The organism is Butyrivibrio hungatei DSM 14810 (assembly GCF_900143205.1).
GTDB lineage: Bacteria > Bacillota > Clostridia > Lachnospirales > Lachnospiraceae > Butyrivibrio > Butyrivibrio hungatei.
Window position 1 is genome coordinate 230,018 of record NZ_FRDH01000006.1, and the last position, 56,694, is coordinate 286,711.

The window sequence follows — 56,694 nt, forward strand, 5'->3', positions numbered from 1 at the left end:
TTGGCTTCTTGCCTTTTGATCTTGGCATCCCGCTAGAATTGTTAAGGCCGTTAATATGCTGAGTACTGCAATTGCTGGTTTTTTCTTGTTTTTGTACATATCGCTAACCCCACCTTGTTAATTCCATGTACAAGACTATACGGTATCGGAGCCTGGGGATTCCACTAAATAATTGCTAATTTCACGTCAATAATTGCAAGTGGGGGGACGTGCGCAGGGCGTCCCGTTCAGCCTGGCATGCGTGCGGTTGTCTCGCGCGGCGCTTTGTGGCGTCCCGGCATGTCTTTTTAGCTATTATCTTGTTTTGGCATGCCAATTTTCTTCAATTTCAAGATTTCCAGCATGCCTTTTTCAAGTTTTCAAATTTTCAGCATGCTTCCTTTTCTTTTTTCGAGAGTTTTTAGCATGCCTTTTCCCTCTTTTTTCTTGTTTATGCATGCTTCAGATTTCTTTTCCTACAACTTAGCAACCTTTAGAATAGATGTAGCAATAATTGAATAGACCATTTTCCTCAAAAATTTTACTCTACGATAAGAGACTGTATTTTTTAACACAATGGGGTGAAAGATTATGTTAAGAACAACGAAAGTAGAAAATGGTTTAGTTAAAGGCCTTGCTGGTGAAGATCCTCGAATTACCGTGTACAGAGGAATTCCTTTTGCAAAGCCACCAGTTGGTGAAAACAGATTCAGGGCTCCACAGCCATGCGACAACTGGGAAGGAACATTAGAAGCATACGATTTTGGACCGATCTCATATCAGGACACACCTGGAATCGGTGGCGGACTCTACGACAGAGAATGGCACGTTGATCCTGAGATTCCTATGAGTGAGGACTGCCTCTATCTCAACATTTGGACTCCTGCTAAAAGAGCTGACGAAAAACTTCCAGTACTTGTATGGTACTTTGGCGGCGGCTTCCAGTGGGGCTACACAGCAGAGATGGAATTTAACGGAGAAGCCCTTGCCAAAAGAGGCATCGTAGTAGTAAGTGTTGCCTACAGACTTGGCTGCTTTGGTTTCCTTGCACACAAGGATATAACAGCAGAAAACCCAGAAGCTCCAGGTAATTTCGGCCTTCTGGACCAGAGATTTGGACTTCACTGGGTTCATAGAAACATCGCCGCATTTGGCGGAGATCCAGACAGGATCACAATTTCAGGCCAGTCAGCAGGTGGCTCCAGCACAATGCACCAGCTCACCAATCCTGAGAACTACGATATCGTAAAGGGCGCTGCGATCCTTAGCGGAATCATCAGAATGCCTAAGATGGATGACGATATCTTTAGACCACTTAGCCTCTCCCAGGCAGAGGATCTTGGAGCTCAGTTTTTTGAAAGTCTCGGGGTAAAAGACCTTTCAGAAGCCAGAAAGCTCACTTCAAAAGAGCTTCTAGAAGGCTACGATAAATTTGTTCAGGATCATCCTAGAATGTTCCCAATAATTGATGGAAAGTTCTGCGACAGCGACCCTGTAGAGCGTTTTGTAAATAGAAAATGTGCTGATGTTCCTGTAATGTCAGGAAATACATCAGATGAATTTAAGATAGACGGAATCAGCATGGTAGAGTCCTCTGTAAAGAGTGCTTTTGGCGATGCTCATAAAAATGCACCTGACCAGAAATTCTACTATTACAGATTTGATCCAGATATTCCTGGAGATGGACATCCTGGAGACAGCTATCCTGGAACCTTCCATTCATGCGATCTTTGGTTCTTCTTTGGAAACCTTGCAAAGTGCCACAGACCATATGCAGGTCATCACTATGACCTGCAAAGGCAGATGTGCGACTACTACGCAAACTTCATAAAAACTGGAAATCCTAATGGCGAAGGTTATGACAAGCTTCCACTTCCAGAGTGGACACCTTATACACCAGAAAATCCAGCAGAGATGGAGTTCCTTGGAAGAGGCGCTGTACCAAGGTTTGAAGGCGGTATCAGACAAAACAGCCAGAAGCAGGCTGTTAACCCATATCTTCCTTCATGGGAGTACATCCCAGATGGTGAGCCTTATGTATTTGGCGACAGAGTTTATGTCTATGGTTCCCATGATCTCTATCAGGGTGAGACCTTCTGCCTTGGGGATTATGTTTGCTGGTCAGCTCCGGTTAATGACCTTGGTGAGTGGAAGTATGAGGGTGTAAGCTATCCAAAGGTATCTGATCCTCTTAATCCAGATGGACACATGTGCCTCTATGCACCTGACGTTACAGTTGGTCCAGATGGTAAATATTATCTTTACTATGTTCTTGATAAGGTATGTATTGTATCAGTTGCAGTTTCAGATACACCGGCAGGCCCATTCAAGTTCTATGGCTATGTTCACTATGAAGATGGAACCAAGCTTGGAGAAAAAGAAGGCGATGAGCCACAATTTGATCCTGGTGTGATTACAGAAAACGGAGTCACATATCTTTTCACAGGATTCTGCGGACAGGGCGACAAATCAAGACATGGCGCAATGCTCACAGTTCTTGGGGAAGACATGCTCACAGTTAAAAAAGCTCCAAAGTTTATCGCGCCTGGCAATCAGTACAGCCAGGGAACACCATACGAGGGACATGCATTCTTTGAGGCTCCATCAATCAGAAAGCACGGCGATACATATTACTTTGTATATTCATCAGAAGTTATGCATGAGCTCTGCTACGCAACATCAAAAGATCCTGAGGGACCTTATGAGTACGGCGGAGTTATTGTAAGCAACTGTGACCTTCATATCGACAGCTACAAAAAGGCAGAAGAAGCTACAGCTTACGGAGCCAACAATCACGGCAGTATCGTGGAGATTGCAGGCCAGTGGTACATCTTTTACCATAGACATACAAATGGAACATGGTTTAGCAGACAGGGCTGCGCAGAGAAGATAAACTTCGAGGCAGACGGTTCTATCAAGCAGGTTGAGATCACATCTTGCGGACTTAACAACGGACCACTTTCTGACAAGGGCGAGTACCCAGCTTATATCGCTTGTAACATCTTCACAAAAGAGCATAAGATATATGTTGAAGCAGGTGCTCCAAGAGTTGTGCAGGAAGGCGGAGATGGTGACCAGAACCCTGGCTACATCAAGGATATCGTCGATGGAACAACCATCGGATTCAAGTACTTTGATCTCAAGAAGGTTACTGGGCTTAGAATTAAGACAAGAGCTTACTACAACGGAACCTTCGAGATCAGAACTGCTCTTGATGGCGAAGTCCTTGGCGAGATCAAGGGCATCGGCTCAAACATTTGGACTTCATTTGAAGGAAAGCTCCCAGAGCTTAGCGGCACACATGCACTGTACCTGACCTACAAGGGAACAGGAAATGCCAGCCTGGCTTCAATTGAGTTCCTACATTAATTTGAGGGGAATAGAAATTTATGTCAAAAAAGAAACTTGTTATTTTTTCACTTGTCTTCGCACTCCTTACGGGGTGCGGAGCCAATGCACCAGTAGATGATGGAAACACTGATTCCAGCGCAGAAACGGTTCAGGACGTAAGTAATGATGAAGCTTCTGAAAATGCAGAAGTATCTGATTCCACTGAGGAAAAATCATCAGATGATACTTCCGCGACTGGTAGTGTCACTCCATCAGAAGGGAAATATGATATGCGAGATATCACTCCTAAGGATCTTGTGGCTGAAATGACCACTGGTTGGAACCTCGGAAACACCTTTGATTCCTGGGGCGGTTCAGGTCTTTCAGATGAAACCTATTGGGGTAACCCCAAGACTACCAAGGAAATGATCGATGCTGTTCACGACAAAGGCTTTAATTCCATAAGGATTCCTGTAACATGGTATGATCACATGGGCGCAGCTCCTGAATATACCGTTGACGAAGCTTGGATGGACCGCGTAGAAGAAGTCGTAAACTATGCCCTTGATGATGGGATGTACGTTATCATCAATTCTCACCATGAAGAGGAATGGCGCATTCCAGACAATGCTCACATCGATGCAGTTGATGAGCAGGTAAAGGTTCTCTGGGTTCAGATTGCTGAGAGATTTGAGAAATACGGCGATCACCTTATCTTTGAAGGCCTCAATGAACCAAGAGTAAAAGGCGGTCAGGACGAATGGAACGGCGGAACACAGGAAGTCAGAGAATGTGTAAACAGACTGAACCAGACATTTATAGATGCAGTCCGTTCAACTGGTGGCAACAATGAAAAGAGACTTGTTCTCATTACAACTGTTGCAGATTCGCCTGTTAAGCCAGCAATAAATGGCCTTACCATTCCTGATGATGAGCATATGGCTGTGACTATCCACGCTTATACTCCATATGATTTCACCTTCAAGTCAGACAACTCCTATGATACATGGGATGGTTCCCATAAGACTGATATTGACTACATGTTTGCTTATCTTAGAAACAAGTTCATTAGCAAAGGTATACCTGTCCTCATGACAGAGTACGGCGCTGTGAACAAGGACGGCAATGAAGATGAAGTTTGCAAATGGGTTACCTACTATCTTGGTAAAGCTAAAGAGCTTGGTATCCCATGCTTTTGGTGGGACAATGGCCAGTTCAACGCCGGAAATGAATTCTTCGGAATCTTCAACAGAAACACCCTCAGCTGGGAAAGAGAAAAAGTTGCTGATGCCATAGTTGAGGTATATAAGTAAATATGAGCATTATAAAACGGTCGCAAGTCTTATATTTGCGACCGTTTTCAATCGCATTTTCAATCGTAAAAATTTGCGACCGTTTTTATGAGCAATTATTTAGTTTTCATAAACCCAATCAAGCTGAATTTCTACACCAAGTGTATTTTTTACTGCATCAATGAGATCTTTCGTTCCCAGTGTAGTGCTTTTGTTATCGTAAAACAATTGTTTGTTTTGCGACAAAAGCGCACTTAACTTGCGGGATGCTACCCATTGGCGAGACTTTATGGCTATTAAGAAAATGATTAAGGTTGTTCCCAGCGGTATGCAATAACAAATCTGATACATGCAAAAAGTGAAGAAGGTAGAGAAAAGGCATGCCAAAATCTCCCGATATAAAGAAATAAAGCATGCCAAAGACTTAAAGAACTAAAAAACGGCATGCCGGGAATCATGAAATTGACGAAAATTGACATGCCAAAATAAGAAAATAGCTAAAAAGACATGCCGGGGCGTCGTTTTTAGAGCAATCAAAAACCCGCCTGGGACTCTAAATCCTAGGCGGGTCATTTTTAATTATCAAATAAATTGCTTTTATCCTTACCGGAGGAACCGATTCGTACGAGAGCTCTGTAGAGCTTGGCCTCGGCACGAATTCTTGCTTCCTTGTCGATTGCCTTGTCATTCAAAGTTTGTTCAGCTTTGAGCTTAGCAGCAATGGCACGATCAAGATCGATATCTTCGCTCCATTCCCAAGTAGTAGGAAGGACTCTGACCTCTCCGTTCATTACAGAAAGCATTCCACCGATACAGGCTGCTTTTCTCTCCTGGCCGTCGTCCATGGTCACTTTGGCGGTGCCCATACCTATAGCTGTACAGTAGTTGGTGTGACGAGCCAAAATCTCAACATCACCATCTATTGTACGAAGCATGATCTTTTGAACATCACCCTCGAATTCGAGACCATCCAAGGACACAACCTGTAAATGATAACTGGACATAATAGTTATCCTTTCTTTGCTTTCTCGAAGACTTCGTCAATAGTTCCTACAAGAAGGAATGCACTCTCTGGAAGATCATCGCACTCACCATTAAGGATCATCTTGAAGCCACGGATTGTCTCTTTGAGAGGAACGTACTTTCCAGGAAGACCTGTGAACTGCTCAGCAACTGAGAAGCTCTGTGACAGGAAGTTCTGTACTTTACGTGCTCTGTAAACTGTAAGCTTATCCTCTTCTGAAAGCTCATCCATACCCATGATAGCGATGATATCCTGAAGTTCACGATATCTCTGAAGAACCTGCTGTACACCCTTAGCAACTTCGTAATGCTCTTTTCCTACGATATCTGGAGAAAGGATACGGCTTGTTGAATCCAAAGGATCAACAGCTGGATAAATACCCTTTGATGCGATATCTCTGGAAAGAACTGTTGTAGCATCAAGGTGTGTGAATGTTGTAGCAGGAGCAGGGTCTGTAAGGTCATCAGCAGGTACGTATACAGCCTGAACTGATGTGATAGATCCCTTCTTGGTGGATGTGATACGCTCCTGAAGAGCACCCATTTCAGTAGCCAGTGTAGGCTGATAACCTACGGCTGAAGGCATACGTCCAAGGAGGGCTGAAACCTCTGAACCAGCCTGTGTGAAACGGAAGATATTATCGATGAAAAGAAGCACATCCTGATTCTTTACATCACGGAAATATTCAGCCATTGTAAGTCCAGAAAGACCAACTCTCATTCTGGCTCCTGGTGGCTCGTTCATCTGTCCATAAACTAGTGCAGTTTTATCAATAACTCCACTTTCTTTCATTTCTCCGTAAAGGTCATTACCTTCACGAGTACGCTCACCTACACCGGTGAATACGGAAATACCACCGTGAGCTTTAGCAACGTTGTTGATAAGCTCCATGATAAGAACTGTCTTACCTACGCCGGCACCACCGAAAAGACCAATCTTACCACCCTTAGCGTAAGGGCAGATAAGGTCAACGACTTTGATTCCTGTCTCAAAGATCTCTGTAGCAGGAACCTGATCCTCATAAGCAGGAGCTGGACGATGGATTGCCCATCTCTCTACTCCTTCTGGTGCAGGTCCGTTATCAACAGGCTCTCCAAGAAGGTTGAAGATCCTTCCTAAGCACTTGTCACCAACTGGTACAGTGATAGGACTTCCTGTATCTTTGGCATCAACGCCACGTACAAGACCATCAGTGGAGCTCATAGCTACGCAACGAACTACGTCATCTCCGACCTGCTGAGCAACCTCTGCAATAAGCTTGCGGTCCTCGATCATGATCTCTATAGCATTGTGAAGATCTGGAAGTTCACCCTCTTTGAAGCGGATGTCAAGTACAGGACCTGTAACCTGTATTACCTTTCCAACATGATTTTCACTCATTGTTAAACTCCTTAAATGTTTTATTTTCCTTTGTATTTAGATGAAGTTCTGCTTTCATATGGAAGTTCTATCTCATATGGAAGTTCTATCTCATATGGAAGTTCTATCTCATATGGAAGTTCTGCTCTCGTATGGAAGTTCTATCTCACTTCGTTCGATAGAACAAGCTTCGAACTAGCCTCGAAAAAACCTCGGCAAGTTCTCAGCTTTCAGCACCAGCAACAATCTCAGTGATTTCCTGAGTGATGCTTGCCTGACGAGCTCTATTGTAGTACAAGCTTAAGTTCTCGATCATTTCTTCTGCGTTATCTGTCGCAGCCTCCATGGCTGTTCTACGAGCAGCGAGCTCAGAAGCATATGAGATATTGATACTTGTGTACAAGATTCCAGCTAAATATTCAGGAACAATTGTATCGAACACTGTTTCACTGTTTGGCTCATACAGAATCAGGTCTTTTGCCTTGCCATCGCTCTCATTATTATCTGTCTTGAGATCAGATAATGGGAGAAGTGATGTGGCTGTAGGTACCTGCGACAGCATGGACACGAAATTTGTGTAGCACAGGAATACATGTCCAAAACCGTCTCCGCCATATGATCCACAGAGCAGCTTTGCTATCTGGAAGCAATCCGAGATGTTGATCTTGGCAACTTCAGCATACTCTTCTGTGAGGATAGGCACATTTCTGTGCTTAAAGAACTCAACAGATTTTTTACCGATAGGAAGAACTGTAACATTGCTCTTATCCTTGATCTCTTTCTCAACAAACTTGAACAGATTTGAGTTGTATCCGCCTGCAAGACCTCTGTCTCCGGCGATTACAACGTATAGCCATTTGTCATTATCGTTACTCTTGGTAAAGATAGAACGGAAATCGTTATTTCCATTAGCTATATCTGTAAGTGTTGCAAGCACTGTCTCAAGGTAAGGCTTTGAATTATCAGCCTTTTCCTTTGCCTTACGAAGCTTTGAAGCTGCAACCAGCTGCATCGCCTTCGTGATCTGCATCGTGCTCTGAACGCTCTTTATTCGGAGTTTAACAGCTTTCATTGATCCAGCCATTTAAGTTTTCCTCCTGATTATTTTTTCTTGATAAAGTTTTCAGTATAAGCGTTCAGTACTTCTTTTAACTTATTCTCAGTGTCGCTCTCAAGCTTACCAGTCTCACGGATTTCCTTCATAACTGCGATACCAGTTGGATCGCTGTCAAGGAAGTCGTAAAGGCCTGCTTCGTATTCAGCAACATCTTCGGTATTGACCTTGATAAGGATGTTGTTAACAACCGCATAAAGAATCGCAACCTGCTTCTCAACAGGTACTGGCTGGTTCTTGTCCTGCTTTAAGACTTCTACAATACGCTCACCTTGTGCAAGACGAGCCTTTGTATCTTCATCAAGATCTGAACCGAACTGAGCGAAACTCTGCAGTTCACGATACTGTGAATAAACAAGCTTAAGTGTTCCGGCAACCTTCTTCATAGCCTTGATTTGAGCATTACCACCTACTCGAGATACTGAGATACCAGGGTTAACCGCTGGCATGATACCTGAGTGGAAGAGCTCTGTCTCAAGGAATATCTGACCATCAGTAATGGAGATAACGTTTGTAGGAATATACGCTGAAACGTCTCCGGCCTGAGTCTCGATAATAGGAAGGGCTGTAAGTGATCCGCCACCGTTTTCATCAGAAAGCTTAGCAGCTCTCTCAAGAAGTCTTGAGTGAAGATAGAAAACGTCTCCAGGATAAGCTTCACGTCCTGGTGGTCTTCTGATCAAAAGTGAGAGTGCACGATAAGCTACAGCATGCTTAGAAAGGTCATCATAGATGCAAAGCACGTGTTTTCCCTTATTCATGAAGTACTCACCCATAGTACAACCTGTATATGGTGAAATATACTGAAGTGGGCTAGGCTCAGAAGCTGTAGCAGCAACTACGATAGTGTAGTCCATTGCTCCACCCTTCTTCAGATCTTCTACAAGTGCAGTTACTGTTGAACGCTTCTGTCCAATAGCAACGTAGATACAGATAACATCCTTACCCTTCTGGTTAAGGATAGTATCAATTGCAATTGTAGTCTTACCAGTCTGTCTATCACCGATAATAAGTTCACGCTGACCTCTACCGATAGGGATCATAGAATCGATAGCCTTAATACCTGTCTGGAGAGGCTCCTTAACAGGCTGTCTGTCAATGATACCAGGAGCTGGTGACTCAACTGGTCTATATTCTGTGGTTTCGATTGGACCTGCTCCATCGATAGGCTGACCGATAGCGTTTACAACACGTCCGATCATCTTCTCGCCTACAGGAACAGAAACAACTCGACCTGTACGTTTAACGGTCTGTCCTTCGCTGATACCAACATCCTCGCCGAACAAAACCGCGGATACTACTGTTTCCTCGAGGTTCTGAGCCATTCCGAATGTACCATTCTCGAACTCCAGAAGCTCACCTGCCATACAGTTCAAAAGTCCGCTTACTCTGGCGATACCATCACCAACGGTAAGAACTGTACCGGTTTCATTCTGGATAATTGCGTTCTGATAATTCTTTATCTGGCTTCGAATGACCTCGGATATTTTTTCTGGTTTTAGTTCCATATCATCCTCCGATGTATATTATTTAGATGACTGTCTCATCAACTTTTTTGCGAAGCTCGGATAACCTGCCTTTGACTGTTCCGTCAAAGAGCTGTCCCTCAAGATCTACTCTTACGCCACCAAGGACGCCACTATCTACCTTCTGCTTCAGCAGCACTTTTTTGCCGCTTATCTTTTCAAGTTTATCAGTTAACTGTTTGAGTTGAGCCTCATCCAGCGCCACAGCCGTGGTAACAAGGGCATCTGCGATACCGTGTTCCTCGTTGTAGCATTTCCTGAATCTCTTTTGACAAGCAGAGAATTCTCTAAGTAATCCCTTCTCGATCAAGATCTTGATGAAGTTCAAAAGGTACTGCTGACAACCATCTCCGAATGCCTCGTCGACAAGTTTCAGCCTTTCGTTCTTTGGGACTGAAGGTTCCGAAAGAAGTGTCACATAATCAGGATTCTCTTTAAAGATCCCTTTGATCAACTCCATTTCGCCCAGTATCTCATCCGATAGGTTAGATTCCGCTGCCAGATCATATAGGCTCTGCCCATAAAGATCTCCAGCTTTACTCATAATTTCTCCTTCGTCGAAATTCTGATTCGCATGCCATTAAAATGCCTTCGGCATAGGGCATGCTCACCCTAGTTTCATTTTCTTACGCCCTCATCAGTAAATGATTCGGGCTGATTGTTATTTATTTCCTCAGCAGTAAATGCTTCGGGCTGATTGATTTTTAAGCTCCGACTTTGCTAATAAAGTCCTCGATAAGCTTCTTGTGATCAGCTTCGTTGATCTCTTTCTCAACAACCTTGCCTGCAATATCCATTGCAAGTCCGCCAATCTCATCTTTGGCCTCATTGATAGCCTTCTTCTTTTCCTGCTCAATGTCTTCAGCAGCTCTTGCCTTGATTCCTGCTGCCTGCTGCTCTGCCTCTTTTACAAGAGTATCAGCCTTGTTCTGAGCCTCTTTCTGGGCTTCAGATACAATCTTTGCAGCTTCGGCATGTGCATTAGTCAGGCTTTCTTCGTACTGAGACTTAAGAGAATCGGCTTCTTCCTGGGCCTCTCTGGCTTCCCTGATCGCCTTGTCAGCAAGATTTTTTCTCTTCTCAAGAATATCGTTGATAGGCTTGAAAAGGAACTTCTTTATCAGAAACATCTGGATAAATAAGTTTATTATCTGTGCAATAAAGGTCCAGGGTACCAATGTAACCAGCTCCTGCGTCTTGGCTGTATCCGCAGTGAGCATCATTAGAGCCTGTAATTGCATATTAGTTCTCCTTTTTTGATTACTTCAGGTAATTCATAAACATTCCAGGTGCAACGAAGATAAGAAGAAGACCTGTAACGAAACCGTAGATACCAGTTGTCTCTGCAACGGCACAACCAAGAAGCATAGTACTTGTTACATCGCCCTTACACTCAGGCTGACGTCCAATAGCTTCAAGAGCCTTAGAAACAGCAGTTCCTTCACCAATACCAGGTCCAATACCTGCGATAAGTGCACATCCTGCACCAATACCACATCCTGCAAGTGCAATACCTCTAGCTAATAACTCAAAATCACCCATTTTTTTGCCTCCTAAAATAACTTTGTTATCGTTTCACTTTATTTAGTTTTTTAACCTTCCTCTGCCGCATTGGCGATATACATGACGGTCAGCATACAGAAGATGAACGCCTGCATGCATCCTGAGAACCAGTCAAAGTAAACACCTGTAATGGCCGGAAGACCGACTCCTAAGATCGGTATGTTGGAAAGGAATCTTCCAACTGCTCCAGGGATGAGTCCCAAAAGAGCTGCTGACGCAAGTCCCAGAGCCCAATAGATAAGTCCGTCAATAACTACTCCTGAAAGGATATTTCCAAAATGACGGCATGCCATACTAACTGGTGTAGCAAGCTCTGACAGAATATTGAATGGTGTCATGACTGCAATAGGTGTCGTGAAACCTTTCAGATATCCGCCTACGCCGTTGGTCTTGATCTTGGTAGCTGTGATCATGATGAAAACAACTACTGCCCAAGCGGCTTCTGTTGATAAGTCTGCTGTTGGACTTCTTAGTCCTGTAAGGCTGATAAGGTTTGAAACTACACTCGTTATAAACAGAGCGGATACAAACGGTATCAATTTATCAAACTTATTGCCTCCAGTATTGTTACGGACAAAATTATTGCCCATCTCCACAAGCATCTCTGCGAATGCCTGTCTCTTGGAAATATTCTCCAGTCTAAGATCTCTTGTGAGGAAGATACACAATCCAGTGATAATAATCATTACGATCCAACTCACAACGAGCGTCTCGGTAATATTAAAATCGCCCAAAATCGGGATGCCAGTGTGGATCGTGTAATATATCTTCGGCCCAACGACTGAAAAATCACTACTCATATCTTCGCCTTCAACCTCCTTTCCCCGCAGACAAGATCCCGCGTAGTTTGATTATCAAGCTTGGAATGAAAAGAGGAACAATTCCTGTCACCACATTGAATACAGGAGCTACTATCGCAATAATAACCCACAAGAATTGAAGCAGTGTTCTGTACCTGTAGCTTACGCTCATTGTCTTTCTTGCTCTCTCTTCATCCGTAATACCTGCAACTTTTTGCACAGATATGGCCATCCAAAAGAAGTTACCGACAGCCACTATAAAGCCGCCTATTCCTCCCAAGATAACCTGTATATCAAATGGCGCCCAGTTAGGAAGCACCATGTGCAAAACAAAAAACACAACATACATAACGAGAATGCCTATGGCTGTCCCCACAGCAATTATCCCCGTCTCTTTTTTTACAGCATCCTGTAATTTCATACGTCTCTCCTAAATTTAAGTAATCAAAAATGCCTGTTAAAAGAAACTTCACTGCTATTTTTAGCTTTTTTCTTTTTTTCTTCTTTGTGGATCACTGACAGATAAACTTTATAAGCTGTCGTCATAGAACCTCCGAGTCCTAAGATAAACCCTGGTATGTAAACCCATGTGCCAACAGATAGCTTGGCACACATAAGATAACATGCTAAAAGACACATAAGAAGTGGCATAAGGAGTGATAGTCCGAGCTGGCCTACCATAGCGAACTGTCCTAATATTTCTGACATGCGCTTAACCTGCATTTAGTTCACCTCTCCTTTCACTTTTATCGGTATACCGTCTATTGTGCATAAAATAAACAGTATAACAAGATAATAATACACTTTTTGCGCCATTTTCTCAACTGATGTTAGACGATTAATGCTTTTGTGTGTATTGTATTAAAAAAGGCCAAAAGTCCCTTCCTTTCTAGGAAAATGGAACCCTTAGCCTTTTGATTTAGAAATATTTTATCAAAATTTCGCTTATTGTTCTGAAACTCTATTTATATAGCTATATTGTAATTAAAGTTTGAACTGACTAATGAGATCCCCGATCCTATCTGAGGATTCTGATACTGCAGCCGCACTTCCATCAACACCCTTGGAGTTAACTGCAACCTGCTCTGCACTAGTTGCAAGAGTTGTAGCTGTTGCGCTAACTTCCTGTGTACTTGCTGACTGCTCTTCTGAAATAGCAGCCATAGAAGTTGCGATCTCATCAACATTGCCTACCTTAGAGATCATCTCACCGACAATATCGCTGGTCTCATCGAGACTCTTAAAGATCTCTTCAAAGGTCTCTCCTGCAGTATTGACTGCATCCATGTTAGCACTGATCTCTTCCATGTTAGCCTGTGACTTATCTGAAAGGTCTTTTATCTGTGATGTGATATCCTTGATGATCTCAGCAATCTGAGTTGTTGACTCAGCACTGTTATTAGCAAGCTGACCAATCTCTGTAGCTACAACTGCAAATCCCTTACCAGCCTCACCAGCTCTTGCAGCCTCAATTGAAGCATTGAGTGAAAGTAGGTTTGTCTGTGACGCAATAGAGTTGATAATCTCGATAATGGAATTGATCTTGTTAGCAGATTCTCCTACATCTCCAACTACTCTGTTCATCTCTTCCATTGAAGATGAGATGTTTGTCATACCGGTCTGTACTGCTTCCATGTCTCTCTGGCCTTCTTTTGCCTTCGTTACGAGAGTTTCCATAGTATCTTTTGTCTGAGTACTCTTATCATTAAGGTTACTTACTTCCTGTGCAAGGGTTGTTGCCTGATTTGCAAGTTCTGTAACGGCATGTGCCATATCATCCATAGCACCCTGAATCTGCTGCATTGCCCTGCTCTGCTCATCAGCCTGTTCATTGAGGTCACTGGATGCTGTCTTACTATTATTCGCTTCTGTAGCAAGCTTACCTGTAACCCCCTTAAGTTCTGCAAGAGTATCACGCATCTGATTAACATAATCAAACATGTTATTGTTCATGATACCGATCTCGTTTGCATTTTCACTGCCCTTCTGAATATCTACAGTGAAGTCACCACTTGCGATCCTTGTAATATTATTAGTCAGATTGCTAACTGGCTTAGTGATCATTCTTGTAATTACTCTGAACATTATGATTGCCATAATGAACACGATTATAGCAGCTATGATCACGCTGATTATGATGAAGCTTCTAAGTGAAGCAAGCACTTCTGAAACCTTTACAAATGAAACAAGGTACCACTCTGTTCCTGCAACATTATTAAATGCTACATAGTAATCATGTCCATCAGTTCCATGGATAGTGATGATATCATTTGTTCCGCCACTCTTAACGATAGACGCAACCTGCTGGATGAATCCATCGTTAGGATAGTCAGATACATCTTTTCCTATCTGATCCTCTGCAGGAGATGCAACCATTGTTGAACCTGAGAACATCATTGTGGAGCCTGTTCCAAGAGGCTTAAATGCGCTAGTTGTCTTGGAAATGTCATTAAGAAAAATATCCGCAGATATTACTCCGCTTCTGCCATCCTTTAGTGTAATTTTTCTTGAAATAGATGCTACAATCTCTCCGGTACTAAGATCCACTGTAGGTGGATTAATAGTCATCGTGCTATAGTTTATGCCGTAAGTATACCAAGGTCTTGCCGTAGGATCGAATCCAGCATCAGGAACCCATCCCGATATATCGATATAATCCTTGTTAGAAAGACCAATATAGAAACCTGTACTGGTTTCAGTAAACTGGGCCATACTGAACTGGTAATCATTTATTATTTCCTGATCACTGTTATAAGAGTTCTTCTCTACAGTTTGGGCCAATCCCTCAAAATATGTAGTGATCATCTGAATTCTACTGCCTGTTTCAGCAGCATTAGCTCTTGCTTCCTGATAAAGAGCATTTTTAGCCAGTTCTTCAATTACTGACCTAGCACTTAACGCTATGAATGTTGTAACTATCGCTATTGCCAGTGCTGTAATAGGTACTATCAGTACAAGTAACTGCGCACTTATCCTTTTTCCTTTTTTTGAAGCGATTTCTTTCTTCTCAGACATGATTTCCTCCTTAAGTATGTGACTTTATGTAAATCATATACTCATTATACGGCTAACAAATTAACTGATTATAAATTATCTCTGTTTTTAGTATTAATTGTTTTTTTCATGAAAAGCATAAAAATTCATAAAATAAAGCCCTATTTTATCCAGGCTATATGGTCATAAGAACCACTTTGCCAAATAAAATAGGGCTATTATCTATTTAAAAATATTGTGTAATTATTCCCAAAATTATTCTGCAGATTCTTCTACATCTACAGTTCTGATGTGAAGTTCTTCAAGCTGCTTGTCTGTTACAAATCCAGGAGCACCCATCATGATATCCTGAGCATTCTTGTTCATAGGGAAAGGAATAATCTCACGGATTGAATCCTCACCTGCAAGAAGCATTACCATACGGTCAACACCAGGAGCAATACCAGCGTGTGGTGGTGCACCATAGCAGAATGCGTTGTACATAGCAGGGAACTTAGCCTTAACATCATCCTCACCAAGTCTGACCATCTCAAATGCTTTGATCATAATCTCTGGATCATGGTTACGAACAGCACCTGATGAAAGCTCTACGCCGTTAACAACAAGGTCATACTGATCTGCTGTGATAGAAAGTGGATCGATCTCACCTCTCTCAGCCTTAAGAAGTGTCTCAAGACCGCCTGATGGCATTGAGAATGGGTTATGACAGAACTCAAGCTCGCCTGACTCCTCACCGATCTCATACATAGGGAAGTCAACGATCCAGCAGAATGCATACTGCTCTTTGTCCATATGTCCAGGAACAGCAGCACCAAATGTCTTAACAATAACACCTGCAGTCTTCTGTGCAGCAGAAAGCTTGCCGCTTGAAAGAACTACGAGGTCACCAGCCTTAAGTGAAAGAGCTGATACAACCTGATCCTTGATAGGAGTAACAAACTTAGAGATACCTCCAACAAGCTCGCCATTCTCATCAATTCTGAACCAATATGCTTTATTACCTGACTGAACCTCAACGTCTGAGATAGTCTTGTCGATGAACTTTCTACTCTCTTTGAAGTCTGAAACAACAACTGCCTTGATTCTGACATTTGTCTCTGTTCCATCTTCTGCCTTTGTAGCAAATGGTCCAAAGCCACAATCAGCAAGAGTCTCTGTAACATCATTAACTGTAAGATCTATTCTGAGATCTGGCTTATCTGAGCCATACTTCTCCATAGCCTCAAGATAAGGAATTCTCTTAAATGGAGCGCCTGATGCGCGGTTATATGTACCATACTTAGCAAAGATTGGAGGAAGAACATCCTCACAAACTGCAAATACGTCTTCCTGAGAAGCGAAAGCCATTTCCATATCGAGCTGATAGAACTCTCCTGGGCTCCTGTCTCCTCTTGCGTCCTCATCACGGAAGCATGGTGCAATCTGGAAATAACGGTCAAATCCAGCTGTCATAAGAAGCTGCTTGAACTGCTGTGGAGCCTGTGGAAGTGCATAGAACTTACCAGGATGCTTTCTAGCAGGAACAAGGTAGTCTCTTGCGCCTTCTGGAGATGAAGCTGTAAGAATAGGAGTTGTGATCTCCATAAATCCATGCTCCATCATAGCCTGACGAAGTGCAGCTACTACGTTACATCTAAGAATGATGTTCTTCTTAACTTCTGGATTTCTAAGATCAAGATAACGATACTTGAGACGAGCTGTCTCATCAGCCTCTCTTGAATGATTGATCTCAAAAGGAAGTTCATTGTAACGGCAACGTCCCAGGACTGTAATAGACTCAGGAACAACCTCTATATCACCTGTCTCCTGCTTGGGGTTCTTGGAAGATCTCTCTCTTACTACACCCTTCACAGAAATAGTTGATTCCTTATTGATAGCCTTGGCTGTCTTAACCATTTCTTCTGTTTCAAGGACGATCTGGGTTGTGCCATAGAAGTCTCTGAGAACTACGAAGCCAAGTCCGCTTCCGACTTCACGCATGTTCTCAAGCCAGCCAACAAGTGTAACGCTCTCGCCAACATTTTCCATGCGCAGCTCACCACAGTTATGTGTACGTGATTGCATCATAAAAACTACTCCATTTCTAATTGTTCATGATAAAAAATAAGTGCGTGATTCCGGAAATTAATCCGATACCACGCACAACATTTTAGACCAACATTGTAATAGTTTCAAGCCTATTATTTTACTTTATTGCCACCCCATTCAACAACAGTGAAACCATCTCTTGAAGGAGTCTCTATATACTGAGGATTGATCTTGATATATCTGTCTGTCGGATACCAAGCCATGAATACTCTGATAATGTTATCTGGCTGAGGATTGATAGTAAGCTTGGCATTCTTGTCATAATTATTGCCCTGGAAACTGATCATATTGAATTCATTGCCTTCCATCATTGGAACCCAGAACTCGATGAACTCTTCTGTCTCAGTCTCGTTAAGTCCTAAAAGTGGAAGCTTCTCTCTAAGGAACATCTCTGTGTCAGCTCCTCGGATGCAGAAGCCAGAGAAGAAGTCGTAGGAATAAGCTGGATCGCCTTCCCAGAACAAGTAATCATAGGTCTGACCCTCAAAGGTAATCTGTCCATCTCTATTGGCTGTTACATTCCAAGTATCTTCTGCATTGAACTCAGGAATAAGCTCTACAAGATTTCCATTGTAATTAAGACTTACAGAGATCTCTGTATCGTCCTCTGTAGGATAAAGATAGATGACCGGCTTAAGATCCTCGCCTTCAGACTGTATCTGTGTGCTCTTGCCGCATCCTAGAACCAGCGCCATCATTGATATTAAAAGCATTCCCGCAATATACTCTTTCCTCATAGACGTTACCTCCAAAAAAGGATTCGTTCCTAAACTAATTATATAGTAATAATCGGCATATTTAAACGAATTTTTGAGTATTTTTGCAGTTTTTATAATACTTTTATCATTTAAATTCTGTTGAAAAATACGGTATCACAAGATTGTCACCTGCAAAGATCTCCTCTTCTTCTACATGATTGATGCTACATATCTCTGAAATATAGTCCTCTACTGTATCATAATGGGTCCATGAAATATTATCTGAAGCAATGTCCCACAGAGTATCACCAACACCTACAGTTATTGAGCCATAGTATTTGTATTCTGGAGTATAGTCATCTGATGCAGCGTCTGAGACAAGTGTTGATACTACAAAGATCATCGCAAAAAGAATCATTGCAATAACAAGCGCTAGTGTAACGCGCTGTCTTCTAACAATTCTCTGACGTCTGATCTTATTTCTATATATCCTCAGTTCACTCTTTGATAAAAATCTCTGGTCATTATATAAACTAGCTGCTGCCATCAACGCTTTACTCATAATCCACCTCGCATTTATACATAAAAAATAGGATTGCATGTTTCTCACAATACAATCCTATAATTTATAGTGGGTTATAAAACGGACAGTAAGTTGCAGTTTCAACCAATCCTAAGCTGATCACAGGTATCAGTTGGGAGAAGGCCTATGTAGGTCTTTCCTCTATTGATCATGATCTCAACGCCCTCAGCGTAGTAATAATGAGTAAATCCAGTAGCGCTATCTTTTACCCATGTTATTGGAAGTGCCTTGCCGTTAGTGATGTAATAACCGGTACCTGATCCAATTACGTCATAGGTAAGATACCCATTCTTATCAAGCTTTTTAAATGGCACATTCTGAAGAATGACGTTCTTGAAGGTCAGAACCTGTCCATCCTCCGCATCTGCATGAACAGCTCCGTACTCGTAGTAATCGTAAGTTCTTGTTTCTGCATTGAAAAGAAGCTGGCTCTTGTTGTGGACAAAGATGCTTGAAAGATCAACTGTATTAGCTACAAGCTCACTTGGAAGCTCCACGTCATTATCATTAAAAAGGAAGTGTGATGTTCTCTCAAGAGCTGCGCTATAGGTATTAGGAATACCTGCCTTAGCAAATCTATTTACCAGCTCTTCGCCAAAGACATACTCTGTGTATTCTGTTGGCTTTCCATTCTTGACCCTTGTGAATCCGCCACTTATATGTGTAGCGTAAGGCTGTTTCAGATAGCTCTTGATATAAACCGGGCCTCCATCATGGATAAGTACCGCATTATACTCACCAGTCAGGATAATGTTGGTAGTTCTGGTGCTACGGATACTTCCTATCTGTCCCAGATTTACCCAATCCTTGTAAAGGCACATGAGTCTTGTGATTCGGCCATTAGCTGTGCTGTTCATCATCTCATAAACAATGTCAGCCTCTGCTACGCCGTAATGAGCAAGAGCTTTCTTTTCATTGTCTACCATGATAGCTACTGGTCTCTGGCCTGCAATGCTGTCATCAATAGGAAGTCCCGTCAGCTCTGAATTGCCAGCATAGGCAGTGATAGAAAGCATAAAAGCGCAAAATACACTAGTTACAACTGCAAGAACATTTTTTAAACGCATATAACACCCCTTAATATTTTTTCACTCTTTCTCTCCTCTTTTATAAGCGTCTATTATATCTTAAAGCAAAAGAGGCTCAGCCACAAGGCTGAACCTCTTCAAAATACTGATCATTTAAAGCATCTTTTTTATCTCGTCATGTACGAACTGTACCTTTGGCCCTACAACAACCTGAACTGTTGTCTTGGATGGACGAATGACACCGGCAATTCCTGCCTGTTTGATCTTCTTTTCATTAACCTGAGTGTAGTCATTTACTTCTGCACGGATACGTGTTGCGCAGTAGTCGAACTCTTTGATGTTCTCTTTGCCGCCAAGGCCTTCAAGAATGAGCTTGCCCATAGCTGTGAAATCATTATTGGCAAGATCTATCTTTTTCTCTTCCTCTTCTGTATCATCTTCACGACCAGGAGTCTTGAGGTCAAACTTAATAATAACAAATCTGAATACTACATAGTAGATAACTGCAAATACAAGACCTATTGGAAGAATAAGCCAAGGATTAACTGCCATTGGAGCCTTAAAGCTAAGGAACCAATCTACAAAGCCAGCTGAGAAGTTGAATCCAACCCTAAATGGAAGAGCTGCACAAACTGCTGCTGAAATGCCTGAAAGAACTGCATGAACAAGATATAATCCAGGAGCAAGGAACATGAATGCAAATTCCAAAGGCTCTGTAATTCCTGTAAAGAATGAAGCAAGAGCGCCCGCCCAAAGAAGGGAAGCTGCTACTTTCTTCTTAGAATCTTTTGCTGTGTGATACATTGCAAGTGCACCAGCAGGTAGGCCAAACATCATGATCGGGAAGAATCCTGTCATGTACTGACCTGTAACTCCCTTAACTGCCCCGTCAGCGCCTGACCAGAAGAGGTTAAGATCGTTGATTCCTGCAGTATCAAACCAGAATACAGCATTGAGTGCGTGGTGAAGTCCCAAAGGAAGAAGTGCTCGGTTAAGCATTACATAGATACCTGCACCTATAGGACCTAGTCCAATGATAGCTGTACCAAACGCTACAAGGATACCGAAAATAATAGGCCATACGAAATACAAGATAACTGAAGCCAAGCATGAAGCTGCTGCTGTTACAATAGCAACGCATCTCTTTCCACTAAAGAATGCAAGCCAGTCTGGAAGCTTCGTATCTTTGAATCTGTTATAGCAGCTAGATCCGATAATACCAGCGAGAATGCCGATGAATGCATTACTAATCTTGCCAAATGCTGCAGGAACTTCTGATACATCAACACCTCTGTACATGGCAACAGCCCCGCTACTAAGAAGCGTTGTGATCATAAGAAAAGAGACAAGACCTGCCAGAGCACTGGTTCCATCGTGGTCCTTTGCCATACCAACTGATACGCCGATGGCGAAAAGAATTGGAATCTGATCGATGATGGCCGACGCTGCCTTGATCAAGAAAGCAGCTATGATATTGTTAGCCCCCCAACCTGTTGGATCAATCCAATATCCGATACCGTACATGATACCTGCTGCTGGAAGAACAGCAACTGGAAGCATCAGAGACTTACCGATCCTTTGTAAATACTTCATCATACTACTTTTCCTCCTTTGTTGTTTATATCTAACTGCAGTCTCCCGCTGCAATTATTTACTGACAACTATTGCTGTATCCCCTGCACTTACAGCACCTGTCTTTTTTTCGATCTTGGAAAACTTACTATGATTAGAGATAACCATAGGCGTTATGATGTCATACCCAGCTGCCTTTACGCCCTCAAGATCCACTTCAACTATTGGATCTCCTTTTTTGACTTCTATCCCTTGCTTTGCAATTAGCTTATAATGCTCACCTTTTAATTTAACTGTATCAATTCCGATATGGACAAGGAGCTCAGCCCCATCAGTGGTATTAATGCAGAATGCATGACCTGTTGGGAAAAGAGCTATGAGAGTGCCGTCACATGGAGCACAGAATTTACCATCCGAAGGTTGTATTGCTACACCTTTACCAACCATTTCTTCACCAAATGTAGGATCACTAACATATGATATAGGCACGATAGTGCCGTTAACTGGTGAACCAATCTCAAATTTACCGCTCTGGAAAAGTTTATTGAATAATCCCATAAAATGGCCCTCCAAAACAAACCGGTCAACTGGCTTAGAAAGAAAAAAACTAGGCCTTACAAGCGATTAGTAAAACCTAGTTTTATTATAACTATAATAACTCTATATGGGATATTATTCAACGCATTTTTGTATTAAGCTGCCTCTTCAGGCTTAATGTTTTTCTTGTCCTGATGCTGCTTGATAAGTGTCTTTGCAGCAATGAATGCAAGTACAAGAGAGAGTACTACAAGCAGTACAGCGATAACAGACTGGATAAGTGCCCAAAAATCTGCTGCTCCGCTAACATATGCCTTCATCTTGGCTGTAATAGTCTGTACGAGGGAGCAAACTGTAACAGCAAGCATGAATACCATAGGAATATAGAACATCTTGTTGTTCTTGCCTACAGCTCCAAGCCATGTGCAGACTGCAAGAAGTCCGATAGCTGCAAGAAGCTGGTTAGCTGCGCCAAATAATGGCCAGATCTTGGAGTAACCCGTCATACCAAGGCTTACACCTAAAACAACTGTGATAACTGTAGCTACGTAAGGATTAGCTAATACTTTTTTGTATCCTGTCACATCCTTAGCTGTCTGTCCCTGCTCAAGGAAGAATTCCTGGAACATGTATCTTGCAAGTCTTGTTGCTGTATCAAGTGATGTAAGACAGAATACAGAAACTGCAAGGATCAGCATCTGATACATAATGTTCTGAGCTCCAGGAGCAAATGTAGCGATCATAGCTGAAAGTCCGCCAGCGAATACCTGAGTTGGGCTTGCATATGTACCGTCAGCAGCTGCTGCCCATACAAATCCGATAGCGCAAAGTGAGATAACTGCCACGAGGCACTCAATAAGCATTGAACCATAGGCTACAGGCTTAGCATTCTTTTCATTATCAAGCTGCTTGGCAGATGTTCCTGAAGAAACCAGTGAATGGAAACCAGAAATAGCACCGCAGGCAATAGTTACGAAAAGAGCCGGGAAAGCAGTACCTGTTGTAAATACGCCGGTTCCCTTAAGCGTCGCATCTCCGAATGCCGGGACTGAAAAACTACCCTGACCGGCCAAAACTGCTCCGATAACTGCTACCAGACCTGCTCCGATCATGAAGTAGAGAAGGAATGAGCTAAGGTAATCTCTTGGCTGTAAAAGAATCCAAACTGGAGTTACAGATGCTACAAGAATATATGCTCCAACTACCCACATCCATGTGTTGTATGTAAGAGAGATTGGATGGAAATTAAGTCCAATGGCTACGATTGCGATTATTCCAAGGCAGCCAACTACTGATGCAACCACAATTGGTGCATTCTTACGATATACAAAGAATCCAAAAACTATAGCAAGAACGATAAACAGGAAAGAGATCATTGCTGTAGACTCATTAGCTGCAAGTGTTGCACCCTCAACAGCTGCTCCTGCTGCTGTTGTTGTACCAAAGGTGCTGGCAACGATTGAACTGAAAGCTGCAACTACAAGAAGCAGTGTCAGATAACCAAAGGTAAGGAATAATCTCTTGGCTGTCTTGCCCATAGTGTCATCTATGATCTCACCGATAGACTGTCCCTTATGTCGAAGTGATGCAAAAAGAGCTCCGAAATCATGGACGCCGCCAAAGAAAATACCACCGATAAGCACCCATAAAAGAACTGGAACCCAACCAAAAACTGCTGCCTGAATAGGTCCATTAATTGGGCCCGCTCCTGCAATTGATGAAAAATGATGTCCCATAACTACTGGTGTTTTAGCTGGAACATAGTCCATACCATCCTTTAACTCGTGTGCTGGTGTCTTCCTCTTTGGATCGATACCCCACTGCCTGGCAAGCCATCCGCCGTAGAAGACATATCCTGCTACGAGAACTGCTGCACTAGCGATCAACAATACTGCTGCATTCATGAAACTTTCTCCTCCTTAGTACCCCTTTGGGTCTTGAATATATCGGTCAAGAGTTCTTTTAGCTCTTTTCCACTGTAGTTAGTAACAACGGTCTCACTGTCAAGGCATGCAAGAGCCAGCTTACCTTCGCTGTGTCCCCTGAAATTAAAGAGATATCCTTTGTCATATTTAAATCTCTTTATTTCTCTTTGCAGTTCCTTGTCAGGGGTCTTATCAGAAATGATGACGAATGTCATGTAAGTACACATGTGATCCTTTTCCGGATACTTTTCTCCACGTCTTACAAGCTCCGGCTCCACATGGTTTTCTATTGTCTGTCTTATTTCCTGCAAAAGATCTTTTGATACCGAATCCATCTTGATAAATAGCACATGCTCATAAGCTCGTATTGCCCAGAGCTGAGCTTCCTTCTTTAGCACATACTTTTCGCCGAATGAAAAGAACCACGCATAGGCTGGATATGTCTTATCTCCCAGAGCGAAGTCTTTGGTTATGTCGAAATTGGCCTGATAGCGGCCTAAGAGTTCATTTAAATATTCATCAGACGATAATGCCATCTGCCCCTCCACGTTCACGACCTTAAGAAATTAATCTCAGAAAGGTTACATAAAAAAATATTTAAGAAGTACTTTATCACGTTGGCGCGTTATTGCAAGATGACAAAATTAATGTATTTTTTAGAAACAGATTAATTTTGTAATGTATTCGTTGTTTTTTTATCCTGATCTCTATGCAAATTAATCAATCTGCGAGGTTTATTTTTGTGAAAAATTGTGTTAAAGTTAACTCACAAAATCTCGTATGAAAGGTGGTGGTTTTTATGAAGTCAGATTCACATAATTGCAGTAGCGATTCTGCTCCTGGTCGAAGTACCATATTAACCGCCAACCAAATTCATAGGAGATTACCATGGAATTACAAGAAGAGAAGACAATCGTAGAAATCTTACAGGAACTTCTTGAATCTAGGCAATATACCAAGCTTCGTCAGACCATCTCCGAGATGAACACAGTAGATATCGCTGCTGCTATGGGAGAGATGGAGGATGAGGATTCTCTTAAGATGTTCAGAATCCTTCCAAAAGACATGGCTGCTGACGTATTTGCCGATCTGGAACTGGATGACCAGCAGTATATCATCCGTTCACTGTCCGATCGAGAAGCATCCAACATTATTGACAACCTTATGGCCGATGATGCTACTGACCTCTTGGAAGAGATGCCAGCTAATGTTGTAAAACGCATTTTGGCTAACGCAAGCCCTGAAACCAGAGCTGATATCAATCATCTGCTTCAGTACCCTGAGGACTCTGCCGGATCTATCATGACCGTGGAGTATGTAGACCTCAGAGAAGATATGACTGTTACCGACGCCATAGAGAGGATCAGACAAAAGGGCGTAGATTCTGAGACTATCAACATCTGTTATGTTGTTACCAAGCAAAAAGTTCTGGTTGGTACTGTTGCTCTTAGATACCTGCTCATTATGAAGCCTGATGAAATCATCGGCGATATCATGAACACCAATGTCATCAGCATCAATACCATGACTGACCAGGAAGAAGCTGCCCGCATGTTCCAGAAATACGGATTTACAGCAATGCCTGTTGTAGACAATGAGAGTCGTATGGTCGGAATCATCACAATCGATGACGTTGTGGACATTCTTGAAGAAGAGGCTACAGAGGATATCGAGAAGATGGCTGCTATTGTACCATCTGATAAGCCTTATCCAAAGGTTGGTATCTTTGAAACCTACAAGAATCGTATCCCTTGGCTATTATTCCTGATGATAAGTGCCACATTTACAGGTGCTATCATTACAGGCTTTGAAGACGCTCTTTCAGCATATGTAGTACTTACAGCTTACATCCCAATGCTAATGGATACCGGCGGAAATGCTGGTTCACAGGCAAGTGTTTCAATTATCCGTGGACTTTCACTTAAAGAGATTGAGTTTGAAGATATTTTCAAGATAATATGGAAAGAGATAAGAGTCGCTGTTCTTTGCGGTCTTACCCTTGCATGTGCTAACTTCTTAAAGCTGATATTCCTGGACAGAGTTACTATTACAGTTGCTGCAGTTATCTGCCTTACACTTTTGTTCGTAGTGCTTATTGCCAAGCTGGTGGGCTGCTGCCTTCCTATGCTGGCTTCCAAGGTGGGATTTGACCCTGCTGTAATGGCAAGTCCATTCATTACAACAATAGTAGATGCACTGTCACTTCTGGTTTACTTCAATATTGCTACAAGGATGTTGCATCTGGTGGTATAACATTCATAACAAAAAGCTGGTCTCTTTTGTAAGGGACCAGCTTTTATTCTTCTTCATCTTCTATATGTGCCCATTCTTTATAGGCTTTTTGGTATTCTTCCATGTCCATGGAATCCTCATATAAATGGCATCCCTTATATCTTTGTTTAGCTATTCCATAAGAGGAATACTCTCTCTCAAATTCATTTATCTTATCCATAACATAGCCATCACCTATCATTATGGAGAACGGAACAACTATGGCATGATCAAGAATAAGACGCTCTGCCTCAGCAAAGGCTTCAAATCTTAAATTTTCATCATCCGTTATTTCCGAAGCATTGTCTTTTTGCTTCTCCCATATCTCACAGACTTCTTTGACTTTTTCATCCTCGCACTGATGCCAGAATGAATAATCATCTTCCTCTTCAAAAGGCTCTGTCCAGGTTTTGGGATCTTCATAATCGGCTCCCCATCGGCATTTCATAAATGAAAACTTTCCACTTCTTTGAACTGCATTCAAAAATCCTGTATCGCTTCCAGCTTCTACAACTACCTCAATAAAATCTGTTCCAAGAGAATGCTCAAGCTGTTTCTTTATTGTAAACACTTCCTGCTTCCAACCTACAACAGAAGGATTGTAAGGCATAAGGATCTTGATAGGAAAGGTTACTCCGGCTTCATTAAGTTGCCTCTTTGCAAGATCTCTATAGATTCTAGCATCATTTCTGTTGTAACTGTCTCTACCGGTATAATATCCTAGCTTTCCAAATTTCGTATAATCTTTTCCATCTATACTGATAGCTCCTGGTGGGGTAACCGTATTATTCACCAGTTTTCCTGGATCATATGGCTCATAAACAGATAGGGCCTCCTCTCTATCTATAGAGCACATGATAGCTTTTCTAAAGTTCTCATTTACCACGGCTTTGCGCCAGTTTTCCGGTTCATTCTCTTCGTTATAACTTGGTGCAAAATTAAAAACGTAAAAATATGAATAAGAACAATCTGGAATTGTACCATGGATCTCATCTGAATGAAATCTCATCGAAAGATATCGCTCTAGCTTGTCTGCACTTACAACAGCCTTATCTATAAGCCCTTCTTCATATCTTTCAACTCCGATAGTAGCCGCTTCTGAATCATAGACATTTTCTACTCTATCTATATACACCTTGTCTCTATCCCAGTAATTCGGATTCTTAACCAATATCTGTTTTTCCAAAGGCTGAAAATAGTGGAGTATATATGCACCATTGTACAAGACATTCTTATAGTCTTTTCCGAACATTGTTCCAGATGATTTGAGATATTTCCTGCTAACAGGTAGATAAGAAGTATAGGAAAGAACACTCAAGAAAAATGGACAAGGTTTATCAAGCTTATAGATAAGAGTCTTATCATCATAAGCCATTACTCCTATATCTGAAGGCTCTACCTTTTTGGGTTTCACATCATATTCTTCCGGATGCAGAAGAGATCTGGTATAGTCATAATACTCCTGTGCTCCCTTCACAACAGATCCGGTGCAATACATATATTGACAGTCTGTCTCATTGGCTGCATTGTTCACATACTCTGCAGCAGCAACCCAATCATCTGCCACAACTTCGCCATAGACATTTCCTTCATAATCAACCCATTTGATTCCATTCCTCAAATGGAATACCCACGTACACATATCCTCTGTACATTCCCAACTCTCTGCAAGTCCCGGAACTATATTGCCCTCATTATCATAGTCAACAAGTGCGTCAATTACATTAGCTGTGATGACAGTGTCTACCGGAGAGCTTGTAACCAGGTAATTAAGATTAGTAACTTCTGAAGCGTACAGGGTATTATATACAACAGCATCACTTCGGTACGCATCATCCAGCGTATGATTTTCGATATCAGGGAGCTTAGCATAACAGCCTGTTAAAAGAAGCACCATCACCATAAAGAGAGCGGATGCTTTTAATTTTCTTTTCATCATCCTCGCATCTCCTTTCCTATGGATTCATAGTACTTGGCCTTATTTTCATACATTTCTTCTTCGGCATTCTTGATAACAGTCAAGAGCTTTTTGTCAGGTGTCGCCATTGCAAGACCGCTTGCCACATGGTATCCGTTTGACTCTACCTCTTTTAACACCCTATCAAGATCCTTTCTGACAGCCTGCTCATCTCGCTCATATCTAAAGGCCACAAATTCATCGCCGCCTATCCTGTAAGTATTGGAATCGCCAAATTCATTACAGATAATGGATGCTATGGTCTTGAGCATATTGTCACCTGCCAGATGGCCTTGAGTATTGTTGACTTCATGAAGGCCATTAACATCAAAATAGATGCAGGCAATTCCTTCTGTTCCCTGCTGAAGATGCTGACAGAAATATTCATATCTATTACGATTCTGAAGTCCGGTAAGAGCATCCATATTGGCTCTTCTCTCGATACCAATAAGAGAACCTGTTGTAATGTGGATGACATACAGGAAATATACAACCAGCGCCAGTGTCATTACGATCAGGAATATATAAAGAGATCTGTACATAGGCCTTACTGTCGCATAGAGATCTTTTTCCGGAACGCTCACAGAAAGCTCCCAGTTGGCAATATTCATAGGAAGAAAACATACATAATATGCCTCTCCGCTTGGAGACTCGAGTATGGCAAAGCCTCTTCTCCCATTTTTTACTGAGTCAACAATGCTTTCATTTGTAGTGATCTGCGCCACTGTAAAATCAGATTCTTGCAAAACCTCGTTGGTTCTTCCAAGGCCATCAGCCAGGAACAGCCCCGTGTCTCTTTCTATTATGGATACTATGGCATGTCCATCATAAATATCCGGGGTCCATGCGCTTAGAATAGATTCCGGCGTAGTTGTACCGTAAATAAATGCAATGGTCTTTCCTTCTTTTCGAATAGGTACAAAATTTCTGATATCAAGCTCCTCATCGTTATCAAGATCCTTTTGAAGAGTCGACAGATGCTCACCTTTTTCTTTTACTTCATTGAAATTTAAAATGCCAGTAGTATCCGTATCTGCTCCACTTATTCTTACAGCCATGTTATCCCGCATAAGAATAGCAACATCAGATACACCAGCATTAACATCATATATATTCATGTACTTGGAAATACTGACAGATCGAAGAGATACATCAGTCTCTGAGATGATCCTTGCGATAAGACGCAACATATTTCGGTCCGCACGAAACTGACCCTCGATGGACTCAACGGTTTCCTCGGTGGCTTGCTGAAGCTTTATGTAGCTTTGCTGCCTGGTGTAATCCCGCACATAAAAAACATAAATAATGGAAGCAATGAATATCGCAGCCATAAGTACTATGGTCGCAACTAGACTTCGCGTACGGAATCGCTCCTGTGCACGTTTCCACATATATGTGCTCTCCGGATACGAAAAAACAACTGTTGCTTATATTAATATACCATATTGCGTTAATTCACTTTATTAAATTATAGTAAACTGTTCATTAAACTAAAGAGTGCTCCTCTTTCCGAGAAGCACTCTTTTTCACGTTTTTATAGATTTGTATAACCCATAAGGTACTCATCAACCTCTTTTGCACAGGCTTTACCCTCTGCAATTGCCCATACAACAAGGGACTGACCTCTATGCATATCTCCTGCACTAAAGACTTTAGTGTTAGGAATGTGGTAGCTATCAATATCAGTTACGATAGTTCCTCTCTGACTGGTCTTAAGAGAAAAAGCTTCTGCTGAATAGTCTTCACAGCCAATAAATCCTGCTGCAATAAGGAGAATATCGCATTTAAGAGTCTTTTCTGTTCCTGCTATCTGAACAAGTTTTCCACCCTTAAATCCTACTTTTACTGTCTCAATTTGTTTAATATTTCCCTTTTTGTCGGTAGTTACGCTCTTTACCGTGGTCTCATAGACTCTTGGGTCAGATTCAAATACGTGGATAGCCTCTTCATGGCCATAATCTGTCTTTAAGACCTTTGGCCACTCAGGCCATGGATTATTAGCAGCTCTTTCTACAGGAGGCTTTGGCATCATCTCAAGAGCTGTAACTGACTTTGCTCCCATTCTGATGACAGTTCCGATACAATCGTTACCAGTATCACCACCACCAACGATGACGACGTTTTTGCCTGCTGCATCTATATATCCGCCTTCTTCCTTAAGAGCTTCTACTGTTCTATCCTCTGCCTTCAGAAGAGCTTTTGTGGTCTTTGTAAGGAAATCTACTGCGTAGTAAACGCCCTTTACCTTCTCTGGATCTGCGGCAGGAAGTGGTCGTGCCTTCTTGGCACCGCAGCATAGCACTACTGCGTCAAATTTGCTCAAAAGAGCTGTGCTCTCTTCCTTGGTGATATTCGCACCAGTATGGAACAATACTCCTTCTGCTTCCATGAGTTTTCTTCTGCGCTTTATGACGCTCTTATCAAGCTTCATATTTGGAATTCCATACATGAGAAGACCGCCGACTTCATCTTCTCTTTCAAAAACTTCTACGTAATGTCCTCTGTGATTTAAGTCATCTGCTACTGCAAGTCCTGAAGGTCCTGCTCCTATAACAGCAACTTTTTTGCCGCTTCTGATAGTTGGTATCAAAGGTTTGATATAACCCTTTGCAAAGGCTGTCTCTACCAGATACAGCTCGTTGTCATGAACCGTTACTGCATCGCCATTTTGTCCGCACATGCAGGCTTTCTCACAAAGAGCCGGGCACACCCTTCCTGTAAACTCAGGAAAGTTACTGGTTTTGTGAAGTCTGTCAAAAGCGTGCTTCTCATGGCCTTTATAGATCTCATCGTTCCACTCAGGAATCAGGTTATGAAGAGGGCAACCTGTTACCATGCCCCCAAGATTCATAGCTGACTGGCAGAATGGAACACCGCAGTTCATACATCTAGCTGCCTGCTTTCTGCGTGATTCTGTATCAAGAGGTGTATGGAATTCCTCAAAGTTGAGAATCCTCTCCTCTGGTGGTACATCTTTATTATTTGTTCTTGTATACTCAAGAAATCCTGTTTCTTTTCCCATTTTCAATCTCCTATCTAATTCTCAGATGAATGTTTACGTTTATCATGTAAGTTCTTTGAATGCTTCTAGGACAGCGTGATCGTGATCAATACCCTGTTCCTCATACTTTCCTATGGCCGTAAGCATCTTCTGATAATCATTTGGAACGATCTTCTTGAAATCAGGAATGAAATTTTCAAAATCATTCAGGATCTCTTTGCCAAATTCTGAACCTGTTTCTTTTACATAGTCTTCGATAATGCTTCGAAGTTCTGCTATATCATACTTTTCAGTCACTTCATAGAGTGAAGCCATATCCTTGTTCATTCTAAGGTATAGGGTATGCTCTCTATCAAGGACATAGGCTATACCTCCGCTCATGCCGGCAGCAAAGTTCTTGCCGGTCATACCAAGGATAACAGCTCGTCCGCCTGTCATGTACTCAAGACCGTGGTCACCGCAGCCTTCTGCCACTGCAACAGCACCTGAGTTTCTAACACAGAATCTTTCGCCTGCAATACCGCATACATATGCTTTTCCGGCTGTGGCGCCATACAGAGCCACGTTACCGATTATGATATTTTCATGAGCCTTGTAGGTAGCCTTGTCAGACGGTCTTACGATTACCTTGCCTCCTGAAAGTCCTTTTCCAAAGCCATCATTTGCATCGCCGTAGAGCTTTAAAGTTACGCCCTTTGGAAGGAATGCGCCAAAGGACTGACCTCCGCCTCCATTTGCCTCTACAAGGATCGAATCATCTGATAGGGCATTTTCAAAGTCTGCAGTTACTCTGCTGCCAAGAAGGGTACCAAAGCTTCTGTCGGTGCTTGAAATATCAACCTTCAATCTGATCTGTTTGTTACCAAGATTCTTTTTGCTCTTTTCGTATTCAGGAATGAGCACTCTTGAATCAAGTGTCTTTTCAAGCTCAAAATTATAAATATCCTTTGGATCAAAATGATTATTTGTTGCCCCTGCATATCTTGAATCAAGGATCCTTTTAAGATCTGCTGCGTTCTTTCTCTGGCTTACACTTGCAGATGCTTCATCATAGCTTCTCATCTGAAGTCTGTCTGTATGACCTACCATCTCTTCTACAGTTCTAAATCCAAGTTCACTCATGATCTCGCGAAGCTGTCTTGCTACGAAGAGCATGAAGTTCATTACGTGTTCTGGCTTACCTTTAAATCTCTTTCTGAGCTCCTCGTTCTGAGTTGCAATACCAAACGGACATGTATCCTTGGAACATACTCTCATCATCATGCATCCCATTGTTACAAGTGGAGCTGTTGCAAAGCCAAATTCCTCAGCACCAAGGAGCGCTGCAATGGCAACGTCTCTACCTGTCATGAGCTTACCATCTGTCTCCAGAACAACGCGGCTTCTAAGACCATTATCCAAAAGAGACTGATGAGCTTCGCTTACACCAAGTTCCCATGGAAGTCCTGCGTGATGAACTGAAGATGAAGGAGCGGCGCCTGTTCCTCCGTCATAGCCTGACACAAGGATTACCTGTGCTCCTGCCTTGGCTACACCAGAAGCTATAGTTCCAACTCCTGCTTCTGAAACCAATTTAACTGAGATCCTTGCCTTGTCATTGGCGTTTTTGAGATCGTAAATGAGCTGTGCAAGGTCTTCAATTGAATAGATATCATGATGTGGTGGTGGTGAAATCAGGGCTACACCTGGAGTTGAGAATCTTGTTGCTGCAACCCAAGGGTATACCTTCTTGCCAGGAAGATGTCCACCTTCACCCGGCTTAGCACCCTGCGCCATTTTGATCTGTATTTCCTTTGCACTTAAGAGGTACTGACTGCTAACGCCAAATCTACCTGATGCAACCTGCTTAACTGCACTGTTTCTCTCAGTTCCAAATCGTGCTTTGTCCTCGCCGCCTTCACCAGTGTTGGACTTTCCTCCAAGTCTGTTCATGGCAATAGCAAGGGTTTCATGGGCCTCCTGAGAAAGAGAGCCATAGGACATAGCACCTGTCTGGAAGCGCTTTACGATTTCCTCTTCCCTCTCAACTTCCTCAAGTGGTACCGGCTTTTTGGCTGGTACAAAGGACAAAAGAGCTCTGAGTGTATGAGGTCTGTCCTCATCGTCCACCATCTGTGTATATTCCTTGAATCTCTCGTAGTCGCCCTCTCTGACTGCTCTCTGGAGAGTTACGATGGTCTTTGGATTATACATATGGTCTTCCTTGTCATCACCACTTCTTAAATTGTGGAAGCCAAAGGAATCAAGAGTTGAATCAGTAGAAAGACCAAGTGGATCAAAGGCCTGATTATGTCTAAACTCTACATCCTCACCAATCTCATTTATTCCAATACCGCCTACCCTGCTGGTGGTTCCTGTAAAGTACTTGTCCACAAGCTCTTTTGACAGACCGATTGCCTCAAAGATCCTTGCTGACTGGTAGGACTGAAGGGTTGAAATACCCATCTTGGCTGCGATCTTAACAACGCCTCCAAGAAGAGCTTTATTATAATCTGCAATAGCAGTGTGGTAGTCTTTATCAAGTATTCCAATATCGATGAGCTCTGCGATACACTCCTGCGCCAGGTAAGGGTGGATAGCTCGCGCACCAAAACCAAGAAGTGTAGCGATCTGATGAACGTCTCTTGGCTCACCGCTTTCAAGAATGAGTGACACTGCTGTGCGCTGCTTGGTCCTTACAAGATGCTGCTCCACAGAAGAAACAGCAAGAAGTGAAGGAATAGGCATATGGTTCTCATCTACTCCCCTGTCTGAGAGGATTATGATGTTCACTCCATCAGCAACTGCTCTGTCTACAGAAACATCCAGCTGCTCTAAGGCTCTTTCTACAGGAGTATTCTTGTAGTACAAAAGAGATATCTTCTGAACCTTGAAGCCTGGCTGATCCAGGTTTTCGATCTTCATGAGATCAACGCCAGTAAGGATTGGGCTATTTACTTCAAGAACCTTACAGTTATCGCTTTTTTCCTTCAAAAGATTTCCATCAGAGCCGATGTAAACAGTTGTATCTGTTACAACCTTCTCTCGAAGTGAGTCGATAGGCGGATTTGTAACCTGGGCAAAGAGCTGCTTGAAATAGCAGAAAAGTGGCTGATGATGCTGAGAAAGCATAGCCAGTGGCACGTCAGTTCCCATGGATACTGTAGGTTCGATTCCAGTTGTTGCCATAGGCATGATCTGAGTCTTCACATCCTCGTAGGAGTAGCCAAAAACTTTGTAGAGTTTGTCGCGCATTTCCTGGGTATGTGTTGGGATCTTTTTATTTGGAATACTGAGTTTATGAAGATGCAGAAGGTATCTGTCGAGCCACTCACCATAAGGCTTGGACTTGGCATACTTTTCCTTGCACTCTTCATCTGAGATGATGCGTCCTTCCTTGGTGTTTACAAGGAGCATGTGGCCTGGTGAAAGACGTGATTTCTTTTCAATGATCTCTTCTGGAATATCAAGAACGCCAACTTCTGACGACAGGATAAGCCTGCCATCCTTGGTAACGTAATATCTGGATGGGCGGAGTCCGTTTCTGTCAAGGGTAGCACCAAAGAGTTCTCCATCTGTGAAAAGAACTGCCGCTGGGCCATCCCATGGCTCCATCATTGTTGCATAGTAATGGTAAAAATCTTTTCTGCTCTGATCCATGAAGTCGTTGTGCTTCCAGGGCTCCGGGATAGTGAGCATCATTGCAAGCGGAAGATCCATTCCGTTCATGTATAGAAACTCCAGGGTGTTATCAAGCATTGCTGAATCTGAGCCTGATGATGCGATAACGGGATAAACCTTACCCAGGTCGTCACCCAAAATGTCTGAGGACATGGTCTCTTCTCTGGCGAGCATTCTATCGCTGTTACCACGGATAGTGTTGATCTCACCGTTGTGGGCGATCATGCGATATGGATGAGCACGCTGCCACGAAGGTGTTGTATTAGTAGAGAAGCGACTATGAACCATGGCAATAGCAGTTACATAATCTGGTGAAAGAAGATCCTCATAGAAATTACGTAACTGTCCTACCAAAAACATGCCCTTGTAGACAATGGTCCTGGATGAAAAAGAGCAGATATATGTATCTTCTGATGACTTCTCGTACTCTCTTCTAAGGCAATAGAGACGTCTATCAAAGTCGATTCCTTTTTCTACGTCAGCAGGTCTTTCAATGAAGCACTGACTGATATGTGGCATACAATTAACAGCCACTTCACCGAGGATCTCGGGATGTGTCTCTACATCTCTCCATCCCAGTACTTTAAGGCCTTCTTTTTCTGCAATGACTTCAAGCATTCTTTTGGCAAACATGCGCTTCATGTCATCTTGCGGAAAAAAGAACATGCCAATTCCATAGTCACCGGCTTTCTTTAATTTGATGCCGTTTTTGGCGGCTTCTTTTGAAAAGAATTTGTGGGAAATCTGAACAAGGATTCCTACGCCGTCTCCAACTTTACCTGTTGCATCTTTACCTGCGCGATGCTCAAGCTTCTCAACAATGGAAAGAGCATCGTCAAGAACTTTATTATCAGGTTTGCCGTTTATATTTATGACCGCACCTATACCGCAGGCATCTTTTTCATTGAACCATGTTTCCATTTTGGGCTTCCTTCCTATATCTATTGCTTTTTATCTTAGAGAGAAAAGCATCTGACCGTATGTTGGGTATGAGAGGTACTTCTCTGGGATGAGGGCTTCTGCTTTGTCTGCGTACTTTCTGAGTTCATCCATGTCTGCAAGGACTGTTCTCTGATAGAACTCTGCTGTGTCGAGAGCTTCTGTCTTATCTTCTGCTGTCTTGGTATCTTCAGTGAGTTTAGCGAGAGCTTTGCCAATCTCTACGCTTGCTTCGTCGAGAGACTTAAGGATACCGATCTCAAGTGAACCAGCGCCGTCGCCAAGAAGTGCTTTCTTCTGTGATGCTTCTTTTACAAGATCCTTCTCATAAGCTACGATGCCTTCTGTAAGGTCTTTGCGTACCATCTCCTGCATTGTGAGAGCTTCGATATGGATTGACTTTGAGTAGTTCTCAAGGAGGATCTCATATCTTGACTGAATCTCTTCCTTTGTGAAGATGCCGTGCTTTGTGAAGAGAGCGATTGACTCGTCTGAGATCCAGAATGGCATTGCATCTGGAAGAGACTTGAGGTTTGGAAGGCCTCTCTTTTCAGCTTCTTCAACCCACTCATCTGTATATCCGTTTCCATTAAAGAGTACTCTCTTGTGCTCAAGGAGTGTCTCTTTCAGAACTTCCATAACCTTCTCTTTGAGCTCTGATCCGCTGTAGCCCTTGAGCTTCTCATAGAGCTTTGAAACTTCTTCTGCAACTGCTGTGTTGAGAACGATGTTTGCATTTGCTACTGATACTGCTGAACCTGGCATACGGAACTCGAACTTGTTACCTGTGAAGGCAAATGGTGATGTTCTGTTTCTATCTGTGTTGTCCTTGGTGAAGTGTGGAAGTACTGTAGCTCCCATTGTCATCTGAACTTTACCAGTACTCTGATATGCTGAGCCAGCCTCTACACCCTTAAGAACTTCTGCGAGCTCATCACCAACGAAGATTGAGATGATTGCTGGAGGTGCCTCGTTGCCGCCAAGTCTGTGATCGTTACCAGCAGATGCTACTGAGAGTCTGAGGATTGGTGCATACTCGTCAACTGCCGCGATTACTGCCATAAGGAATACGAGGAATGGGATGTTCTCGCCAGGGTTCTTGCCTGGATCTAAGAGATTCATTCCTGTATCAGTGCATACTGACCAGTTGTTGTGCTTACCAGAACCATTGATTCCTTCGAATGGCTTCTCGTGAAGGAGGCAAGCAAAGTTGTGCTTGTCAGCAACTTTTTTCATGACTTCCATTGTGAGCTGGTTGTGATCTACAGCGATGTTTGCTGTCTCAAATACTGGAGCGAGCTCATGCTGTGATGGAGCAACTTCGTTGTGCTTGGTCTTTGCTGGGATACCGAGCTTCCAAAGTTCTTCATCAAGGTCATGCATATATGCTGAAACCTTTGGCTTGATAACACCAAAGTAGTGATCTTCCATTTCCTGACCCTTTGTTGCTGGTGCTCCAAGAAGAGTTCTACCTGTGAAAAGAAGGTCTTTTCTTGCTTTATAGTAATCTTTGTCAATGAGGAAATATTCCTGCTCTGAACCGATTGTTGTGCTTACTCTTGTAACATCCTTGTATCCAAGGTGGTGAAGGATCTTAACAGCCTCAGTTGAAAGAGCCTCCATTGATCTCAAGAGAGGAGTCTTTTTATCAAGTGCTTCTCCGCCGTATGAGCAGAAAGCTGTTGGGATGTAAAGTGATCCGTCTTTGATAAATGCTGGTGATGAAGGATCCCAAGCTGTATAACCTCTTGCTTCGAAGGTTGCACGAAGTCCGCCTGATGGGAAGCTTGATGCATCAGGTTCGCCCTTTACGAGCTCTTTTCCTGAAAACTCCATGATAACTCCGCCGTCATCTGTAGGTGAAATGAAGCTGTCGTGCTTCTCAGCTGTGAGGCCTGTCATTGGCTGGAACCAATGTGTAAAGTGTGTAGCACCGTTTTCTACAGCCCATTCTTTCATGGTTGCTGCAACGCAGTTAGCTACGTCGAGTTCAAGGTGTGAACCTTTCTCGATTGTCTTTTTTACTGCCTTATAGATATCTTTGGGAAGGCGCTCCCTCATGATTCTGTCGTTAAATACGAGGCATCCGAATTCCTCTGTAAGTTTGCTTGCTTCTATCATTTTTTCTCCTCCTAAAATTATTCCTGGGATTCTCACTAAACTCGTGAGAAACCTCGTTAAGTGTTCTACTCACCAGATGCCCCATAGTTTGAGAGCACACGAGCGGATGGATCATTAACATTGCATCCCTTCCAGCTCTTATTGGGCATCCAGAAATCTATTACCATATCCGACTGACCTGGATAGTATTTTTCAAAGGTTTCTCTATATAGAAGTGATTCCTTTGTAAAAGGCTTTGCATGTGTGTATTTCTTTCTCAAGGTCTCATACTCTGCGTAAGTGTACTTGGCATCTGCGTAGTCCATGAGGTCATCTCTAAGGGAATGTCCCACCGCATCTGAGAAAGCTGCTTTTTCTCTCATGCGGATTGAGTGTGGAATGAACTGATCCTTTTCAAAAGCCTTGCGGAGAAGGAACTTTCCAATTCCGTAGGTGTTTAACTTTTTCTCTGGATCTATGCTCATTACATAGTTCACAAAATCCAGATCTCCAAAAGGAACTCTTGCTTCGAGAGAGTTTACGCTGATACATCTGTCTGCTCTTAAAACGTCATACATGTGGATCTCGCGGATTCTCTTTTGAGCCTCCTCCTGAAAAGCCTGAGCACTTGGTGCAAAGTCTGTGTATTTATAACCAAAGAGCTCATCTGAGATCTCACCGGTGAGAACTACCTTGATGTCTGTGTTCTCATGGATCCACTTGCAGAGAAGATACATTCCGATGGATGCTCTTATGGTTGTGATGTCGTAGGTTCCAAGGGCGTGTATCACTGGCTCTATGGCGTTTATGACATCTTCTTTGGTTATGATCACTTCGTGGTGGTTGCTATGAATGTACTCTGCTACTTCTCTTGCATACTTAAGATCGATAGCGTCGATATCCATTCCAATAGCAAAGGTTTCAAGTGGCTTATCTGAAAGGCTTGCTGCTACGCCGCAGACTAAAGATGAATCAAGCCCGCCAGATAAAAGAAATCCAACTGGCGCATCTGCATCAAGTCTTTTCTTGATACCGTTTAATAGCTTGTCGTGAATCTTATCTGTTATAGTCTCAAGGTCATCTACCGATACCTCTTTTACTTCGGTCATATCCTTGTAGCAGACAAACTCACCATCTTCGTAATAATGTCCTGGAGGGAAAGGCATGATCTTGTCTGTGACTTCCACCAGGTTCTTTGGTTCTGATGCAAAAACTATATAGCCTTCGCTGTCATATCCGTAGTAGAGAGGTCTGATTCCTATTGGATCTCTGGCTGCTACGAATTTCTTTTTCTCCCCGTCATAGATAACGCAGGCAAATTCTGCATCGAGAAGACTGAACATTTTTGTTCCAAGTTTTTCATATAGAGGAAGCAGTATCTCGCAATCGCTGTCGCTTTTGAAACTGTATCCGAGAGAAACAAGGTAATTTCGAAGATCTTTGAAGCCATAAAGCTCGCCGTTACAAATGACGGTGTTCTTTCCATAATTAAATGGCTGCATTCCTGATTCATTAAGGCCCATGATGGAAAGGCGATTAAAGCCCATCCATCCGCCTTCGACTTTTTGTATCCTAGACATGTCTGGTCCGCGGGATACAGTCCTGGAAAGCATTTCTTCAAAGAATTCTTCTCGGACCGATTCTCTTGCGTATGTAAGTATTGCGCACATACCGTTTCCTCCTGTTTTAGTATTTTTTACTCTACATCTGCTAAGGCTGCAGCACCTTCCTCACCGGTTCTGATCTTAACTACGTTGTCGAGAGAGTAAACGAAGATCTTACCGTCTCCAATATGACCTGTGTAAAGAGTTTTCTTGGCTGCTTCTATAACGTCTTCAACCGGAATCTTGCTAACAACAACTTCCAGCTTAATTTTAGGAAGGAGAGTGGCATCCATCTCGACTCCACGATACATTTCGCCAGAACCTTTCTGGACGCCACAACCCATAACTTGAGTGACAGTCATTCCGGTTACACCAAGCTCGTTCATAGCACGTCTGAGCTTGTCATAGCGGGACAACTTAGCGATAATAACAACTTTATGTATTCCAGACTCTGTATGCACTGGTGCTGTAACTACAGGCACTGAAGCGTGCTTCTGGATCTCTGAAGCCTCTTCGTATTCGCTTACGCCGAGGTCTGTATTTTCATTAACTGACATATTCAGAGTGTTTGAAACATCCATGATGGCAAATCCTGAATATGCTGATGCAAGACCATGTTCTGTTGAGTCAAGACCAAGGATCTCTTCCTCTTCTGAAACACGAAGCCCTATAACTTTTTTGATAACAAAGAATGTGATCGTGATGGTTACTGCTGTCCAAGCTGCAACTACGATAAAACCAAGGAGCTGGATTCCGAGAAGCTTGAACCCGCCGCCGTAGAAAAGACCTACTAAAATGTTTCCTTCTGAATCAGCAAGTGAATATCCAGGAGCAGAAGGTGTAGCAAAAAGGCCAACTGCGATTGTTCCCCAAATACCGTTTAAGCAGTGAACTGCAACGGCACCAACAGGATCATCAACATGAAGCTTGTAATCAAGGAACCAAACACCGAAGCAAACAAGAAGACCAGCAACGATACCGATCACGATAGCGCCGAATGCATCTGTAACATCGCAAGGAGCTGTGATAGCTACGAGACCTGCAAGTGAAGCATTGAGACACATTGAAACATCAGGCTTACCATACTTGATCCATGTGAAGATCATGCAAGTAACTGTTGCAAGTGCTGGAGCGATTGTTGTTGTTACAAATACTGAGCCGAGCTGATCAATCGAAGTACAAGCTGCTCCGTTGAATCCGTACCAGCCAAGCCAGAGGATGAATACACCAAGAGCTGCTGCTACAAGGTTGTGACCAGGGAAAGCGTTAACTTTTGTAACCTTGCCATCCTTGTCTCTTTCGAATTTACCGATACGAGCCCCGAGCATTGCTGCACCGATAAGAGCTGAGATACCACCTACCATGTGGATACATGTTGATCCAGCAAAATCGTGGAAACCGATCTGTGCAAGGAATCCACCGCCCCATGTCCAGTGAGCTTCGATAGGATAAATGATTGCTGAGATAACTGCCGAGTACACACAATATGATATAAATTTAGTTCTCTCAGCCATTGATCCTGAAACAATTGTTGCTGTTGTAGCACAGAAGACTAAGTTAAATACGAAGTTTGACCAGTCAAAGTTTGCATAATCTGTAAAGATGTCAAATCCTGGTCTTCCGATGAAGCCTGCAAGATCTTCCCCAAGAAGCAGACCAAAACCGATAAGAATAAATACTACTGTTCCAATACAGAAATCCATGAGGTTCTTCATGATGATGTTTCCTGTATTCTTGGCTCTTGTAAAGCCAGCCTCACACATTGCAAATCCGGCCTGCATCCAGAATACAAGAGCAGCACCAATCAAAAACCAAACGCCAAAAACACTTGAGTCGATAGCACTTAAGATTTCCTCACTCATACTTTTTCTCCTCTCCATTATTTGCGACTCTACGCAAAAAGCGATGCAACGGCACACTACAAGCTTTTGTAGTATGATGCCCCATTGCATCGCTTAAATATCAGACAATATGAAATTATATTTTGCATTTAGAATACTTGTATACACTTTTAGGTATACTCCGCGGAAGTAGTACCCTAAAATGCAGAAAGCGCCTTAGAGAGTAATCTCTAAGACGCCTTTGTCTTTATGAGTATGAATTTTAATCTAACAAAAAACACATGTCAAGCATTTTTGTATACAATTTTTCAATTTTAGTAATTAAGTACTTCTGACCTATCGATTATACGGTCTAATGACTGACTATAGGATCTTAAATGGTACAAGTCTTCTACCTTTTCGTATGCACTTATTACATAGGCTGAATCGCCAAGCTCAGACTGGCCTACAGGATCTGAACTTACCGTGCCATAAGTCAGCTCGCCATTTTCTGTATAACATGTACCCGAAAAGCTAATAGTAAATAAAACTTCGGTATCATCAATAAGACCTTCAGTATCAGAGATTACTGATTTAAATACAAGGTATGAACTAGTGACTTTGCCCACATCCTCATCTTTGTCATGTTTCATGATATATGCTCCATAATACTCTGGAGCTGTATACTTGATATTGTCCTCCATCTCATTTTCCATATACTGATCGATAGTAGCTACACCTACTGCTTTCATGTCTTCGAAGGATGGATCTTTTTCCAAATCAGCTACCTTAGTAAGCGGTGTATAGTTACCGTACTTTTCCATTCCATCACCAGCTTCTTGCGTATATCCTGGAGTGGTAGACGCTCCTTCCTTGATGAACATGCTTGTCATGAGTCTCTCTTCATCTATTTCGTATTTGGCAACATAATCAAAATACTCAAGACCCTTTTTGTCTGCGCAGCCATAGGTATGCTCATCAACAGGACAAACATTTCCATATCTTGCATAGAAGCATAAGGTTCCCTCTGTCTTGTCTGTAGAATTGACTTCACATCTGCTTCCTGTTGTTGTGTACACATATAGTATCTGGTTTGAATTTGCAGTAGTTTTACTTTCTACATGCTGGAAATAATATCCTTCATACTTGAGATCCCCATCTATCTCATATGTGTTGTTTGTCTCCTCTAAATACTGCTGAATAATATTCAGACTATCTTCCTTAAATTCCTCTTTAACCTCATCTGGAATCTCACTGTACGATTTAACAAGGTAGTCAAGGCCTGGAATCTTTGCATCTTTATCGTAATGAACCCCACTTTTATTGTCTTTAGCCTTATCTTCTTCACCAGAATCAGCCTGGCTTTCCACATCAGCCCCTGAATCTGCTGTAACCGAAGACTCAGAGCCAGTTGTGTTTTCTGATGATGCATTGTCCCCGCAGGCTACAAGACCTGTAAACATAGCTGCAATGAGGCAGCTTACTAATACTCTTTTCATAATTTATCCTCTTTCCTTTTAGTTGCAATCGTAGGTGCTTCCGCCATAGAACAGATGGGTTGTCTTATCGCCAGCTGAAGTGATGTATACGTACGTCCAGTCTCTGCTTATTTTCCAGCCTTCATGGTAGATACTGTCATTTACTGAATCCATCTCTATATCGTATCTGAAGAAATTACCGTCCTTGCTGTAATAAAGCTTTTCATCCTCGTAATCAAAAGCAAAGTTTGCGATATCGCTCTCCTGATTATAGTCAACGCCTGAATCTATGAGCTTAACTTCTTTTTCATCTGCATTTAAGAAGTACACGTTTCCAGCTTCTGTATATACAAACATGAATCCTCCGCCGTAATCTGAGCAGAAATCTACAACCTTCTCTTTATCAAATAAGATGAAGTTTTCAATGTTTAGTTCACCAGTCTCTTCATTTACGCCATTATACTGATCGATCCAGAGCACGCCATCTTTGACATAGAGAATTGCTGAGTAACATCCGCATGGATAGTAATATGCTTTGTCTTCACCCATTTTGCGATTTGGCTGAGTGAGCTCGCTTTCTTTGGTAGCTCCGAAATACTCTGTTCCATTTTTATCTGTTAAAAGACATGATGTTGCAGAAGTAAATACTCTGTGACCATTGTGATAACCATATGCTGAAACATTTCCGTGATACTCAAGCTTAGCAATTCCAGTTGATAAAAGGGGCTCTGCCTTTTCATATGAAGGATTGAATCCATACACATTGTCACCATCAAGGATATAAAGCTCGCCATCATCAAAAGCATAGAACTCATCCATATTTCCTGTGTAGATCATCTTTGTCTCGATCTTGCTCTTATCCTGATAATCCTGAGATACGTAGTAGAGCTCTTTTTTATCCTGGTCATAATATGCATAGTCATAAATATCAAGGAACACTGGAATCATGTTTCCTTCAGCAACTTCAGTCTCATAGATCTTGAAATCGCCCTTTTGAATTGTCTCTTCCTTGGTGTATGCAAGGATAAGAGTTCTTTTGCCGCCAACTTCCTTGGTATAAAGGAACTTGATGTCATCATAGCTTGGGCTGTAGAAATTGATACCTGCTGTATCAACTACAACATCAGAGGCAACGAGCTGTTCTTCTTCATAAATAGAATTTATGTAGTAAAGGTCTCCAACTGTTCCATCTGCGCTTGTAGGAATCATGTATGTTGCATCATCGTAAACACATGAGGCATTTACAGACTTTTCATTTAACATAATAGGATCATCTGTCCACTGGTTAAAAAGATAATTCTTGCCATCTGCAGTAATGACACAGCTTCTGAATTCATCATTCTCTATTCTGGTCACGTTCTTATCTGTGAATGTAATTGGATCCTGACCTATATGCAGCATCTTGGCAAATGGAGCATAATACTTGTTATCTTCAGTAAAGAAGATAAAATCGTTGCTGCCAGTTGTATAAGGATACATTCCACTACCAACACGTAAGCTAAAATACTCTACGTGCTCTGGGCCTGTTTCTTCCTCTACTTCTTCCTCTGGCTCTTCTGTGTTTTCTGCTACCTGTGAGGTATTTGATGCTGAGCTATTTGAAGCTTCTGCTGCAGCAGCGGACTCGTTGCTTTCACTACTCTGCTCAGTTGTCTGCGCTGCTTTTTCTTTATGTGCTTTAGTTGCCATTTTAACTATGTCTGGTGTAAGTAATGCTCCAATGATGACTATAGCCACAATGATTCCAACCAGTTTTTTGTTGCCACCTTTAGGTCCAACCATTTGCGTCTCTCTCCTTAAAAAATGATATGTAACAAAAATGCTGGACTCCCCTTGGTGGGAAATCCAGCAATGCACTTATATATTTAGTTGATCAAACAAATTACATATATTTGTTGATAAGATCATCAACAACAGGAAGCTTGATTGTTCCCTGGTTAAGTGCCTTGTAGATAAGGCCAAGGAATACAAGGTCCTTTAAGATTGAAATAACTCCCTTGATATCTGAGAATACATCGTTGATGAACTCAAAACGGACATTACCACCAAATGTGTTGATCACGTTTGCCACCCAGTTAATAGCGTCTGGTACAAGTCCGATAACTGCTGTTACAAAGCTGAATGCTACTAATGTAGCAACAGCCTTAACTGCTGACTTCTTGAGCCACTCGTTTGCCTCAAAAAGAAGTACATATCCTAAAATAATGATGGAAGACATATATCCACCAAATAAAGCTGCTGCAAAGACTAATGCTCCAAATAGACCTACTGATATTCCTAATTTTGTCTTTTCCATATCTATCAGTTCTCCTTTACCTTTGTTCCACATGCTGTGCAGAATACATCGTCCTTAGTAAGTTCTGCTCCGCACTTAGGGCACTTTGATACACCCTTGATGTCCACGATCTTCTGCTTGTACTCTTCGATCTTAGCCATAGAATCCTTGATAAGTGAAAACTGGTTTCCATAACACTCCTCGAAATTCTCAAGATGACTCTCATAGTACATCTTTCCAATCTCTGTATAAGCGTTTGTGATTCTGTGCTCCTCGTCAGAGATGTTTGAATTGAGCTTTGCTACGTCAGCAAAGTCCTTTGTCTTTGCGATTGCTTCCTGACTAGCGGAAGAAATCTTTTTACCAACTTCATCAAAAAAACTCATCCCTTTTTCCCCTTTTCAAAACATATTTTTTATAAGCGCATTCTTTACAAATTATTACATTATCGTTAACATTTGTCAATTATTTGACGGAATATTTTTTGATTATTTTTCTTCTGTATCAAGCATTACAAAAAAGCCGATAATCAGTAAAACCGCTGACGAAATAATGCTTTTGATTCCATAATGGGATGAGATGGTTGCGCCTACACCTGCTCCAATTGCAAAGAGGAAAATGATTCCATAATAATGAAATGCTTTAATCAGTGACTCTTTGTTTCGTTCTCTGAAATATATTGAAAGGCTTTCTGTTCCACTTCTTAAATTTCCAATGCACATGGTCGTGGCATATGCATAGCCATGGAGTTTCCTGAAAGCCTGAACCTGCATAGCACAGGCAAAAGAAACAAGTACATTAGCAATTACATTGTGCGTAAGGGGAACAAACGCCACAACAGCCAGGATAAATGCTTCTATCAAAAGAACTATCTGCCTCCAGTGGATCTTTTTACTGTGCTTGAACCTATGACCAATCTGCTCTGAGGCTACAATTCCCAGTGCAAAAGCCAAAACTGGAAGAAGATATCTAAAACTAGTAGCCCAGTCTTTATTAATTAGTCCCTGGCTCATGAGGACTATATTACCTGTCTGAGCGTTAGCAAATACCTTATCTCTCAGCACGTATGTATACGCATCCTGAAAGCCTCCTGATACAGAGAGTATGGCTCCTAGCAAAAATGAGTCTGATCTCTGATATTTTTTGTTGTTAAATGAATAGATGCCCATGTTTCTCACCTTATGCCTTCTTGAATAGATATTTATATTTGTTCATTTGTGAATATAGTATTTCTCTAACTCTGTCTCTTATCTGTTCATCATAATTCTCAGCAGATTTTAAAACTTCATCTACATCTCTTTTGGTAAATAAAAAGTAGATATTATTTCCATATAGTTTCTCTGCTATTTCAAGCTGCTCCTCAAAACTTTGGGAAAATGTCTTGGCTTCAACTTCAGGTAATAGCTCATACACATCCGCCGACAATGGGTAATCAACAGCTGTATCTGACATTAGCCCAGCTCCATTATCAAATATTGGGCAAAGCTCATACTTTCGTCCCCCATCTGATAGAACTGCCAGATTGTGAGTATGTCTGTCTTCGTTCAAAAATAGTGCATCAATAGCAAGTATCTTTTGCATGTATACGCCAAATCCACTTAAGCCTGTCGTTCTTTCTACCATGTTAACTAATGTCTCTAATCTTTTTTCGTGATCAGTTGTCTTATAGATGATAGAATTAAGGCCTTCATTGTAAGTATTCTTAAATAGTCTCTCTAAGGTGATCAGATCATATCCGTCTTTTTTGAAGTCATCACTTACCACACCATTATATGTCTGACGCTTGTACTTAATAGTCTCTAGTTCATACATTACAAACTCATTTGTCTTTAACGATGATCTTGCAAGCAAATGGGAAATTACATACTCTGACAAGCCTTCATATCCTGTATAGTCTGCCTTATACCACTTACCACCTGTTTCCCATTTAAGCTGATTGCCTTTAGAAGACTGCCATTCATTTACTTTTTTATCGCCTTCAAATAGCTCAACCATACTTACCTCACAATCTCAATCCAAAAAGAATCATCTGCCATGCGTCCCTTAGTTTTTTCTATGATCAATATAGGATCGTAAAATGGAATATCTAATTCCTTAAGCATAAGCTTTTGCTTGTCTCTTCCTCTTGGAAAACACCTGGACTCCAAGAATTCCTCATAGTCTTCATACGTTGGAGCATCATTTTTCCCAAATGCCCTGTACAAAAGACTCTTGGCATAGTTCTTTATCCTGATCTCACGATTGATCTCATCCACATCAATTACTGTGCATACTGAATCTTTGTAATAATACAGCATGCGGAGCGGCAGCTTCTTTTCCGGAAGCTTAAGTTCTTCTTGTATCTCAGGATGCATCAAAAGAATCTGCTGCAACAAAACAACCGGGCCATTTATCTCTTTATCGCCCATCTCCCATCTCTCTATAGTTGGTTTGGATACATTCACGAAATCCGCAAATTCCTTTTGCGTCATGGAAAGCATCTGTCTCATATCTTTAATTGTCTGACCTGTAACATGATCCGGTGTTATATATTTCATAATTAAATACCTCTATAATAATTAAACCATCATTTTGATGGTAAGTAAAGCTGTTTTTACCATTAAAATGATGGTTTGCATCTTTTATACAAATACTTTCTTGCGCCATCTTCCTTTCATATATCTGATAACGCATCCAATACCGGTGATAGCCCATGTGAGGCCGTTTGTGTACCAGCATCCCCAGAGTCCAACTCCAGGAATCGCCATTAAGATAGCGGCAAAACCAATACGTCCTGCAACTTCTATTATTCCATTTATAAGTGCAAAAGCAGCATCGCCTACGCCGTTTAACATTCCTCTAAATACATGGATGAGTCCCAATGTGAAGTAGAACACGCTTGTAATTCTAAGTCCCTGTGCTCCGATCCTGATGGCTTCAGGATTAGGCGTGAAGAATCTGATAATATTTTCTCCAAAGGCAAACATGACAGCTACCATAATAAGGCTGAAGGCTGCAATTATCATGACACTCTTGATACAGCCACTCTTAACTCTATCGAGCTTCTTGGCTCCAGCGTTCTGGCCAGCAAATGTGGAAACCGCTACACCAAGTGAACCAAAAGGCTGCTGAACAAGCTGTTCAATTCGTCCAGTAGCTGTATAGGCTGCCATAACATCACTTCCAAAGCTGTTAACGACTCTTTGAAGCGCTACGCAAGAGAATGCAATAAGCGCGTTCTGTAGAGCAAGTGGGATACCCAGCCTTATAGCTTTGTCTATGATATTAGTATCGAGTTCCTTGTGAATAGGTTGTAGCTGTAGATATGGATTCTTTTTTACCCCCACAACAATGGAACCGATCATAGCAATTGTCTGGGAAAAGACTGTTGCTATGGCTGCACCTGCAACTCCCATATGTAAACCTACTACTGTTACAAGATCTAGAACAATATTGATAATACAGGCAACTACCAGGAAGATCAGCGGTGTCTTGCTATCACCCAGAGCTCTTAATATCGAAGATATCATGTTATATGCAGCAACGAGGAAGGTTGCTCCACAGACTATCCTCATGTAAAGAAGAGCATCTGCCATACACTCAGATGGAGTATCCATGAGCATCAGTATAGGTCTTGCAAAGACAACGCTGACTATACTCATTAAGATTCCTGCTACCAGAGTGATATATATTGAATTACCGACTATTTTTCTTACGTATTCGTCCTTACCGGCTCCGAAATTCTGAGATATCATGATTCCCACGCCGGATCCCATTCCAAGACACAGCGAAAAGAATAGGAAGTTAACGCTTCCTACCGCGCCAATTGAAGGAAGACCATATTCTCCTCCAAACTGGCCTACGATGACTGTATCTGCAAGATTGTAAAACTGCTGGAACAAATTACCTAAGAGCATAGGTATAGTGAACTTAACAAGTAGCATGATCTCGTTGCCGCTTGTCATATCTGTGACATATTTCTTTCCCATAAAAATCCTTCCCTAGAGTGTGACAAATTGAATCTCTTAGTCTCACTCTAGCATGGTTAATGATAAAAGAAAATAGAAGATTTATATATAAATATGGCAAAAGTTGAAGGTCTTCTTGATATTGAGAAATATTACAGATAAAGTATTATAAGAAGTTTCTTATTATATTTTTGAAGGTTATTCAGATGGCAAAAAGTTTTATTGAAGTTAATACGATTGATACACCGGAATTGTCCATATATCACGAGTATTCTGAAAATCAGCTATATCATATAAATGAGCCTGATCTTGGAATCTTCATCGCTGAGAGTCCTAAGGTTATTACAAGAGCTCTAGATACTGGCTATGAGCCAATTTCTCTTTTGCTAGAAAAAGATCAGACAGAAAAAGAGGCTGCAGAAGTCATCGAGCGTTGCAGCAGCTCTTTTGACGTGCCCGTATTTGTGGCAGAGTCTTCAGTCCTGACTGGTATCACAGGATTTCACCTAACTCGCGGCGTTCTGTGTGCTATGAAGAGAAAAGAGCTCCCTTCTGTAGCAGATGTGTGCGCAGGAGCAAGGCGCGTTGCAGTTCTTGAAAATGTCACCAATCCAACTAACATAGGAGCAATCGTAAGGAGCGCTGCTGCCCTTTCTATGGACGCAGTTCTTTTCACAAATGGATGTTCTGACCCGCTATATAGAAGGGCTGCCAGAGTCAGCATGGGTACAATATTCCAGGTGCCTTGGACATTCCTTCCTAAAGGTGCTGAATTCGAAAGCCTTAAGGAATGCGGATTTAAGACAGTTGCTATGGCTCTTAGAAATGATACTAAAGACATTGATGACCCTGAGCTTCACTCCTGTGAGAAGCTTGCAGTATTCCTGGGTGCCGAAGGAGATGGACTTTTACCTGAAACAATAAGCGCCTGCGACTACTGCGTCAAGATTCCTATGTCCCATGGGGTGGATTCTCTTAACGTTGCGGCCGCAAGCGCTGTAGCTTTCTGGGAATTATCCAGAAAATGATATTACTTCTTTTTACTGTTTAATTTGTCTGCAATTTCCTGCTGGAGCTTACCAATTGCCTTTACGATCGGATTCTCTTCATCGAAGGTGTGAACATAGCCGTGAAGGGATTTGGCCTTTTGCTGAAGGGTCTTGGAGTGGCTCCATACATATATTTCTGAGAAGCCTTTTCCATTCTTGGCTTCCTGTATGAGATTTGCTGCGGCGCTGTTTCCATCAAAGGCTACTACCATAGATGGGCGGCGCTCAAATATTTCATAGTTAAAACTCTTATAAATTCCCATTCCCTGGGCTTCTGTAGATACTCTTACCTGTACCCCATAATTTTTGATCTTGTCTGCTTCTTTTTTGGTAATAAGAGCCGGCACAACTGCATATATCCTGAAACCTTTATCATTATGATCCAAAAGATATTTCTCATAGCCCGCAAACTTATGGCCTATTACAAAGCAGGCATCTTCAGGGCTCAAATAATCAAGAAGGGCATCCAGCTGCTCTTTTCCTTTGGCAGTTATCTTGGTTGACCTGTTCTCTGTGTTAAAGCTTCCTCCAAGGAGTACCACCGGAAGCCTGTCCCAGGTTATCTCGCTTATCTGCTCTTTTAGTTCCTGATTGGCATCAATCTTCGGGTCACCTTTATCAAGGCGCTTAGAGATTTTAACCGCCTTCATCTTCTCAAGGAGGACTTCTTCTAGGTCTCTTCCTGCAAGGAGCTGTGTAAAGGCTGCTTTCTTGTCAGAGTACGCCTTCTGGCTCTCTTCAATTATCTTGGTCTCTGCATCCTTCATAAGCTTTAAATCCGCTTCTGAAAGAGAGAGCATCTTTTCAAGAGAGAGCTCTTCATCTATGGAGTTTGTGCCGTAGAGAGCTGCTCCATCTGTTCCCTGAACGCACATGATTCCTTGCTTTAGGTACTGCTTCAGAGGGTGGTGCTCAAGGGAGTTAAGATTATTTAATCTAACATTACTGGTTATCTGGAACTCCAGAACCACGTTGTTTTCTTTGAGCTGCTTTAGTACTTCGCGGCCTTTCTTGGAAGTTGGACTGTATGTATAAAGACCATGTCCAAGGCGCATTCTTGGCATCTTCTGACCAGGTGCCAAAGAGTCTTTTACACAGGCGATACTGTGAGCGATGTTGTCCTTCTGGCTATCGTTCTCTCCAGCATGGACGCGGATCACAAAGCTTGGGTCCTTACTGGCGATCTTGACAATCTCTTTAAAGGCTGGTTTCAAGGTAATTATGTCATTTATCTCTTCTCCGACGAAGTCGCAACCTGCAACGTAAGGGTCAAGGGCTGTTGCCTTTAATACCTCAAGATTTTGCTCCAGGTAATTGGCTGGAGTTACTGCGTCTTTGACAATAGTAAGTGGAATCCTTCGCATAGCAGCCAGGAACCTGAGCATTACGCCTGTCTCCTGGTAGATCTCAGGCATTACCTCATGAACCTGTCTTAGCATTTCAAGGGATTCATATTTTTTTACAAGGGTTGTGTCACTGATCTCAGCGTAGTAAACGCCTTGTTTTTTGTAGTTACGGGCTATCCAAAGGAGCTTATCCTGGAAGATAGTATTTCCACAGTACGCTGGATTTTCTTTATCCTTTAGCATCTGCTTAAGAGCTCTTTTGACATCTTCATCTGGAATCTGATCGATTCGCTGGAGCTCTATCTTATCTTCACTTTCCTTACCTTTGCAAAAAACATATCTATATAGGTAGACTTTCTCAAGGTTTGTAAACACAGCCTGGCCATCCTTGATAACTGCAAGGGAGCCGCGAATCTTGACGATGTTCATCTCTGCATTATCGAGGTTATTGAGGATAAGGTCAGCAAAATTGATAAAGGTGTTGTCGTTGATCCTTCTATCTAGGTATTTGCCCTGAAGACCTGATGATATGAACTGCCTTGCAACCTTCTCACGCTGAGCATTTACTTTTTCCCATTGAGCGTCTGTGAGCTTGATATCAAGCTTTTTTACATAATATAAAGGGTATCTGATCTGATGATAGATTCCGAGGGCGATGAGTATATCTCCTGGAAGATTTCCGTTCATGTGAGTATGGAGATCCCCACGGAATTTGAGGTCCTTACGGACATAGGTCTTGAAGATTGTCTTGTCCAGATCAAGCCTAAAGTCTTTGGTCTGGCTCATAAGTGTCTTGGCAATTGCTGGTATACCGGCCTTCACATCAACACATCCATCTGGATAAATGCTTGCAACCTCAGTTTCTCCTAGCCTGAAGATGTAGCTCTCTTCGTTGTTGCCATCTATATAGCATGGAACTTCGCCTTTGATGATGAACTTGCCTTCTGCGTCTTGAGATAATGGCACCTTACATGCTTTAGCCAAATTACGGATCAAGTTCCCGGTTGCATGGTTTGGCGTTGATAGAATAAAGAACAGCTTATCAAGATCCTTATACAGATCAACTATTATATCCTTCTCATTATCTAAGAAAAAACATTTGAAATATGTCATATATTTGCCCTCAAAAAAACACTCTACGCTTGTAATAAGCATAGAGTGTTTAGGAAGTTTTTGCAAATCTCGTTTGACGATAAAAACATGTAATGATAATATATACGTAGAAATAGTGCTACCGGTAGACGGTTAGCCCTGTTTTGATTTAAGTGTTTATATGTAATAACCGCTTAGTCGTGCAGGACGTGGCGGTTATTTTTGTGTCTTGGAATCATGCTTTCCAAACATGTAACCAAGACTAAAGAAAGTCCCACACAGTGCAAGCACTGCGATAAGGTCACCGATTGTAAGTGGCATGAGCAAGTTCCTCCAACAAAGATTTCTCATACGAGATTTCTATGATTAACAGAGGTCACAGTCCTCTGGATGGAGGACTAACCGCCTACCGTAATAACGGTAGCACCAAGACAATAGTATAACGAACTTATGTTCGAAAAACAAGACGAAATGAAAACATTTACTTATTCAAAAGAACAATATAGTGGAGACTCCAAACAAAATAAAGAACCTCGAATTGAATTATTCGAGGTTCTTGCTAAATCTGATGAAGATGTCAAATCTGGGAGAACTGCGCCAATAAAAGATACCTTTGACGCTCTAAGAACAATTAATTGATTTTTCCATCAAAAAATACTCTTCTTTTTCTATGCAAGCTTTGATATCTACGTAAAATACGTCCATAGCGGCAATTCTTAAGATGCGGCGTAACTTTTTCAAAAATGTTACGCCTATAATTTTAAATTTTTCCTGCCGACGTAATTTTGCTGGAGTGTAGTACGTCTATATCTGTCCATTTCTATACATGGCGTAATCCGCCCAATTATAGTACGCCTCACTCACAAACTCTTACATTCCGACGTAAAAACGCCAACTAAAACTACTTCACATCATCAATTATCACGAAAAAGGCGTAAATCAATAGTACCAAGTCCACATAGCAGAATTTTCTTTCCCCACACAAAAAACAGGCTATGAGAACTATAGTTCACATAGCCTGATATTCTATCTCATTTCAAAGTATAAACTTCAATTACAGCACCTTTGATAAGAAGTCCTGAAGTCTCTTACTCTGAGGATTCTCAAAGAACTCCTTAGGTGTGTTCTCTTCAAGAATGTTTCCTTCGTCTACGAAGAGGACTTTTGTAGCAACTTCTTTGGCAAAGCCCATTTCATGAGTTACTACTACCATGGTCATGCCTTCATCAGCAAGCTTTTTCATAACATCGAGAACTTCGCCTACCATCTCTGGATCAAGGGCTGAAGTTGGCTCATCAAAGAGGATAACCTCAGGATTCATGCAGAGTGAACGAACAATAGCGATACGCTGTTTCTGTCCACCAGATAAAGAAGCCGGATAAACATCTGCCTTATCAAGAAGGTTAACTCTTTCAAGGAGCTGTTTTGCCTTCTCTTTGGCCTCTGCTTCTGTCATGATCCCCAGCTTAACAGGAGCAAGTATGATATTTTGCATAACAGTAAGGTTATTGAAGAGATTGAAATTCTGGAAAACCATTCCCATACGCTCTCTAACCTCATTGATGTTGACTTTACGGTCTGTAATATCAACTCCATCAAAGATTACCTGACCTGATGTAGGTCTTTCCATGAGGTTAAGGCATCTAAGGAAAGTACTCTTTCCTGAACCTGAAGGTCCAACAATTACAATCTTTTCGCCTTTGTTTATTTCATAATTAATACCTGTGAGAACCTTTGTTACGGTCCCATCAGTATTCTTAAATTCTTTACACAGATTTTTAACGGTGATCACTTACGCGCATCCTCCTTTCAAGTTTTCCAAGGAAAGTAGAGAGGAGCTTGATTATCACAAAGTAGATAACTGCAACTCCAATGAGAGGCATAAATGCGTCATAAGTCCTTGATGCAATCTGGTTTGCCACACGAGTAAGGTCCGTTAGGCTGACATATCCTACGATCGCTGTTTCTTTTATCAGAGTTATGAACTCATTACCAAGTGGTGGAATGATGTTCTTGACTGCCTGAGGGAGCACGATATAGCGCATAGTTGCTGCCTTAGAAAGGCCAAGACTGCGTCCTGCCTCCATCTGTCCCTTATCAACAGCCATAATACCGCCACGGACGATCTCCGCAACATATGCACCGGAATTGATACCAAATGAAAGAGATGCTACCAAGATTCCGTTGTTGGAAGATGCCATAATGATGAACCACATGATGAGAAGCTGCAATACGCTAGGTGTTCCTCTAATAACATCAATATAGATCGTGGCAATATAATTGAATATCGTTGGCTTACCCTCTTCTGTAGTAGAGAGCTTCATAAGTGCCAATATCGTTCCAATTATGATACCAAGAATACCTGCAAAAAGAGCTATTTCAAGCGTGATTCCAAGGCCTGAGATATAAAGTTTCCAGCGGTCGCTTTCTATGAAAGCGGCAATAAAACGTTCCTTAACTGTCATGTGTTTCTAATTACTCCTCAATGTACTGTGCAACAAGCTTGTCGTAAGTACCATCTTTCTTTAATTCTGCAATAGCATTGTTGATCTTGTCAGCAAGCTCTGTATTTCCCTTAGGCAGGGCAATCGCATAGAATTCTGGCTCAAAGTCAAAATCTGTTCCTGGAAGAACATCTACTGAATCAGCAAACTGTGTTCCGAATACTTCAGCAGGGTTCTTGTCTACAATAACGCAGTCAACACGTCCATTATTAAGGTCGTTTACTGCATCGATAGCTTTATTATAAGCTGATACTTCTGCGCCTTCAATCTCGTCAGCGATGAACTCACCTGTCGTTCCAAGCTGAACACCGATCTTGAGATTCTTGAGATCATCTGCGCTCTTGATTGATGAGCCCTTTGGAACGATAACTGCCTGAACAGCTTCATAATATGGCTCTGAGAAATCAACAGTTTTCTGTCTCTCTTCTGTAACTGTCATACCGGCAATAGCTACGTCAATCTTGCCACCGATAGATGAAACAAGTGAATCGAACTCCATATCCTGAATCTTAACATCCATTCCAATCTTCTCACCGATTGCCTTGATAAGTGCTACATCAAATCCATCAGGATTTCCATCATCACCGATATACTCAAATGGTGGGAATGCTGCGTTTGTTCCTACTACAAGTGTTCCATTTGACTTAGCGCTTCCGCATCCTACAAGTGAAAGAGCTACTAACATCATTACTAGTACTAAAGATAATACCTTATTTTTCATAATAACCTCCTGTTTTATGCAAATTAATGTATATTTATGCAACTTTTATGTATAATATAGCAGTAATATTAATAAATATCAAGAGGGAAATAAAATATCAAAAATCCCTCAGCAGAAGCTTTACTCTACTGAGGGTACTGAAAAGCATTTCCAATTGCGACACATTGTTATAATCTTACCATTCTATCGCCATTTAGACATATTCTTACTCATTAAAGTAGTCGCTGCTGCTATAGCTGATAAAACAACTATTCCTAGTCCGACACATCTAAAGCCATTGATACTGCCTGCTAAATTTACCAAAGCAAAAAACCATGAACCAAATGGCATAAACAAAACAGCTACAGTAAATATTACACTAAATACTCTTCCAAGGTACTCTTCATCCACGTTTATTTGAATAAAAGACATGTAATTGATATTGAACATTGTAAGAAAAATCCCAAATAAAACGATTGGTAACAACGCTATTATCATTATTTTTGAGTATTTAACCATTGGCACTAATATCAATGAACCTCCTGTCATGCCCAAGAATAAAATTAGTGTTATATACTTCTTAGTTATTTTAACTGGCAGTTTTGAATTGACTAAAGACCCCAGAACTGCTCCAATCGCTTCGGCCACCATCGCCTTGGAATAAAAATTCTTAAATATATCTTCATATAAAACATCAGTATAGGGCAGAAGAAGATTATATCCCGCAAGAAAAAAATTAACTAATGCTGATAACAGCAATAGAAATAATATTGATTTTTCCTTCCATAAATAATGCAATCCATTTTCTATACTAACAACTAATCTTTCCTTTTTATTGTTTTGACCTATATTATCATCCAGCTTAGTCAAGAAGCATTCTGCTAACGCCGATATTAAAAAAGTTATTGCATTTACTAATAGCGCTCCTCTTGAACCTATAGCGTTCAATAAAAAAAATCCCACAAGAGGCCCTACCATACTAATTAGCTCTCTACCAGCATTAGAAATAGAATTATAACTTATAATTCTCTCCTTTAACACCATTTCACGAACAATTGCTTTAAAAGTTGGTGAACTAAATGCAAAAATTAATGCCAGCAAAGCATTGGCAAGTATCAACACAGTTGCAATCAATCTTGATTCCACAAAGAAGCTGGCAATAAAACAGACCATCGCACTTAGTAAATCGTAAGCGCTAAATAATTAGGTGGGTAGCGCTACCACCACATATATGTTATTGGGTACAAGGGCTTTTGCCCATAAATATACCCCAGCCTCTTATGAGACTGGAGCACCTTGACAATTCACATATGATTAAGATCACATCGCATCGAAGATTTCCTTTTGATGCTGCCTGTGAAGATCTTCCAGAGCTTCCTTACACTCTGGATTCCATGGACAGAGCTTTTCTAGTTCTTCATCACTTGTTTGTGATGTCGGAGTTTTGAGAAGCAGGTACTTTAGGTAATAGTAAACATCTACATTGTTTGCCTTGGCTGTTTCGACCAGTGAATAGACTAAAGCACTGGCATTAGCTCC

General features: G+C 41.8%; 44 protein-coding genes. 4 read left to right on the forward strand and 40 right to left on the reverse strand.

All coding sequences use genetic code 11. The features are described 5' to 3' along the window. Nucleotides 1–570: 570 nt before the first annotated feature. Together BUA02_RS16180 and BUA02_RS08860 are read left to right on the forward strand one after the other, a co-directional pair. The gene (locus BUA02_RS16180) at nucleotides 571–3,348 is read left to right on the forward strand and encodes a carboxylesterase family protein (RefSeq protein WP_143147399.1); all 2,778 of its coding nucleotides are present in this window, start codon (nucleotides 571–573) and stop codon (nucleotides 3,346–3,348) included. Nucleotides 3,349–3,368: 20 nt separating this feature from the next. Further along, nucleotides 3,369–4,622: a glycoside hydrolase family 5 protein gene (locus BUA02_RS08860; RefSeq protein WP_072702995.1), complete on the forward strand. Its 1,254-nt coding sequence runs from the start codon at nucleotides 3,369–3,371 to the stop codon at nucleotides 4,620–4,622. Between the two features lie 554 nt (nucleotides 4,623–5,176). Here BUA02_RS08860 and atpC read toward each other — a convergent pair. The 19 genes from atpC to BUA02_RS08955 form a co-directional block, all read right to left on the reverse strand. Beyond that, the gene (gene atpC / locus BUA02_RS08865) at nucleotides 5,177–5,605 is read right to left on the reverse strand and encodes an ATP synthase F1 subunit epsilon (RefSeq protein ID WP_071175011.1); all 429 of its coding nucleotides are present in this window, start codon (nucleotides 5,603–5,605) and stop codon (nucleotides 5,177–5,179) included. Between the two features lie 5 nt (nucleotides 5,606–5,610). Further along, entirely contained in the window at nucleotides 5,611–7,005 is a 1,395-nt protein-coding gene (gene atpD / locus BUA02_RS08870) for a F0F1 ATP synthase subunit beta (RefSeq protein WP_072702998.1), read from the reverse strand. Between the two features lie 202 nt (nucleotides 7,006–7,207). After that, nucleotides 7,208–8,068: an ATP synthase F1 subunit gamma gene (gene atpG / locus BUA02_RS08875; protein ID WP_072703001.1), complete on the reverse strand. Its 861-nt coding sequence runs from the start codon at nucleotides 8,066–8,068 to the stop codon at nucleotides 7,208–7,210. Between the two features lie 17 nt (nucleotides 8,069–8,085). Continuing rightward, complete coding sequence (atpA, locus tag BUA02_RS08880) at nucleotides 8,086–9,606, reverse strand: F0F1 ATP synthase subunit alpha (protein ID WP_072703004.1); 1,521 nt, start codon at nucleotides 9,604–9,606, stop codon at nucleotides 8,086–8,088. A gap of 22 nt (nucleotides 9,607–9,628) precedes the next feature. Further along, entirely contained in the window at nucleotides 9,629–10,168 is a 540-nt protein-coding gene (gene atpH / locus BUA02_RS08885) for an ATP synthase F1 subunit delta (protein ID WP_072703006.1), read from the reverse strand. Between the two features lie 160 nt (nucleotides 10,169–10,328). Continuing rightward, nucleotides 10,329–10,865 (reverse strand): F0F1 ATP synthase subunit B, encoded by a 537-nt coding sequence (gene atpF, locus BUA02_RS08890; protein ID WP_236845944.1) that lies wholly within the window; start codon nucleotides 10,863–10,865, stop codon nucleotides 10,329–10,331. A 19-nt stretch (nucleotides 10,866–10,884) separates the two neighbouring features. Continuing rightward, nucleotides 10,885–11,166 (reverse strand): ATP synthase F0 subunit C, encoded by a 282-nt coding sequence (gene atpE, locus BUA02_RS08895; protein WP_071175006.1) that lies wholly within the window; start codon nucleotides 11,164–11,166, stop codon nucleotides 10,885–10,887. Nucleotides 11,167–11,216: 50 nt separating this feature from the next. Next, nucleotides 11,217–11,987, reverse strand: a complete 771-nt coding sequence (locus BUA02_RS08900) for a F0F1 ATP synthase subunit A (RefSeq protein ID WP_072703009.1) — start codon at nucleotides 11,985–11,987, stop codon at nucleotides 11,217–11,219. Between the two features lie 10 nt (nucleotides 11,988–11,997). Beyond that, nucleotides 11,998–12,408, reverse strand: a complete 411-nt coding sequence (locus BUA02_RS08905) for an ATP synthase subunit I (protein WP_071175004.1) — start codon at nucleotides 12,406–12,408, stop codon at nucleotides 11,998–12,000. A 23-nt stretch (nucleotides 12,409–12,431) separates the two neighbouring features. Then, entirely contained in the window at nucleotides 12,432–12,695 is a 264-nt protein-coding gene (locus BUA02_RS08910; RefSeq protein WP_236845943.1) for an AtpZ/AtpI family protein, read from the reverse strand. Between the two features lie 276 nt (nucleotides 12,696–12,971). Then, nucleotides 12,972–15,002 (reverse strand): methyl-accepting chemotaxis protein, encoded by a 2,031-nt coding sequence (locus BUA02_RS08915; RefSeq protein WP_072703012.1) that lies wholly within the window; start codon nucleotides 15,000–15,002, stop codon nucleotides 12,972–12,974. 234 nt (nucleotides 15,003–15,236) lie between these two features. Continuing rightward, nucleotides 15,237–17,048 carry an aspartate--tRNA ligase gene (gene aspS, locus BUA02_RS08920; protein WP_072703016.1) on the reverse strand — a complete coding sequence of 604 codons (1,812 nt, stop codon included), beginning with the start codon at nucleotides 17,046–17,048 and terminating at the stop codon, nucleotides 15,237–15,239. Between the two features lie 113 nt (nucleotides 17,049–17,161). Beyond that, nucleotides 17,162–17,806 (reverse strand): hypothetical protein, encoded by a 645-nt coding sequence (locus BUA02_RS16095; RefSeq protein ID WP_083572709.1) that lies wholly within the window; start codon nucleotides 17,804–17,806, stop codon nucleotides 17,162–17,164. A gap of 106 nt (nucleotides 17,807–17,912) precedes the next feature. Further along, on the reverse strand, nucleotides 17,913–18,329 hold the full coding sequence (locus tag BUA02_RS08930) for a LysM peptidoglycan-binding domain-containing protein (RefSeq protein ID WP_072703018.1): 417 nt from the start codon (nucleotides 18,327–18,329) through the stop codon (nucleotides 17,913–17,915). A gap of 101 nt (nucleotides 18,330–18,430) precedes the next feature. Beyond that, nucleotides 18,431–19,417: a DUF3048 domain-containing protein gene (locus BUA02_RS08935; RefSeq protein ID WP_072703021.1), complete on the reverse strand. Its 987-nt coding sequence runs from the start codon at nucleotides 19,415–19,417 to the stop codon at nucleotides 18,431–18,433. A gap of 114 nt (nucleotides 19,418–19,531) precedes the next feature. Continuing rightward, nucleotides 19,532–20,974, reverse strand: a complete 1,443-nt coding sequence (gene nagE / locus BUA02_RS08940; protein WP_178297631.1) for an N-acetylglucosamine-specific PTS transporter subunit IIBC — start codon at nucleotides 20,972–20,974, stop codon at nucleotides 19,532–19,534. Between the two features lie 51 nt (nucleotides 20,975–21,025). After that, nucleotides 21,026–21,508, reverse strand: a complete 483-nt coding sequence (locus BUA02_RS08945; protein ID WP_072703024.1) for a PTS sugar transporter subunit IIA — start codon at nucleotides 21,506–21,508, stop codon at nucleotides 21,026–21,028. 134 nt (nucleotides 21,509–21,642) lie between these two features. Beyond that, nucleotides 21,643–23,391: a carbon starvation CstA family protein gene (locus BUA02_RS08950; RefSeq protein ID WP_072703027.1), complete on the reverse strand. Its 1,749-nt coding sequence runs from the start codon at nucleotides 23,389–23,391 to the stop codon at nucleotides 21,643–21,645. Then, on the reverse strand, nucleotides 23,388–23,948 hold the full coding sequence (locus BUA02_RS08955) for a DUF8052 family protein (RefSeq protein ID WP_072703030.1): 561 nt from the start codon (nucleotides 23,946–23,948) through the stop codon (nucleotides 23,388–23,390). The genes BUA02_RS08950 and BUA02_RS08955 overlap by 4 nt, the downstream gene beginning before the upstream one ends. 352 nt (nucleotides 23,949–24,300) lie before the next feature. Here BUA02_RS08955 and mgtE point away from each other — a divergent pair, with 352 nt between their 5' ends. Beyond that, nucleotides 24,301–25,665 carry a magnesium transporter gene (gene mgtE, locus BUA02_RS08960; protein ID WP_071174995.1) on the forward strand — a complete coding sequence of 455 codons (1,365 nt, stop codon included), beginning with the start codon at nucleotides 24,301–24,303 and terminating at the stop codon, nucleotides 25,663–25,665. A 43-nt stretch (nucleotides 25,666–25,708) separates the two neighbouring features. Here the strand turns inward: mgtE and BUA02_RS08965 are convergent, their stop codons facing one another. The 15 genes from BUA02_RS08965 to BUA02_RS09035 all read right to left on the reverse strand — a co-directional run bounded on the left by BUA02_RS08965 (nucleotide 25,709) and on the right by BUA02_RS09035 (nucleotide 48,485). Beyond that, entirely contained in the window at nucleotides 25,709–27,622 is a 1,914-nt protein-coding gene (locus tag BUA02_RS08965) for an ABC transporter substrate-binding protein (RefSeq protein ID WP_072703033.1), read from the reverse strand. Continuing rightward, the gene (locus BUA02_RS08970) at nucleotides 27,619–28,830 is read right to left on the reverse strand and encodes a GGDEF domain-containing protein (protein ID WP_072703036.1); all 1,212 of its coding nucleotides are present in this window, start codon (nucleotides 28,828–28,830) and stop codon (nucleotides 27,619–27,621) included. Before BUA02_RS08970 ends, BUA02_RS08965 begins: the two co-directional genes overlap by 4 nt. A gap of 344 nt (nucleotides 28,831–29,174) precedes the next feature. After that, nucleotides 29,175–30,662, reverse strand: a complete 1,488-nt coding sequence (locus tag BUA02_RS08975; RefSeq protein ID WP_072703039.1) for a glutamate synthase subunit beta — start codon at nucleotides 30,660–30,662, stop codon at nucleotides 29,175–29,177. A 42-nt stretch (nucleotides 30,663–30,704) separates the two neighbouring features. Further along, nucleotides 30,705–35,222 (reverse strand): glutamate synthase large subunit, encoded by a 4,518-nt coding sequence (gene gltB, locus BUA02_RS08980; RefSeq protein WP_072703042.1) that lies wholly within the window; start codon nucleotides 35,220–35,222, stop codon nucleotides 30,705–30,707. A 30-nt stretch (nucleotides 35,223–35,252) separates the two neighbouring features. Further along, nucleotides 35,253–37,361 carry a glutamine synthetase III family protein gene (locus BUA02_RS08985; RefSeq protein WP_072703046.1) on the reverse strand — a complete coding sequence of 703 codons (2,109 nt, stop codon included), beginning with the start codon at nucleotides 37,359–37,361 and terminating at the stop codon, nucleotides 35,253–35,255. Between the two features lie 65 nt (nucleotides 37,362–37,426). Then, nucleotides 37,427–39,010: an asparagine synthase B gene (gene asnB / locus BUA02_RS08990; RefSeq protein WP_072703049.1), complete on the reverse strand. Its 1,584-nt coding sequence runs from the start codon at nucleotides 39,008–39,010 to the stop codon at nucleotides 37,427–37,429. Between the two features lie 26 nt (nucleotides 39,011–39,036). After that, entirely contained in the window at nucleotides 39,037–40,806 is a 1,770-nt protein-coding gene (locus BUA02_RS08995) for an ammonium transporter (RefSeq protein WP_072703052.1), read from the reverse strand. A gap of 293 nt (nucleotides 40,807–41,099) precedes the next feature. Then, complete coding sequence (locus tag BUA02_RS09000) at nucleotides 41,100–42,263, reverse strand: hypothetical protein (RefSeq protein WP_072703054.1); 1,164 nt, start codon at nucleotides 42,261–42,263, stop codon at nucleotides 41,100–41,102. Nucleotides 42,264–42,281: 18 nt separating this feature from the next. Then, nucleotides 42,282–44,024: a hypothetical protein gene (locus tag BUA02_RS09005; RefSeq protein ID WP_072703057.1), complete on the reverse strand. Its 1,743-nt coding sequence runs from the start codon at nucleotides 44,022–44,024 to the stop codon at nucleotides 42,282–42,284. 100 nt (nucleotides 44,025–44,124) lie between these two features. Beyond that, a complete protein-coding gene (locus tag BUA02_RS09010; RefSeq protein WP_071174984.1) occupies nucleotides 44,125–44,538 on the reverse strand; it encodes a hypothetical protein in 414 nt (137 codons plus the stop codon). A 5-nt stretch (nucleotides 44,539–44,543) separates the two neighbouring features. Beyond that, nucleotides 44,544–44,903, reverse strand: coding sequence for a zinc ribbon domain-containing protein (locus BUA02_RS09015; RefSeq protein ID WP_071174983.1), 360 nt, complete (start codon nucleotides 44,901–44,903; stop codon nucleotides 44,544–44,546). 102 nt (nucleotides 44,904–45,005) lie between these two features. After that, entirely contained in the window at nucleotides 45,006–45,686 is a 681-nt protein-coding gene (locus tag BUA02_RS09020; RefSeq protein WP_072703134.1) for a YoaK family protein, read from the reverse strand. 10 nt (nucleotides 45,687–45,696) lie between these two features. After that, the gene (locus tag BUA02_RS09025) at nucleotides 45,697–46,512 is read right to left on the reverse strand and encodes a HipA domain-containing protein (protein WP_072703060.1); all 816 of its coding nucleotides are present in this window, start codon (nucleotides 46,510–46,512) and stop codon (nucleotides 45,697–45,699) included. A 2-nt stretch (nucleotides 46,513–46,514) separates the two neighbouring features. Then, nucleotides 46,515–47,054 (reverse strand): helix-turn-helix domain-containing protein, encoded by a 540-nt coding sequence (locus BUA02_RS09030; RefSeq protein ID WP_072703063.1) that lies wholly within the window; start codon nucleotides 47,052–47,054, stop codon nucleotides 46,515–46,517. Between the two features lie 84 nt (nucleotides 47,055–47,138). Further along, the gene (locus BUA02_RS09035; RefSeq protein WP_072703065.1) at nucleotides 47,139–48,485 is read right to left on the reverse strand and encodes an MATE family efflux transporter; all 1,347 of its coding nucleotides are present in this window, start codon (nucleotides 48,483–48,485) and stop codon (nucleotides 47,139–47,141) included. A gap of 185 nt (nucleotides 48,486–48,670) precedes the next feature. Here BUA02_RS09035 and BUA02_RS09040 point away from each other — a divergent pair, with 185 nt between their 5' ends. Continuing rightward, the gene (locus BUA02_RS09040; RefSeq protein ID WP_072703068.1) at nucleotides 48,671–49,492 is read left to right on the forward strand and encodes a TrmH family RNA methyltransferase; all 822 of its coding nucleotides are present in this window, start codon (nucleotides 48,671–48,673) and stop codon (nucleotides 49,490–49,492) included. A gap of 2 nt (nucleotides 49,493–49,494) precedes the next feature. Here the strand turns inward: BUA02_RS09040 and BUA02_RS09045 are convergent, their stop codons facing one another. The 6 genes from BUA02_RS09045 to BUA02_RS09075 form a co-directional block, all read right to left on the reverse strand. Beyond that, the gene (locus BUA02_RS09045) at nucleotides 49,495–51,972 is read right to left on the reverse strand and encodes an amidohydrolase family protein (protein ID WP_072703071.1); all 2,478 of its coding nucleotides are present in this window, start codon (nucleotides 51,970–51,972) and stop codon (nucleotides 49,495–49,497) included. A 1,033-nt stretch (nucleotides 51,973–53,005) separates the two neighbouring features. After that, entirely contained in the window at nucleotides 53,006–53,743 is a 738-nt protein-coding gene (locus BUA02_RS09055; RefSeq protein WP_072703077.1) for an amino acid ABC transporter ATP-binding protein, read from the reverse strand. Then, nucleotides 53,730–54,416, reverse strand: coding sequence for an amino acid ABC transporter permease (locus tag BUA02_RS09060; RefSeq protein WP_071174977.1), 687 nt, complete (start codon nucleotides 54,414–54,416; stop codon nucleotides 53,730–53,732). Before BUA02_RS09060 ends, BUA02_RS09055 begins: the two co-directional genes overlap by 14 nt. Before the next feature lie 10 nt (nucleotides 54,417–54,426). Continuing rightward, the gene (locus BUA02_RS09065; RefSeq protein ID WP_072703080.1) at nucleotides 54,427–55,176 is read right to left on the reverse strand and encodes a basic amino acid ABC transporter substrate-binding protein; all 750 of its coding nucleotides are present in this window, start codon (nucleotides 55,174–55,176) and stop codon (nucleotides 54,427–54,429) included. A gap of 183 nt (nucleotides 55,177–55,359) precedes the next feature. Continuing rightward, nucleotides 55,360–56,328 carry an MFS transporter gene (locus BUA02_RS09070; RefSeq protein ID WP_072703082.1) on the reverse strand — a complete coding sequence of 323 codons (969 nt, stop codon included), beginning with the start codon at nucleotides 56,326–56,328 and terminating at the stop codon, nucleotides 55,360–55,362. Nucleotides 56,329–56,475: 147 nt separating this feature from the next. Then, the coding region (locus tag BUA02_RS09075) for a transposase domain-containing protein (protein ID WP_178297622.1) at nucleotides 56,476–56,694 on the reverse strand (219 nt) is incomplete at its 5' end.

Coding starts and splice junctions, on each gene's coding strand:
- BUA02_RS09000 (WP_072703054.1), bottom strand. CDS start 42,263: ATGAAAAGAGTATTAGTAAGCTGCCTCATTGCAGCTATGTTTACAGGT.
- nagE (WP_178297631.1), bottom strand. CDS start 20,974: ATGATGAAGTATTTACAAAGGATCGGTAAGTCTCTGATGCTTCCAGTT.
- BUA02_RS08965 (WP_072703033.1), bottom strand. CDS start 27,622: ATGATGAAAAGAAAATTAAAAGCATCCGCTCTCTTTATGGTGATGGTG.
- BUA02_RS09025 (WP_072703060.1), bottom strand. CDS start 46,512: ATGGTTGAGCTATTTGAAGGCGATAAAAAAGTAAATGAATGGCAGTCT.
- BUA02_RS09010 (WP_071174984.1), bottom strand. CDS start 44,538: ATGGAAAAGACAAAATTAGGAATATCAGTAGGTCTATTTGGAGCATTA.
- BUA02_RS08995 (WP_072703052.1), bottom strand. CDS start 40,806: ATGAGTGAGGAAATCTTAAGTGCTATCGACTCAAGTGTTTTTGGCGTT.
- BUA02_RS08915 (WP_072703012.1), bottom strand. CDS start 15,002: ATGTCTGAGAAGAAAGAAATCGCTTCAAAAAAAGGAAAAAGGATAAGT.
- atpH (WP_072703006.1), bottom strand. CDS start 10,168: ATGAGTAAAGCTGGAGATCTTTATGGGCAGAGCCTATATGATCTGGCA.
- mgtE (WP_071174995.1), top strand. CDS start 24,301: ATGGAATTACAAGAAGAGAAGACAATCGTAGAAATCTTACAGGAACTT.
- atpC (WP_071175011.1), bottom strand. CDS start 5,605: ATGTCCAGTTATCATTTACAGGTTGTGTCCTTGGATGGTCTCGAATTC.
- BUA02_RS09035 (WP_072703065.1), bottom strand. CDS start 48,485: ATGGGAAAGAAATATGTCACAGATATGACAAGCGGCAACGAGATCATG.
- atpF (WP_236845944.1), bottom strand. CDS start 10,865: ATGCAATTACAGGCTCTAATGATGCTCACTGCGGATACAGCCAAGACG.
- BUA02_RS09015 (WP_071174983.1), bottom strand. CDS start 44,903: ATGAGTTTTTTTGATGAAGTTGGTAAAAAGATTTCTTCCGCTAGTCAG.
- BUA02_RS08910 (WP_236845943.1), bottom strand. CDS start 12,695: ATGTCAGAAATATTAGGACAGTTCGCTATGGTAGGCCAGCTCGGACTA.
- BUA02_RS09045 (WP_072703071.1), bottom strand. CDS start 51,972: ATGACATATTTCAAATGTTTTTTCTTAGATAATGAGAAGGATATAATA.
- BUA02_RS08900 (WP_072703009.1), bottom strand. CDS start 11,987: ATGAGTAGTGATTTTTCAGTCGTTGGGCCGAAGATATATTACACGATC.
- BUA02_RS09020 (WP_072703134.1), bottom strand. CDS start 45,686: ATGGGCATCTATTCATTTAACAACAAAAAATATCAGAGATCAGACTCA.
- BUA02_RS09070 (WP_072703082.1), bottom strand. CDS start 56,328: ATGGTCTGTTTTATTGCCAGCTTCTTTGTGGAATCAAGATTGATTGCA.
- BUA02_RS08975 (WP_072703039.1), bottom strand. CDS start 30,662: ATGGGAAAAGAAACAGGATTTCTTGAGTATACAAGAACAAATAATAAA.
- BUA02_RS08955 (WP_072703030.1), bottom strand. CDS start 23,948: ATGGCATTATCGTCTGATGAATATTTAAATGAACTCTTAGGCCGCTAT.
- BUA02_RS16180 (WP_143147399.1), top strand. CDS start 571: ATGTTAAGAACAACGAAAGTAGAAAATGGTTTAGTTAAAGGCCTTGCT.
- asnB (WP_072703049.1), bottom strand. CDS start 39,010: ATGTGCGCAATACTTACATACGCAAGAGAATCGGTCCGAGAAGAATTC.
- BUA02_RS08905 (WP_071175004.1), bottom strand. CDS start 12,408: ATGAAATTACAGGATGCTGTAAAAAAAGAGACGGGGATAATTGCTGTG.
- BUA02_RS09040 (WP_072703068.1), top strand. CDS start 48,671: ATGGCAAAAAGTTTTATTGAAGTTAATACGATTGATACACCGGAATTG.
- BUA02_RS08985 (WP_072703046.1), bottom strand. CDS start 37,361: ATGATAGAAGCAAGCAAACTTACAGAGGAATTCGGATGCCTCGTATTT.
- BUA02_RS08970 (WP_072703036.1), bottom strand. CDS start 28,830: ATGTTGCGTCTTATCGCAAGGATCATCTCAGAGACTGATGTATCTCTT.
- BUA02_RS08860 (WP_072702995.1), top strand. CDS start 3,369: ATGTCAAAAAAGAAACTTGTTATTTTTTCACTTGTCTTCGCACTCCTT.
- BUA02_RS08930 (WP_072703018.1), bottom strand. CDS start 18,329: ATGAGTAAAGCGTTGATGGCAGCAGCTAGTTTATATAATGACCAGAGA.
- gltB (WP_072703042.1), bottom strand. CDS start 35,222: ATGGAAACATGGTTCAATGAAAAAGATGCCTGCGGTATAGGTGCGGTC.
- atpD (WP_072702998.1), bottom strand. CDS start 7,005: ATGAGTGAAAATCATGTTGGAAAGGTAATACAGGTTACAGGTCCTGTA.
- BUA02_RS16095 (WP_083572709.1), bottom strand. CDS start 17,806: ATGAGGAAAGAGTATATTGCGGGAATGCTTTTAATATCAATGATGGCG.
- atpE (WP_071175006.1), bottom strand. CDS start 11,166: ATGGGTGATTTTGAGTTATTAGCTAGAGGTATTGCACTTGCAGGATGT.
- BUA02_RS09060 (WP_071174977.1), bottom strand. CDS start 54,416: ATGACAGTTAAGGAACGTTTTATTGCCGCTTTCATAGAAAGCGACCGC.
- BUA02_RS08950 (WP_072703027.1), bottom strand. CDS start 23,391: ATGAATGCAGCAGTATTGTTGATCGCTAGTGCAGCAGTTCTCGTAGCA.
- BUA02_RS09065 (WP_072703080.1), bottom strand. CDS start 55,176: ATGAAAAATAAGGTATTATCTTTAGTACTAGTAATGATGTTAGTAGCT.
- BUA02_RS09005 (WP_072703057.1), bottom strand. CDS start 44,024: ATGGTTGGACCTAAAGGTGGCAACAAAAAACTGGTTGGAATCATTGTG.
- BUA02_RS09030 (WP_072703063.1), bottom strand. CDS start 47,054: ATGAAATATATAACACCGGATCATGTTACAGGTCAGACAATTAAAGAT.
- atpG (WP_072703001.1), bottom strand. CDS start 8,068: ATGGCTGGATCAATGAAAGCTGTTAAACTCCGAATAAAGAGCGTTCAG.
- BUA02_RS08945 (WP_072703024.1), bottom strand. CDS start 21,508: ATGGGATTATTCAATAAACTTTTCCAGAGCGGTAAATTTGAGATTGGT.
- aspS (WP_072703016.1), bottom strand. CDS start 17,048: ATGATGCAATCACGTACACATAACTGTGGTGAGCTGCGCATGGAAAAT.
- BUA02_RS08935 (WP_072703021.1), bottom strand. CDS start 19,417: ATGCGTTTAAAAAATGTTCTTGCAGTTGTAACTAGTGTATTTTGCGCT.
- atpA (WP_072703004.1), bottom strand. CDS start 9,606: ATGGAACTAAAACCAGAAAAAATATCCGAGGTCATTCGAAGCCAGATA.